Below are 56,971 nucleotides of genomic sequence, written 5' to 3'. Positions count from 1 at the left end.
CCTCTACCTCGACAGATTGAGCCTCTGGTTGTCGGGGCGGAACAGAACGTCCTTTCCCGCAGCTGTTACTACGAGTGAACCGGCCGAATAACAAACCGTTCTGAGTTGAGGACGGGCTCCCTCATGGGTAACGCCCCAACAGTCAAGTATTGCGCCGCTCGTTTGAATTCTCAACGGCACCACTGCCCGATCGCGAGCGCAATCGCCTTCGTATGATCGACCAGATCGCGCACGGAGACACGCTCGTTCGGCTGATGCGCCCGGGCGGGATCTCCAGGTCCAAAGTTGACAGTGGGAGGTTTGCCGATGCCCATTGGCCAACCGATATCGCCGTGGGTGCCGAAACCAGACAAAAACGGTGACAGGTTGGCTTCGAACCGCTTCCTGGAAAACCTTATAAAAGGGATTGACGGCTGGAAGTTCCGCGCAAGCCCGCCCAAAAACCATTCTATGCGGGCTGGATGTTTGCGCAGCTGGGGATCTGCCCGGCAGAAATTGAACACGTGTTCTTCGATCTCACGCTTCACTTTTCCGTCAAACCCAAACTCATTTTTCTCACTGGGCAAGTACTGAGCGTCGATGATAATCAAAAGCTTGACGCTTGGGCGAAGAAAAGGCTGGGCGCAGGCGATGATTTAATTCAGCGGAGCAAGGCTTGGTAAACCCAGTCAAAGCCAACTGCGAGAGCGATCGATACGACAATAACCACTAGAAGAATGATCTCCGCCAAATCCAGGTGCGGCATGTGGTTGTAACGAGGGCGATTACTAGACTTAGACATTCTGGCCTCCATTAAAAGGCAATCATTAAAACCGTTATGGGCCGGTACAAAGAACCTCATCCGGAGTTCGTCCCAGGGGAAGGATATTCTTTAGCCATGCCATCAAGTATCCCATCCACTTTAGCATTCGAATCCGGTCCCCAATCGTTATGGGGGGCCGGGATTCGAAGAGCCTACGATGGGTTACTGGCAGTATTCGTCGTAGAGGGGAGAGTTCCAACGGAACGGGTACTCGCAGGAATAGTAGGGACCCCAATAATTGTCGTCACGGCGAAAGTCCCTAAAGTGACCCCTGCGGTCCGCAAAGCTATGGCTCGTCGCGAATCCATGAGCACTGTTGAAGGTGCCATCACGGCCAAAAATGCCACCGCTGCGGGAGCCGTGACCGCTACCGCCGAAGTCGCCGCGACTACCGGCAAAGCTATTGCCGCCGCCGCCATGGCCGCCGCCTCCGCCATGAGCCATCGATTCAGTTGCCGAGCCGGCCGCCAACATTGCACCTAAAGCGGTTATCGCTAAGATTGTTGCTGATTTTCTCATAATTGACTCCTTGAAAGCTTCCAGTTGTGAAAGCTAACCTAATATGGAGATAGAAAATCTGCCGATGTATTATACGTTGGTTTATATGCGTAGGTCTTGGGTTTTAAGCATGCGTCACAGGTTTTAGGTCGCCAACCTACAGTATATGATGTCAGTGTATCGTCACATAACATGTAGAAGTATTTTTGAGCCGAAGGCAAAGCATGACCCAACCCGTCTTCTGACCGTAGGTTCTGCCTTGTTTCATCCTACTTCGTGGGCCCTGCTTACTAAGAGTTTTTGCATGTCCCGTCCTCAAGCACGGACCCGCAAACCCTGGCCCTTGCCGACGATGCAGTCGATCCGGACGACGTCACCGCGACCTTGCAACGCCCAAAGATGCTTTGACGTTTGCACGTTTAGACGACCCCCCAGACACGCGGCCGATGTGACGTGAATTCCCGCTTCGGACTGCTTCAAGGCTTTCACAATCAGTCTGGTTCGCCCACCGATATAAACCTAAGTATGGCTCAATCAAACCAGCGCATTATTCACGCGCACCTGTGTATGATGGAGTATTTATCACTGCATAGTTACAAACAGGAGGAATAGAAATTACGCAGGGAGGGTAGCAATGCTACCTGACCACCCGATTCCTTCTGATGCCAAGGATTTAATGCTATGGAGAAGCTGGATACGATTTGGATCATGCTGTTTCTAGTAGGTTCGGCCGCCATCGTGACCCTTGCATTTGCCACCGGCGATATATTTGCCCTGAATTGAGCCTACGATACTGCATTTTTGGCGCCTTCTGCCCCCTGCAAGTTGAACGCTATGGCCGCCGCCTGTTCTCTCAATCAAGGACCAGCGCATACTGCAACACAGCACTTTCTTCAGGTTTAGATGCTTTCTCCGGTGCACTCGTGCTGATCAATCGCTGAGGTGGATTTACTAAGATAATCCACTCCGATCTGAGACGGCCAACTCCTCTTCAGGGAACTATACATGACGGACGAACGCGAAATCAGGGCGGATCTATCCCAGTGTCTCGGCCGGCTTTGGCGGTTTGGGATGATCCTTTCCTTCCGGTCTGATGTTGCCCTCGCTCTTGTCGAGGCGACTTGTGTTCACGCGCTGGAACACGCGCCGCTCCTCATAGGCAGTAGTCGTCTTGATTGCTGGTTGTTCTCGACATTGCATTCGATCTGGCAGACAAAAGTTACCATTCGCGACGAGAATTCCGAGATGCGTGTCATGGATAACGCGGTCTTGCGGCGGGTGACTGCACTTCCGGACGAGTATCGCGCCGCCGTGTTCCTCGCTTATGTCGAGGATATGTCTTACCCAGAGGTTGCGGAAGTTCTCGTGGTACCGATCAGCACCGTCATAAGCCGTCTCGCCGCAGCTCGAGTTATGCTAGCCGAAAGCGCAGACATTGCAAAAGCCCCCGGGTTCGCCGAAACTCCAATTCTAGTAGATCGGCCGGCGTAACAGTGTAACGCGTTGCGCATGAAATGAGCTGGTCTTTTTTCATCAATAGCGGGAGACGGTCTGACGAGCCCTTGCGGTGCTGCCCGCAAAAGCCGAGATGTTGTCCCTTAGCTTTTCGGGCGCGCATCCGCATGCAATCTTGCTATCCCATGAAAGGTATCGATACCGATGCGCCTGTTACTGATCGAAGATGACGTGATCCTTGGATCGTCGTTGAAGAAAGCGCTGGAGAAACATGCCTATGGCGTGGATTGGATGCAGGACGGGGAATCCGGGCTTGCCGCGCTCGAAGACCTGATCTTCAGCGTCGTCGTACTCGATGTCAATTTGCCGAAGCTCGACGGAATCAATGTGCTGAGAGCGGCGCGGCAAAAAAAGAACATGGTTCCGATCCTGCTGCTGACGGCGCGGGATACTCCGCTACAGAAGGTTGAAGGCCTTGATAGCGGCGCTGACGATTATCTCGTCAAGCCCTTTGATCTCGATGAGCTGCTAGCACGGCTTAGAGCGCTGATAAGGCGGCGGGACGGACGTCCGGATGTGGTCCTGAAGTGCAGAGATGTTGAAGTCGATCCTGCCGCCATGGTGGTGCGCAGCACATCGGGGCAAGTCGCGATGACCGCCAAGGAGTTTCAGATGCTGAAGCTCCTCATGGAACGCGCCGGCAAGTACGTTACGAAGAGCGATATCGAATATGCGCTTTATAGCGCTGAAAGCGCTGTAGAAAGCAATACGACGGAAGTCGTGATCTACAATCTGCGGAAGAAGCTTGGCAGCGACTTCATCAAGTCGATCCGCGGCGTGGGATACATGGTCGAGCAATGATCAGATCGACGCTGACGCGCAAACTGTTTTTCAGGATTGCGCCAACAATTTTGATTACTATCGCCCTGATCGGGGCGTTCGTGTATGCACGATCATCATTGAACCAAGGAGACCGCCGGGTCTCATTTGATCTGCAGGATTATCGCCACCTGAAAGGCCGGTTCGACAGAATTGTTTCGGTAGGCATGTTCGAACATGTCGGCGCCGCGTCATACGCGACATCTGGCTGCGGCCGAGGCAGCGTTCCGGTATGAGGATCTTGTCGTATTCCAGATTCAGATAGCCAAGTGCAACACGGCTGTTCCCATAACGAGGAACTACATTCGAGACGACGAGCTAAATGCAGCGAGGAATCTTCAAGCTCTTTTCCCGGCACCGTGACCCAGAATCAAAATCCGATATGGAAGGAACGGCTCAGAACAATGCCGATCGTATTCTGATTAGGCGATCCAATGTCGGTAACAATCGGGCTGTCGGCAGCATCCCCGACCAGCCTGTCGAATTTATCGTAGACCAGCAAACTCGTTTTGGGATTGATCTGATAGGTCGCACCAACAACAAAGCCAACGGATTTGAACCCTGCGTCCGGCGAGAATGCGCTCAGGCTACCGTTATCCAGTGCTTCGGCACTACTTACGCCGAAACTGTTTTCCATGTACGTCGCATCGGCGAACGAGGCCCGGGGACCTGCCGATAGCAGAAACTTGTCGCCAACCGGCTGAAACCAATCGACCGCAAAATCCGCGACAAAGCCGTCATCGCTCTGAACGCCCTGCCGGGCTTCGGCTCGTATTCGCAGCCGGTTGTCGATAAGCCAATACTGTCCAAAGGCACCAACGTCGACGCTCCAGTCGATTTCGTGCACGCCGTGCACATCTGTGTGGGAACGGCTGCCTCTGATATTGGCGGCGGGTCCGAGCTCAACCCCGCCAAGCTCTATCAAGGAGAAATCGATGCTGTCGTCTGGAGCGCTCAAACCCGCTGGTTCGTTGGCCCGGCGGATATCGAAATTCGGTACAAAGCTAAAGTCATTGTCTCCCGACCCCTCAAACGTCGGCCCGTATTCGGTTCCGGCACCCAAGGTTACAATCCAGCCCGGGTTCTCTTCGACCGTCGTGACTGCCGGCTTATCCGCAGCGATGGACGCCGTGGCGGACGAGATTGTCACCATCACGCCGACCAATTGCATCGCTCGGGTTCTCACGCTCACTCGATCAACGAACAGTGCCATCTAGTCCCACCCCTCACACTGCATTCTGCCAATTTGGATCGCCAAGATATAGTCTACCAGGAATCATGAAAGCCAAGCCAGCGTTCTAGTACCTCAAAAGATACGGTCCATAGTATAGAAAATCAAAGTTTTAATATTGGCGATTATGTCAAGTTGATAACTGGCGTCTGTTCACGCGTTGCAGATGGATTCATGACAGGATTTCCAAATGGTTCCGTCGCCAACCGATTGCTTACAGTTCGCCCGGCATGGTGTTCAACGGCCGCCATTTCGACCAGTTCGTGATCTTGCTGTGTGTGCGCTGTATCTGTCGGTGCGTACGTTGTCACGGCACCTATGTGGTGGCTATGGCACGCTTTCTTCGGTTGGTATGCATTACACAGCCAGAGCGTGCTCAATGCAATCGATCATGGCCTGGCTTTCGAAAGGTTTGCGGAAAAACCCTTTGGCACCTGCCGCCATCAACCGTTTGTGTATGCGTTCATCCTCGAATGCGGTGATGAAGATGACCGGCGTGCCTACACCAATATTTCGCAGGATCTGGAACAACTCCACACCACCAATTCCGTCCATTTGCACGTCGGTTATCAGGCAGTCGATTTCAATAAGCCCCCGTTGCGCTAGGAATGATTCTGCGGAAGCAAATGTATGGACATTGAGCCCATGTGAGCTGATCAAATTCTCCATGGCATCGCGCAGTGACGCGTCGTCCTCGACGACGACTATGGATTTCAAACGGTGCACCAGATAACCTTTATGACGGTACTAAAAGCCTGTAACTATCAGCTGGTTACATGCACCATTGAGAGACTAGATGATATCATACAGAAGTTTAGGTTCTGGCATCACGTGTTTAAGCCGGGTCGAAGCGCCTCGTAGGCCTTGACCAGTTCCGCGAGAGTTCGCACACCCATCTTTTCCATCAGATGGCCACGATGGATCTTTACAGTTATCTCGCTGACACCGAGTTCGCCTGCAATCTGCTTGTTCATTAGGCCGCTCGTCACCAGGGCGATTACCTCACGCTCCCGGCTCGTCAAACTTTCATACCGCGCCATCAGCGCGGACAGTTCGCCTTCGTTCGCCCGGCGGCTTCGATCCAGTGCCAATGCATTCGAGACCGCATCCAGCATGTCCTGATCCCGAAATGGCTTCGTAAGAAAGTCGATGGCCCCGGCCTTCATCGCTCGCACTGACATGGGGACATCACCGTGACCGGTCATGAAGATAATGGGGATATTGTTCCCAAGCTTCGCCAGCTGGTTCTGAAAATCGAGTCCGCTGACGCCTGGCAGGCGAATATCGAGGACGAGGCAACTTTCGGCGGAAACTTTGGCAGGACGGGCAAGGAGTTCTGCGGTGGAGCCGAACAGTTCCACACGGATACCGACCGATTCGAAAAGATTGCGTAGCGCTTCCCGCAAATGCACATCATCGTCAACCACATAGACGATCGGCGTCGTGAGCACGGCCATCACCCGACCTCCTTATTAAATGGAATTGTGACTTCGAACGTGGTGCCAGCTCCCGGTTCGGAAGTTGCATTTATGCTCCCGCCATGGGCGGTCAAAATTGAACGGCATATTGACAAGCCCATACCCATTCCGTCGGGCTTCGTCGTATAAAACGGGTCAAACAGTCTATCGCGGACTTCAGGCGGGATGCCAGGGCCAGTGTCCTGGATTCGCAACACGACGGCGGCTTCCTCTGACAACGACTTCACCAGAAGCTCTCTCCTTCCGCCGGGAGCGTGCGCCATCGCTTGAATGGCATTCAAAATCAGATTCAGGACGACTTGCTGTAACTGTACCCTGTCCCCATGAATCTCCGGGAGATGGTCTGCGAGGTCAAATCTTGATGTCACCTGGTTGACATCAATTTCGCGTTGCAGCAGTGCGACTGTTTCCTCGGCGACCTCATTGAGATTAACGTTGACCGGGTTCGGCGACGACTTCACTGATAAACCGCGTAAATGCTTGATGACCTCGCTGGCGCGGGTAGCGTCGGCGACCATTCCCTCGATCGAAGATTCGACTTTTTTCAGATCGGGCACGTCCCTTCTGAGCCACCGCAAGCCGGCTCCTCCGTTGGTGACCACGGCGGCTAAAGGCTGATTGAGTTCATGAGCGATCGAGACCGTTAATTCGCCAAGGGTCGCGATCCGGGTGACATGGGCCAGCTGGCTTCGGGCGACATCGAGTTCGTTCTCTGCTTCCCGTCTCGCGGTAACATCCATTATGCTGATCAGAACCATGTCGAGAGTTGGGCGATCGGGCGGTACGGCAACATTATAAAGAAAGATGAGTTGGCGGCCCTGTGACGTTCTTATCACCGTTTCGGCTTCATAGCTGTGGTTTCCAGCCCAGATGGATGCGAGGAAATTCCAGACCTTACGTTCCACCTCTGAACTGACGAGAGCGGGCAGCAGCGTGCCCAGCCTATCTATATCCGGCATATTGAACATGTTCAGAGCGGTGTTGTTGGCGTTTATCAACTTGATCGATCTTAGCGCTTTCCGGACGAACCCGGAATCGAGGTTCTCAATATCCTCGATGCTTTGGACACCATCAGTTTTGTATTTGTCGATGGCAGTTTTAAGACCCGTAAAATCCATCTGGAGGATTCCAACACCCGTGGCCAGGAAAATGGACCGGTAACGCTGCTCACTGTCTTCCAGAATACCGATTGCCGCTTTTACCCTAAAAGCAAGAAATGTCGTTATCCCGGTGGCAGCAAGGCTGACGAAGCAACGTCCTATTGACTCTGCAGGGAGTTCCAGTCCGTGCGAAAGCAAAAAGCTTAGAAGCGTCAATCCCATGCAGCCAGCACCAATCGCAACAAGCTGGGTCTGATTGGCGAAATTGAGCGACAGCAGCACTACCACTACGTAGAGCACTGCAATGGCAATGTCGAATGTAGTCAACGTGTCCAGCAGGAAGACCGCCACAGCAATAAGCGCTGCAGCGACCGGGGAAAATCTTGACAACGAATTATCTCCATATGGTCGAGTCGATCGGGCTATACCAGATTGGCTGCAAGGCTGCACAATCTTAAGTAGCGCGATGTCGCTAAATTTCCGGGCTATCGCGGCGGTGTTGCGGCTCGCCTCGCGCACGTAACATCCGGCTGACGCTAAATGCCCCCTATACTCAAGTATAACTTAATCGAAACGAGTATCCACTGTCACAGCAGAAAGGCTTGGCCTACGCTCAATACAACAATCAGCCAGGATACTATGTGGAACAGAAAAGGGGTCGTTGAATGAGCCTGTCAATTTATACAACTAACCGTGTGAGGTCGCTCTATTCAGGCGACGCTGCCGCCGAGGTTTCGGCGGCCTTGACCACGCTCCTCGCAGACACGTTCGCGCTGTACCTAAAGACGAAAAGTTTCCATTGGCACATGACTCCAACGGGTTTTGGTATTTTCCAGCCACTGCTAGGCGAGCAAGCCGAGCAGATACTTTCGATCACAGATGTTATCGCTGAACGCATACGCGAACTCGGAGGCACGACGCTACATTCGATTGGTCATATCGGGCGACTGCAGAGGCTTGCCGACAACGATGCCGATTACCTTACGCCCGCAGAGATGTTGACTGAACTCGCCAGCGACAACAGGCAGCTCTCTTCATTCCTGCGTTGCACCCGCGATGTCTGCGACGTGCACCGGGATTTTGAGACGGCTGACTATTTCGAGACTTGGATCGACGAGGCCGATGGCCGAACGTGGTTTCTCATCGAAGCATGGCGCGCGCATCTCCGATCAACCCCGACAACAGCTGGGGCACTGCAGGTGCAAATGACATTATCGGAAAGGCTCATATAATGAATGCTTTTAGCCGTCGTGAGGCGCTCTTGGCGCTGTCAGCAGGTGGCATGGTTGCCGCCGCAGGGTCAACGAGTTATGCCGCAGACCTACCCCAACCGCGCCGCGCCGGAGCGGGCGGCGATGATCCTGGACCACGCAACGTGGATCGGGATATTCAGAATCCGGATATCCTTAACCAGCCGACTACCGATGCCGGTACCTTGCCAAATCTACGCTTTTCATTTGCCGATGCGCCTATGAAGCAATATCCGGCCGGCTGGACCCGGCAAATTACGAAGCGGGAACTTGGAATCTCCCAGAGCATAGCTGGCGTTGATATGCGGCTGAATGCCGGCGGCGTCCGGGAATTGCACTGGCACAAAGAATCCGAATGGGCTTACATTCTTTATGGGAATGCCAGGGTTACCGCTGTTGATCCCGAAGGCAAGAACTTTGTCGATGATCTTGGTCCAGGGGATATCTGGTATTTTCCATCTGGCACACCGCATTCCATTCAGGGGCTTGGTCCTGACGGCTGCGAATTTCTCCTCGTTTTCGATGATGGAGGTTTTGACGAGGACAGCACGTTCCTGTTGAGCGATTGGTTCAAGCACGTGCCAAAAAGTGTGCTCGCCAAAAATTTCGGCGTTCCTGCAACAAGCTTTGACAACCTGCCCGCTCCTAGCGACCGTTACATTTTCAATCTTCCCATTCCAGGCAACCTGGACAGTGACAAGATCGCTGGCGCAACCGCAGTTCCCAATGGTTTTGTGCATCGAATGGGTTCCCAGGTTCCGATTAAAACTAGCGGGGGCACTGTCCGCATTACCGACTCCAAAAACTTCCCCGTGTCAAAAACGATTGCGGCGGCCCTTGTGGAAGTCGAACCGGGCGGCATGCGGGAGTTGCACTGGCACCCGAATACCGACGAATGGCAATATTACATTCAAGGAATTGGAAGAATGGGCGTATTTGCAGCAAACGGCCACTCCCGCACATTTGATTTCGCAGCCGGCGACGTCGGTTATGTTCCTTTCGCAATGGGACATTACATCGAAAACACCGGCGATAAGCCCCTTGTGTTTCTCGAGACGTTCAAAAGCGACCACTACGCAGATGTCTCTCTCAATCAGTGGCTGGCACTTACCCCTCCGGAACTCGTCTCCGGACATTTGAACTTCGGTAAAGCAGCAATGGAAGCTTTGAAAAGAACCAAACAACCGGTTGTTAGCGGCGCGTAGATACGTGCGCGGTGATCTACGGGCCGCGCGGCATCAACTTGGATACAGGCTTCGCTTCCCGAAAGGAATCCGAATGTACGAAGAAACAATCAACAAGCTCTCCGAGTCGGGCGGGTCCAAGTCCATAACGCTTAAAGGTAACCCACTTGCCTTCATGATTGGCTCGACCATGGCGGGTGCATATATCGGCTTTGGCGACATCATCATGTTCACGGTGGGCGCACATGCAGACCCTTCATGGGCTCATCTTGTAATGGGTACTGTTTTCGCCTCGGCACTGACGATCGTCATTTTTGCCGGCTCGGAACTTTTCACCGGTATGACCATGTATATGCCGCTTGCGCTTCTGAGCGGCAAAACTGGTTTGATCGATCTTCTGCGCGTTTGGGTACTTTGCTGGCTGGGCAATTTCGCAGGAGCTTTCTTACTTGCGGTGCTCTTTAAACTTGGCGGCGGAGGTGTCCTGCTCGGCGACGGCAGTCCGGCATTCTTTGCCGCGGTTGCGGCGAAAATCAGTGCCCCGGCTCACGAGCTTTTTGCCCGGGGCATCATATGCAACTGGCTGGTTTGCCTCGCGATCTGGATGTCTTATCGAACCGAAAACGATGCTGCGAAAGTCTTTTTGATTTTTTGGCCGATCATGATTTTCGTCGCTGCTGGTTTCGAGCACTGCGTGGCAAACATGTTCGCCTTCTCATTAGCGCTCCTTGGCCCTCATCCAGCAACCATTAGTGTATATGGCGCTTTGCACAATCTGGTATTTGTCACTTTGGGCAACATTGTTGGCGGCGGGATCATGGTGGCCTTCGGATACTGGGTGCAATTCGCAGGCACTGCCCAAGCGGCTTCTCCGCTTGCCAGAAGCCGGACGATCCCCCGGTGAGCAGGACCGGCTGAAACTACCTTATTAACATAGTTTGAAAGCGGATTTGACATGGCCAGCAAACGACCCGACGGCATTGAAACGTATAACGCAGCAGCCGGCGGCTGGGGCGCATTGAAGGCGGTGGCCGAAAGCCTTTCGCGGCAGCAGGTAGTCGCACAGGGAGCCGCAACACTCTTGAAGGTCAATCAACCCGATGGTTTTGACTGTCCTGGCTGCGCCTGGCCTGATCCGAAACACACGTCTTCGTTCGAGTTTTGTGAGAATGGTGCCAAGGCCGTCACGTGGGAATCTACCGCCAAACGCCTGACGCCGTCGTTCTTTGCATCTCACACCGTCTCAGAATTGTGGGATTGGCATGATCATGACCTCGAAAACCAAGGGCGACTAACCCATCCGCTGATCTATGATGCGACCGTAGACAGATACGTAGAAATTGAATGGGACGACGCATGCCGGACGATCGCCGACGCGTTGAACGCGCTCCGCGATCCGAATATGGCGGAATTCTACACCTCCGGCAGAGCCTCGAACGAAGCCGCCTTCCTTTTTCAACTGTTCGTGCGGGCTTACGGAACGAACAATTTCCCCGACTGTTCCAATATGTGCCACGAAGCGACAAGCGTAGGTTTGCCTCAATCGATCGGTGTCGGCAAAGGCACCGTCACACTTGAAGACTTCGATTATGCTGATGCCATCTTCAGCTTCGGACACAATCCCGGGACGAACCACCCCCGCATGATGACGACACTGCGGGAAGCTGCGAAGCGGGGTGTTCCGATAGTGGTCTTCAATCCGTTAAAAGAGCGGGCGCTCGAACGGTTTGCTTCCCCCCAAAGTGCCGTCGAGATGGCAACGCTGACGTCCACAGAGATTTCCTCTGCCTATCATCAGGTGCGTCCCGGCGGTGATCTTGCCGTGCTGAAGGGGATGATGAAGCGAATTTTTCAACGGGACAGCGCGGATATAGAAAACGGCGGAAACGGCATGCTCGACCGTAGTTTTATCGCCGAACACACGGACGGCATCGAGGCTCTCCGAACAGACATCGATGAAACGACCTGGGATCAGATCGAGGCGATCTCCGGGCTCACGCGGGCGGCGATTGAAAGTGCCGGTGACGTTTACCTGAAGGCTAAGAACGTCATTCTCTGTTACGGGATGGGTATCACGCAGCATAGGAATGGTACTTCCAATGTTCAGCAAATCGCCAACTTTCTGATGTTGCGCGGGAACATCGGCCGTGAGGGAGCCGGCATTTGCCCATTGCGGGGCCATTCCAATGTTCAGGGTGATCGCACAGTAGGTATTACTGAAGCGCCCAACGCCGCGTTGCTGGATGGCATGGAGCGCGCCTTCGGCTTTCGCCCGGCCGCGGAGAAGGGTCATAACGCTGTAGAAGCTGTCGAGGCCATCAGCGACGGCCGCTCAAAGGCGCTGATCTGTCTCGGTGGCAATCTTGCCGTGGCAATGTCGGACCCTGACGCCACTTTCGCAGGCATGCGGAAGCTGGATCTGGCGGTTCACCTTACGACCAAGCTCAACCGCTCCCATCTGCTGACGGCGAGAACATCGATTATACTGCCGGTCCTGGGTCGCACCGATCTCGATATTCAGGCGACGGGCCCACAATCCGTCACGGTCGAAGACTCAATGTCGATGGTTCATGCATCGCGAGGCTTCCTGAAACCGCCAAGCGACTCGGTCCGCTCGGAGTCAGCTGTGATCGCCGGCATGGCCAAAGCGACCCTTGGCAACCGGCATGGTATAGCGTGGGATGCAATGATCGAAAACTACGACAGGATACGCGACAAGATTGAAGTGGTCTTTCCGGACTTCCATGACTTTAACGAGAGGATAAGGCAGCCCGGCGGGTTTCGTCTGAGTGTGCCAGCGTCCATCCGTGACTGGCGCACCCCGGCCAAAAAGGCCCAGTTTCTGGTCGCCGAAGGCCTTAACGAAGATCCGCAAGTTTCGGATCCTGATCTTCTCACATTGACGACCATTCGCAGTCACGATCAGTACAATACTACGATCTACGGCATGGATGATCGTTACAGAGGCGTGTTTGGACGACGCGATGTCATCTTTCTCAACGGGGATGACCTCGCCAGCAGGGGCCTCTCTGAAGGAGATATACTTGACGTCGAAGCAGCCCGAAACCCCGTTGAAATTGATGACCGGCCGCGGCTGGTTCGCCGCCTCACTGCGATCGCGTACAATATCCCGAGCGGATCCGCTGCCGGATACTACCCGGAAATGAACGGCCTGATCGCCTTGTCCCACTACGACCGCCGCTCGGGAACCCCTGGATTCAAGTCAATTCCCATCCGCATAAGGCTTGCGACACCAGGCGATTGATAGACCTGACAGAAGTTCGCAACCCGGCAACATTGAGCTTGGTACGGCCCCAACCACCGAATGGCTTCCGAGCTCGGCCTTGCTTGCGGCCCAAAGCACTATCCCGCTGACGTGTAAATCATTCGCCTTGTTCCGATAATAGTCGCTACCGCGCTGTCGGCGATCTAGCGGATTGCTATTGCCATCTCCGCTCCTTCATCTTCTCGTTAGTCCAAAATGGTATGAAGATGGGGGAGCTTCTCTTCCTTCGAAAAATCAGATGAGTTTTTGATTCACGCATGGTAGCAAGCGAGAACCTAGACCCACTTGACCAAGGGTCGAGAACTTCAGCCTGCTTAAAACGTTACTTCGGCCCTGATCCCGACTGGCGACACTTGGAGACGCCATTTTCATGGACGGCGAAAGGGACAAGCCCTATTGCCCCGCCTGACCGGTCCCTGCCAGACGGGTACGGGGGGCATCACCATCCTGACTATCAGAAGAAAGCAGCAGAGATTTGACGATGCCTGAGCGAGAACTAAACGTGATCAGGTTTCTGTGCAGTAGCTGTGGAGCCCTAAACCAACAGAAGCTAAGTCATTGAAAGTATGGTGCCGCATAGGTGACTCGAACACCTGACCCCATCATTACGAATGATGTGCTCTACCAACTGAGCTAATGCGGCAGGAAGAGAACTTCCAGATCCTTGAAAGCGGCCATCGTGATGTGCCGGCGGATGTCGCGCCTGATACCTTCATTGTGCTGCAAATGCAAGCCTAGAGATGCGTGCGTATCGTCAAACTACCAGTCTCCAACTCCCTCGATCCTCACGGGATCGCCAAATTAGAATTTTTCTATTTTGACGATAGACAAGTGTGAAAGAGCGGTTAATCTTCTCTCTACCACATGACGCCCGGAAGAGGCACCTGCGTCAACGTTCTGGGAGGAACCTATGGCCAAAGTGGAATTGTTCGTGAATGGGCGTGCCGTCACAGGCGAAGCCGAAGACCGCACACTGCTTGTGCACTTCCTGCGTGAAAATCTTGGGTTAACTGGCACGCATGTCGGGTGTGACACATCGCAATGCGGTGCCTGCGTGGTTCACGTCGATGGCAGGGCGGTCAAGTCCTGCACAATGCTGGCGGCCCAGGCCTCCGGCTCGACGATCACGACGATCGAGGGCCTCAGTCCCAACGGCGAACTGCATCCGCTTCAGGTCGCGTTTCGGGAAAATCATGCGCTTCAATGCGGTTTCTGCACGCCTGGCATGATTATGACTTCGGTCGATATGATACGGCGCCACCCAAACGGGCTCGATGAAGCAACCGTGCGGGATCAGCTTGAAGGCAATATTTGCCGCTGTACCGGCTATCACAACATCGTCAAGGCCGTGCTCGACGCATCGGACAAAATGGGCAAGGGCGCCGTCAAAGCCGCCTGATCATTTGGATTTTCAGTTTTGTAGCCGGTGGCTTGGAGGTCAACTTTTTCCAGGCAAACGCGCTCGCGACAGGGAGACGAAGCCATGGGTGTTGAAGGTATCGGAGCACGTGTTCTCCGCAAGGAAGACAAAAGATTTATCACTGGCAAGGGCCGCTATACTGACGATATGTCCGTACCGGGCATGAAGCATGCTGCCTTCGTGCGCAGCCCCCATGCTCACGCGAAAATCACCGGCATCGATGTTGAAACAGCGAAGAAGATGCCCGGCGTCATTGGCGTTTTGACCGGCGCGGAGCTCAAAGCGGACGGGATCGGCAATCTCATTTGCGGCTGGATGATCCATTCCAAAGATGGAACGCCCATGAAGATGGGCGCTTGGTCTCCGCTTGCCACCGACACGGTGCGCTACGTGGGCGATGCAGTGGTTATTGTGGTCGCCGATACGAAAGGGCAGGCGCGTGATGCGGCCGAGGCAGTCGACGTGTCATACGAAGAGCTTCCGGTCGTTGTGAAAACTGCCGAAGCCCTCAACGAAGGGGCGCCGCAACTTCATCCTGAAGCGCCGGGCAATCTGATTTTTGATTGGGACATCGGGGATGAAAAGGCCACGAATGATGCTTTCGCAGGCGCTGCGCACGTTACGAAAATGGATATTGTCAACGGCCGCCTCGTTCCTAATGCGATCGAGCCGCGTGCTACACTCGGTGTCTATGATGCTGGCGAGGACCATTATACATGCTGGACGACGTCTCAAAATCCGCATGTCGCACGCTTGGTGCTGAGCGCATTTTATAATGTCGCTCCGGAAAACAAGCTTCGTGTCATCGCTCCTGACGTCGGAGGCGGCTTCGGATCGAAGATCTTCATTTATCCTGAAGAACTCATTTGCCTCTGGGCATCAAAAAAAACCGGCGTTCCCGTCAAGTGGGTAGCCGACCGGACCGAAAGTTTTCTGGCAGATGCTCATGGTCGCGACCATGTAACCCATGCGGAACTAGCCTTTGACAAGGACAATAAGATCCTTGGCCTCAAGGTGCAGACAATTGCCAACCTCGGCGCCTATATGTCGCTGTTTTCGAGTTCTGTACCGACTTATCTTTATGCCACGCTTCTCTCTGGCCAATACGATATTCCGGCAATCCACGCCAATGTGAAAGCCGTTTATACCAACACGGCGCCCGTCGACGCCTATCGCGGGGCCGGGCGGCCGGAAGCAAGCTTTGTGCTTGAGCGCATCATGGAAACCGCAGCGCGTGAATTGAAGGTTTCTCCGGCAGAGCTTCGACGGAAAAATTTTATCCGCACTTTCCCCCACCAGACGCCGGTAATCATGAACTATGACGCGGGCGATTTTGATGCGACCCTTGATGCCGGGCTGAAGGCTGCCGATTATGAGGGATTCGAGAAGCGCCGCGAGGAGGCTGCCAAGCGCGGCAAGCTCCGCGGTATCGGATTGAGCTGCTACATCGAGGCCTGCGGCATTGCACCTTCCGCGGCAGTCGGCTCTCTTGGGGCAGGCGTGGGTCTGTGGGAGAGCGCTGAAGTCCGGGTCAACGCGATTGGCACAATCGAAATTCTGACTGGCTCCCATTCTCATGGCCAAGGACATGAGACTACCTTTGCGCAACTGGCGACCGAGCGTTTCGGAGTTCCGATCGACAGCGTTTCCATCGTTCATGGAGATACTGACAAGGTGCAGATGGGGATGGGGACCTATGGTTCGCGTTCCGGCGCGGTCGGAATGTCAGCCGTCGTCAAGGCTTTGGATAAGGTGGAAGCTAAGGCAAAGAAAATTGCTGCCCATCTCCTCGAAGCAGATGAAGCCGATATCGAGATCAAGGACGGTGATGTGAGAGTCGTTGGCACCGACAAGTCGCTGCCATGGTTTCAGGTAGCGCTTGCGGCTTACACCGCCCACAATCTTCCCTCCGGCATGGAACCGGGATTGAAAGAGGGTGCGTTCTACGATCCATCCAACTTCACGTTCCCAGGCGGCTGCCATATCTGCGAAGTGGAAATTGATCCTGAGACGGGTGTGACAGAGATAATTCAGTTTGTTGCTGCGGATGATTTCGGCAAGATCATAAACCCGATGATCGTCGAAGGACAGGTCCACGGCGGACTGGCTCAAGGCATCGGCCAAGCACTGCTGGAAGGCACGCATTATGACGATACGGGGCAGCTGCTAACTGCCAGCTTCATGGACTACACCATGCCCCGCGCGCAGAACCTGCCGTCGTTTAACATAATGACGACAGAAACGCCGTGCCCGTCCAATCCACTCGGAATCAAGGGGTGCGGCGAGGCGGGAGCAATTGGTTCGCCCCCCGCCGTTATCAACGCCATCACTGATGCAATCCACAACAACAATCTGACCATGCCGGCGACACCACAAACTGTGTGGAATGCCATCCAGGCTGCGAAGTGAGGGGAAATCATCATGTATGAGACACAGTACCATCGCGCTGCCTCCGTTGAAGAGGCTGCAAGACTGATGGGTGAAGCCGAAGATGGCAAATTCCTGGCTGGTGGAATGACCCTGATTCCAACCATGAAGCAGCGTCTGGCGTCGCCGAGCGATCTTATAGATCTCAGGAGAATCGAAGCGTTGAAAGGCGTCACGGTCGATGGGCGCACCGTGCGGATTGGCGCGGTCACGACACATTACGATGTCTCGACCAACGAGGAACTTGCCAAGATATGCCCAGCTATTACCAATCTCGCTGGCCATATCGGCGATCCGCAGGTGCGAAACATGGGCACGATTGGCGGGTCGATCGCCAACAACGATCCGGCTGCTGACTACCCCTCGGCGCTATTGGCGCTTGATGCGACGATAATCACCAGCCAACGCTCTTTGCCCGCGTCGGACTTCTTTATCGGCCTTTTCGAAACGGCGCTCCAGCCAGACGAGATTGTTGTGGCCGTGGAATTCGTTGCGCCTGACAAAGCTGCCTACAAAAAATTCCCAAATCCGGCTTCGCTTTACGCAATGGCCGGTGTTTTCGTTGCCAAATCGGGTGACAATATCCGTGTTGCTGTAACGGGCGCTGGCGAGGGCGGGGTTTTTCGTCTCAAGGATGCCGAGGCAGCACTCGCCGGAAACTTCAGTCCCTCAGCGCTAGATAGTCTCGCTGTGGATCCGGACGTCCTCCTATCCGACATGCATGCTTCTGCCGACTATCGCGCCAATCTGGTCAAGGTCATGGCAAAACGCGCTGTTGCGGAGATCTCGAACAGACCGATGTGAAACAAACATCTCTTGGCACGCCGACAGTTCTACTACGCTGCACAAAGCGCCGTCTTTGCCGCGTGATATTCCTGTTCAAGGCGGGCAATGAGGTTGCTTGCGGAAGCGATTTCTTTAACGGCCGAAATGCCTTGACCGCAGCCCCAGATATCTTTCCAGGCCTTGGCGCCGGTCGTCGCTGCCTCGAAGTCCATTTTGGAGGGGTCAGCCTCTGGCAAATGATCCGGGTCCATTCCGGCCTTGGCTATTGATGGCTTCAGATAGTTTCCATGAATCCCGGTGAAGTAATTCGAATATACGATGTCGGAAGAATTGGAGTCGACAATCATCTGTTTATAGTCATCGCCCGCGCGCGCTTCTGTGGTGGAGATGAAGGGCGAGCCGATATAGGCAAGGTCGGCACCCATGGCCTGCGCCGCCAGAATGGCGCGGCCGGTCGCAATGGCACCCGACAGCAACAAAGGCCCATCGAACCATTCACGGATTTCCTGGACAAGCGCGAACGGCGAGAGCATTCCCGCATGGCCACCCGCACCTGCTGCGACTGCTATCAACCCGTCCGCGCCTTTGCGAATAGCTGAATTCGCATGGCGGTTGTTGATGATGTCGTGAAGGACAATACCACCATACGAGTGGATGGCCTCGTTCACCTCCGGCACCGCTCCCAACGATGAAATAACGATGGGAACTTTGTATTTTACGCACATCATCAAATCGTGTTCGAGCCGCTTGTTCGAGCGGTGTACAATCTGATTCACGGCAAACGGCGCAGCAGGGAAGTCGGGGTTTTTCTCGTCATGAGTGCGTAGGTCTTCCGTAATCTCTGCGAGCCACTCGTCGAGCTGTGCTTCGGGGCGGGCATTCAAAGCCGGAAAAGATCCAACAATTCCGGCCTTGCACTGTGCGAGGACAAGTGCTGGATGTGAAATGATAAACAACGGAGCGCCAACAACCGGAATTCGCAACTTCGACTTCAAAATATCCGGCAAGGCCATTGTTCATCTCCCAATTTTGACGTTAGCGTAAACGTAATTTGCTTTACCAGAGCTGACGCATTGGGAGCAAGTGAAAGAGTGATTTTATAATCAAGCCGCAATGCAGCATGTCGAACAATAGCGTTCACAATTCGAAACCGCCGCCATCATTGCGCCGCGCGAGTCTTGAATAAGCAGCGAGATGCGTTATGGCTAGCCAATCATGCAAGCCGTGTTGAAGGGATAATCGTCGAGTTGGAAGCGATCGAGCAAGCGATCAGGAATGCGTTGGCCAAAGTTGACGTCGGGAACCCCACGATTCGACAGAAGGTTTACGAATCGGCCTGGGGAGCGCATGAGCGTTCGCTTGCGGCAAACGGGGCGTTGGACGACGGGCAACGGGACGAACGCCGCGAACGGCTGAAGGACGCAATCACCAGGATCGAAAAAGAAGTTCAGACGACTGGTTCGATAGCGCCTCCAGTGCCTGCGCCGGTTGTTGAAAGACGCGAACCGGTGCTTTCGCAGTCCACGACCAGGATCGAACCAACGATTGATGTCGGACAGGAACCTGAACTTGACGCGCCGGAACTGGTATCGGATGAACCTGTTACTGCCGACAATTATCGCCCCGACCGTTTGCGCTCACGGCTAAAGCGAAACACGGAACGCAAAAAGGCGAGCGGCCTAACCAAATTTGTTATCATTCTCGCCAGCCTGGCTCTAGCGCTCGGTCTGCTCTGGCTTGTTGCTTCCGGAATCATTAATTCGAAGCCATCCAGCATCCCGCCAAGCACCGGCAATCCGGCAGTAAGCGGTAGCCATGAGCCGCTGAAGGAAGGCGAGTTGTCACCTGAGGGTAACTGGATTACGGTTTTTGATCCGTCCGACACAACGCAGGTATCTGTCGCCGGACGGGCGACGGCGACGATCGGTGGCGATCAGGTGGAAAAGTATCTGCGTATCAAGTCGCCCGGTGAAGCCGATGAAGTTAGTTTCCAGGTCGGCCAAGGCGTTCTAGAACAGCTTGCCGGCAAAAACACGATGTTCGATATCGTAGCCAAGAGCGAGGATGGTGCGAGGACGCAAATGGCGGTGAGCTGCGACTTCGGGGATCTGGGTGATTGCGGACGCAAGCGTTTCGATGTTTCCGATGCGAGCAGCGAGTATCTGGTGCAGAAGCAATTTCCGGCGGACAAGAAACCCGCTGCGGGCGGCGCGATCAAGATCAATTCGGATATAACCCAGGCGGGAAAGTCGGTCGATATAATCTCGATTCGCGTCCAGGTCACGAATTAGAAGAGGATGGAGCGCGCGTTCCTATCTTCCGGCGATCTGATTGCCGACCGCCGTGCCTCCTATGCTGACATGCTGTTCGAAACCGGAGATCATGGCGCGGCCGCAGACCTCATGCGGCAGGCACTGGAGATAACTCCCAATTGGACTGCCGGCCTTTTTCGCCTTGGCGAGATGCATGAGGCGGCGGGGCAGGGTGATGCCGCGGCTGAAGCTTGGTGCAAATTGCTGCAGCTCGATCCAGACGATCGCTTTGGCGCAGGGTTGAAGCTCGCAGCAACCGGCCACGCTGCCGTACCGGAAACGCCGCCCACAGCCTATGTCGAAACCCTATTCGACGCTTATGCGCCAACTTTTGAAATAGCGCTTTTGGAGAGGCTGGAGTATCGCGTCCCCGAATTGCTGGCGAACGCCATCAAGGTGGCTGTGCCGGAACGGCGTTTCCGCTCCGTGCTTGATCTTGGCTGCGGCACCGGCCTGATGGGTCCGTATTTCCGCGCCGATGCCGATGAACTAGGCGGCGTGGACCTCTCCGAAGCCATGCTGCAGAAGGCTGCCGAAAAACAAGTCTATGACACTCTTATCAAAGGCGATGTCAACGAACTCGATACGCCTGCCCAAAGCGCCGATCTCATCATTGCGGCGGATGTCTTTGTCTATGTCGGTGATCTCCACCGTGCCTTCAACAATGTCGCCGGGGCCTTGGTAACAGATGGGTTGTTCGCATTTTCCGTTGAGAACCATTCGAGCGACAATGAGCTGATCCTACAGCCATCGCTACGTTACACCCATTCCGAAAGCTACGTTCGGCGGGTCCTGGCGGAGAATTCCATGACATTGGTAAGTTTGCAGCAGGAGACTATCCGTCTTGATCGGGGCGAACCCCTGCAAGGGCTTATCGTCGTCGCGAAGCCCGACATCTGATTAATCTTTGCGGAATACCAGTCGTCCCATCCAACCAGTCACGACGGCAAGGAACACGGCAAAAAGACCGTAAAGCAGGCTGTATTGATTAGCGGCGCGGTAGATGCGGAACTCCAGCCCCGCTTTGACAATGTTGAGGCTCGTCGAGCTTTCACGCAAGAACTCACCATTGCGAAACAGATATGCGCGCGCAATGTGTTTGCCCACAGGCACGTTGGCGGGCAACGAGAGGGTCGCACGGAACAACGTGGATGACAGGAATTGCACGTCGCCAGGGCGTTGATTGTATAGACGCTGTTTGAGCTTCAGCCGGGGCAACTCCTTGGTGAACTCCTTCAGGGATTCGCTCGATCCAAAGCCGTCAGGTATTGGCTCGTAGAAGATATTGTTGACCCCTAGGCTAAGCTGGCCGAATATTTTCGGCGTTGCTATATCCTGCAGATTGCGGGTTGATGCGAGCGAATAGGATGCCGGAATGTGTTGGAATGATACGGATTCCGCATTGACCCAAATGCCAAAAAATCTGTCCTTGCGTCGCACGACAAAATCCCTCTCGGGACCTTGCAGGACCACAACGATATCATAGCGACCTTGCCGCTGGATCAGCGGATCAGCATTGTCCAACGCACCGAAAACCGTCAGGTCAGTGCCTCGGAAGCCGGATGTGATCGCGATCGTATCGGTCGAGAGGCCGATTTCAACGGTTTCCTTGTTGCCAGGCAATTGCTGTGCACTGGCCTGTTGTCCCGCAGCGAGCGCAATGATCAGAATTAGAGCAGCGGCGGGCGTATTCATTGCGCTGCCCTCGTGGCCAGCGCAATGCTGATCGAATAAACGTCATCGGGTGTGACAAAGAGTTCGATGGCAAGGCGCAGGCCAACGGCCAGAACCAGCATGGCCAGCAGCGCGCGCAATTGTTCGCCGCGCAATTTCTGGCCGATGCGAGCGCCATATTGGGCGCCGATCACTCCCCCCGTCATCAAAAGCATCGCCAGTACAATATCGACTGATTGATTGGTCGTTGCCTGCATGACAGTGGTGAAGGCCGTGACGAAAACGATCTGATAGAGGGACGTCCCGATAACCACGTTTGTCGGCACCTTCAGTAGGTAAATCATCGCGGGAACCATGATAAAGCCGCCGCCGACGCCCATGATCGACGAGAGAAACCCTATGGCTCCACCGAGCACCAAAACGGGGATGATGCTCACATAGATCTTCGAGGCGCGGAACCGCATCTTGAAAGGCAGGCGGTGTACCCAATTATGCTGGCCCGGCTTCTTCAGATTGGAGAGCTGGCCAGCTCTCGTCCTTCGCATGGCCTGAAGGCTCTCATACAACATCAGACCGCCAACAGTGCTAAGAAAGACGACATAGAGAAGCGACACTATGAGATCGAGCTGGCCAAGTTCGCGCAACAGAACAAAGACATAAATACCGACGCCTGCACCGGCGATGCCGCCTACAACCAGCAACGAACCTAGCTTGACGTCGAGTGTGCCGCGTTTGAAATGGGTAAGAGCCCCGCTGAATGACGAAGCAATGACTTGGTTTGCGCCAGTAGCGACCGCAACAGCAGGTGGGATATTATAAAAGATGAGAAGCGGCGTTATCAAAAAGCCGCCGCCAACGCCAAACATACCCGATAAAAATCCTACCGCCGCGCCCATAAAAAATAGCACGAAGACATTGACCGAAATCTCGGCGATAGGCAGGTAAATACCCAATGCGAACCCCAAACCCATTGTGGTGTCAGGACACCGTCGTAACACCACAATGACAGCAATTCTTTAAGGTTTCTTGCCCGCTTGCCGGGCTCAAGTCAAATTCTGACTGAGGGCCCCAATACATTGCGGTTTAAACGCGAATCCCTGTGTCGCAATAGCATTGTTATAATGGTTTTAAGAGAGAAACTTATCCCCTTGGCAAGGTCAGCCATTCTTCCTGAGTAAATTGCGAACCAGATCCTTGTCGATATTGCCGGTGGCCTTGAGCCCATTGTCCTTCTGGAACGCCATGATCGCGTCGCGTGTTTTAGCGCCGATTTTACCGTCCGAACCGCCGGCATCGTAGCCGTGCTTGTTGAGGATGAGCTGAACGTTGCGGATGGCCTTTTCCATGTCGATCGAACCGGTCGTCGTTGGGCTTTCCTGCCAATCCGCGGGCACGTTAAGGGCGTTGGCGTCGGGATTCAGCTGTTTCGGCTTCCAAAGCTCGGTGGCAGCTTTCGCGCGTTCAAGCTGCTCGGGAGACATGATCTTGGCCACGTCGTCTCGCTTCTGAGCAGCGTCCTTGTCACCGGCATTGGCCGCAATGGCGAACCATTTATAGCTCTCTTCCAGATTCTGTGGCAGGCCCACACCCTTGGCTGAAAGTATGCCAAGATTGAACTGGCTGTCCTTGACACCGAGTTCGGCTGCCTGGGCAAACCAACGCGCGGCGGCTTCGTTGTCCGGGGCTACACCATCGGTTCCGGCGGCAAAAAGGACTGCGAGGTTGTGCATGGCGCTCGCGTTGCCTTGTTCGGCGGCAAGCTGGTAATAAGTCTTGGCTTTCGCCAGATCGCGAGTAAGACCAAGGCCCTTCTCGTAGAAGTTGCCGATACGGTATTGCGCCGGCGCGAAGCCCCGTTCTGCAGCAAGATTGTACCATTCGGCTGCTTTGGCGAAGTCATTGCTGACACCGCGCCCGTCCATATAGTTGTTACCGATTTCGAAAAGAGCCTTGCTGTCGCCGTTTGCTGCCGCATCGCGCAGTGGTTGGGGTCCAGCCTCAGTCGGAATGGCCGGAATGGCTGTGGTCGATGCAGTATCGATGACCGGTGCCACCGGCGTGGCGTCGATGGTGGATGGTGTTGCTTGCTGCGTGGCGATAACCGCTTTCACACTATCCGGTGCGGGCTGTGAGGCAGCCAGTTCCTTTGGTGCGCTGTTTTCGGCCGGAGTTGTAAGTTCCGGAGTCTTTCCTTGCTCTACAGGTTGTGGTGCTTTGGCTGCAACATCGCCTACTTGTTCGGGTGGCGTAGGCTGGGCAATGGATGCCTTATCAATTCCGTCCGCATAGTTCAGATATGCATTCTTCAGTTGCAGACCTGCAATTGCGATCATGATCGCGCCGATCGCCAAGAGAATTGGCCTGCGCTGGCGTGTAAGCAGGCTGTCCTTGGCATCGTCAGTCCTGTCCGACACAGGAGTGCGTTTCTGGCTCTCGACTTCCGAGGCTGCTGCGTGAGCAGCACGCCGGGCGGCGGCGATGAAATCGGCTTTGCCAGCGGATGCATCGGCGGCAAGTGGCATATCACGGCGGTCATCGCGAACGCGCTTCAGGATAGAATTCAGATCTGGCATGCCGGAGCCAGGCTCAAGCGGACGGTTTAGGATGTTGGGATCCAGATCGACTTTGTCTGTCTTCATTGCCTCCTCGACGATATCGATTTCTAAGTCCTGTGGCACCATTTCCTGTCTGCTGCGTCCCTTCAGGCCGCGGGCAAGGCTGCTGAAGAGAGATCTTTTTTCGTGGGGTCCCTCTTCCGCAACATCAGCACGCGTCGCTTCCGATGGTAGTTCCTGGCTCGTCAAGAAGATCGCCGTATCGAGAGCCGGCCCGACATCTATGGGGGAATCGTAAGCCAGCGTAGCTTTCATCGCTGGCTCTTCGGGGATGACTGTGTCTTCAATCCGCGCTGCAAGGGGCCTGTGGACCGGAACCGGCCCGCTTTCGAGCGAGGCAAGACGGTCAACTATCTTGAGCAACGTATCGTGGATTGCCTCGAACGTCTTGCTGTTCCGCTCTTCGGATTTGCGTGAAAGTTTTTCCAGCGTCTTCAAGTCGGCGGCGAGTTCGCGGGCAATCATGCTATCGTGGTCGCTGCCAAAATTAGAAGTGTTGCGGATCGCCTCAGTCGCAGCGTTGCGGGCAGCCTCCACGACGAGATCACGGTTTGCCGCCATTGATTCTTCAATCGCGTCGAGGCGTGGTGGGATTGCGGACATTTCGGCGTATCGATCATTCGATTGAGCCAGATGCTCGGCCAAACCCGCAATCTGCAGTTCAAGACTACGGATGACATCGTGCGTATTCTCGGTTTGCGGCATGTTTTGCGCAATGTAGCGCGCCATGTCCTCGAAACGGGCTTCGATATTGTCGGTCAAGCGAATGTCGCTGTTCTCGCTCATCAGGTGGTGGTCGTCGAGACGGCGCGTTAGTTCTTGGAAGCGCTGATCGATCTTTTCGATGAACTCAGGATCCGCTGCTGGTTTTGGTAGGGTTTCAAGCTTGTCGATGATCTGCAGAACGCGGCTTTCAAGGTCGCGGAAATCGGAGATGTTGATCGCCGCCGGTGCGGTTTGCAAATGGCGCATCACTGCCGAAAGCTGTTCAGACAAGATGTCAAGACTGATCGCAGGTGTTTTGCTCTGCTCGGTAAGTTGATCAACACGCTCGGCGAGTTCGCCCATGCGCTTCAGGATCGTATCCGAGGTGCGGTCGGGCGACGCCAGCGCCGCAATGCGTGCCTCCAGGCGTTCGAAAGCATCGACTTCGATTGAGTGGCCGGAAGCTGGTTGCGAGGTAGCGACGATGGCGCGGCTGATCTCGTCGAGTCGTTCATCGAGCTGCTGCATGTATTTGGAAGGCAGCGAGGTGCCACTTCCAGTAGTCGAAGGGTTACGCTGTACAAAGGCATCGAAGCGTTCATCGATTGCGTCCCAGCGATCGCCAAGATTCTGCACCGATTCTTCGCGGGCCAATGTATTGACAGTGCGCTTCAATTCATCGAGGTCCCCGCGCAGCATGGAAAGATGACCCGTCTCCGGCTGGCTTGCGGAAGTGCGGTTGAACAGGCGATCACTTGAAGCGGTTGACTGGCTGAGTCTACCAATCGTTTCGTTATGTGGTTCTGCAAAGTGGGCGGGCGCCTTGATCTCGCCCTCCATCTCCTCACGGAGCTGTTTGAGTTGAACGGCAATTGCCGAGAGGTCATACTTGTGTGAAGTAGGTGTCTGGGCAAGGTAACGGGGCGTGGTCAATTGACCGGCACGGGAGGCGAGGGCAGCAAACCGGTCGGCAATATCCTCATTTTCCGGAAAAACTTCCTTCTTTGGCTCCATCGCACCACGCAACTGGCTCTCAAGATCCTCAAGCGTACGGTTGATACTGTCGAGCGACGTCGCATCACGGCGTGCGCGATTCACATTGACCTGTTCCATTAGTGACCTCTGGTTCGTCATGGACGTCTGTTGCTCGAGTTGACGCCACACCGTGGCGGGTGAAAAATCATCACTCTCTGGAAACAGCCGGTAACGCTGTGCGCGTCGGGGCCAAACCGGAGAGCCCAGGGCTTGCGCCCCATGCGATCCGACAAGCCGTGAAAAACAAATCACACATAGACACGGTTCACCGTCATCGTGACATTGGCGAAACGTGGTAAACAACTGGTTAAGACCTTGGATGGAATGGTTAAAAAAGTATTTGGCCAGCTCACTTCAAGAACGGAGATTTCTCTCAGAAGACGTCGCAACCTTCAAATTGCTGGGCGCTGTGTCTAAATGCATCGTTAAAAAACGAATTCGTCGCAATTTTGACGTTTACGCAAACGTCAAAATTTGTTAGGAATATCTCAACGGCGCCATAACTCGCGTGCCGTTTTTGCTTTGTTTTGGAGGAAGCCTGATGCCGAGCTATCGCGCGCCTGTTGAAGACACGCTATTTATCTTGAACGATGTTCTGGGTTTTGAACGCTACGGCAATTTACAAGGTTTTGGCGACGCATCGCCGGATATTGTTGAAGCCATCCTCAGTGAAGGCGCAAAGCTCGCTGAGAACACACTGTTCCCGGTTAACCAGATAGGTGACCAAGAAGGCTGCGTGCGTCACGACGACGGTTCGGTAACGACACCCAAGGGTTACAAACAAGCGTTTGATCAGTATCGCGAGGGCGGCTGGGTTGGCCTCGCCGTGCCGCAGGAATTTGGTGGTCAGGGTCTGCCATACACGCTGCATGTGGCGGCGGGTGAATACATGGCTTCGGCGAACATGGCGCTCGTCATGTATCCCGGCCTGACGCAGGGCGCGATCGCGGCCATTCTCACGCACGGCACCGACGAGCAGAAACAAACCTATTTGCCCAAAATGACCGATGGTACCTGGACCGGCACCATGAACCTCACGGAGCCGCATTGCGGTACCGATCTCGGTCTGTTGCGCAGCAAGGCTGTGCCGAACGCCAATGGTTCATACCGGATTTCCGGTCAGAAGATTTTCATCTCGGCCGGCGAGCACGATATGGCCGAGAACATTATTCACCTAGTTCTCGCCCGTATCGAAGGCGCACAGGAAGGCACCAAGGGTATTTCGCTTTTCATCGTACCGAAGTTCAACCTGGACGAGGACGGCAATCCTGGGACGCGCAATGGCGTATCGTGCGGCTCCATCGAAGAGAAGATGGGCATCCACGGCAACTCGACCTGCGTCATGAATTATGATGAAGCGACCGGCTACCTGATCGGCGGAGAGAACAAGGGTCTGCGCGCCATGTTCACAATGATGAACGAAGCGCGCCTGGGCGTTGCACTGCAGGGTCTGTCCATCGGCGAGATTGCCTACCAGAACGCTGCCATCTATGCGCGCGACCGTATCCAGGGGCGCTCATTGACCGGGCCAAAGCAGCCGGACAAGAAGGCTGATCCGATTATCGTCCACCCGGACATCCGCCGTATCCTGCTGACGATAAAGGCCTTCAACGAAGCCGGACGCGCGTTCATCCTGTGGTCGGCATTGAAATCGGACATTGCGCATCGCTCGGGTGATGAAACCGAAAAGCAATTGGCGGATGACATTCTCGGCCTGATGACGCCGGTATTGAAAGGGGTCCTGACCGACAAGGGCTTCGAGCACGCTTGCATGGCGCAGCAGGTCTTTGGCGGTCATGGCTACATCGAAGAGCATGGCATGAGCCAGTATGTTCGTGATGCGCGTATCGCGATGATCTATGAGGGCGCAAATGGCATCCAGGCATTGGATCTGGTCGGCCGCAAGCTCGGTGCAAATGGCGGCCGTGCGGTCATGGCTTTCTTCAAGGAAGTCGGTGATTTCTGCGAGGAAAATCGCGGCGACGAGAAGCTGTCCTTCTTCACCAAGCATTTGAAGAAGGGCCTCAACGACTTGCAAGCGGCATCCATGTGGCTGATGCAGAACGGCATGGCGAACCCAGACAATGCGGGTGCTGCTTCGACCGACTACATGCATCTCTTCGGCTTGGTTTCGCTCGGCTATATGTGGGCACGAATGGCCAAGGCATCGCATGCCAAGCTTGCGGAAGGCGCCAGCAACAAGACATTCCATGAGACCAAGCTCGTCACCGGCAAGTTCTTCATGGAGCGCGTCATGCCGGAAACTTCGGCGCATCTTGCCCGTATTCAGACGGGAGCGGATACGATGATGGCGCTCGCTGCGGAAGCATTCTAAGCTATCGCACGCTCATTTCGAGCCGCGGCCTCGCGGCTCCGTCAACTGATCTCGGGAGGTTTGTGATGGGTCTGCGACCGGAAGAAGTATTGGGTGTTCCAAAACCCGACTGGAAGACTGACGATGTCGTAATGCTGGAAGAGATGGCCACGAAATTTCTCGAGGCCGAGGTTCTGCCGCACTACGACCGTTTTGAGAAACAGGAAATGTTCGACCGTTCGGTCTGGGAGCTTGCCGGTGAGAACGGGCTTCTGTGCGCCTCAATGCCGGAAGAATATGGTGGGGCAGGTGGAAACTATGCGCACGAAAGCGCTATTCTTGAAGCCATCAGCCATGTCGGTGTCGACGGCTTCGGCATAGCCCTGCACAATTCCATCGTTGCTCCCTATATTCTCCACTATGGCTCGGAAGAGCAAAAGCAGAAATGGTTGCCGAAAATGGCGACCGGCGAGCTAATCGGCGCCATTGCCATGACCGAGCCTGGTGCGGGTTCGGACCTCCAGGGCGTCAAGACCAGCGCGAAAAGGGATGGCAACCACTACGTCATCAATGGGTCGAAGACATTTATCACCAACGGCCAGCTGGCGAATCTGATCGTTGTCGTGACCAAGACGGATCCGGCGCAGGGGGCTAAGGGCACCTCACTCATCATCGTCGAAACCGATGGGCAGGAAGGTTTCGAGCGCGGCCGTAATCTCGATAAGATCGGGTTGAAGTCGAACGATACCTCGGAACTGTTCTTCAACGATGTGCGGGTGCCGACGTCCAATCTTCTTGGCACGGAAGAAGGACAGGGTTTTGTCCAGCTGATGCAGCAATTGCCCCAAGAACGCTTGCAGATTGGCGGAACGGCTATTGCCATGGCAGAACGTGCCATCGCTGTTACGTCGGACTATGTCAAGGAGCGCAAGGCCTTCGGCAAGGCCGTCATCGAGTTCCAGAACACTCAATTCAAGTTGGCCGAGCTCAAAACAGAGGCCACGATCGGCCGTGTTTTCTACAATCATTGCGTCGAACGCCATGTGAATGGCGGGCTCGATCCGGTGACTGCCTCCATGGCAAAGTACTGGCTCAGCGACCTGCAGAACAAGGTCGTCGATGAATGCCTGCAGCTGCATGGCGGGTATGGCTATATGAATGAATATCCGATTGCCCGCATGTTCCGCGACGCGCGCGTCCAGAGGATCTATGGCGGCACCAACGAAATCATGAAGCTTTTGATCGCCCGCAGCCTTTGAGCTACCGGTTCGAACAGGGAGAATGAAATGACTGACGCATATATTTACGACCACGTCCGCACGCCGCGTGGCAGAGGCAAAAAGGACGGCAGTCTGCACGAAGTGCCTGCCGTTCGTCTCGGCGCTCATGTGCTTGAGGCGCTGCGCGATCGCAACGGCCTCGACACGGGCCTGGTCGACGACATCATCTACGGCTGTGTCGATCCTGTCGGCGAAGCTGGTGCTGTTATTCCGCGGTCGTCCGCTTTTGAAGCGGGCTATGATTTCAAGGCGCCCGGTATGCAGATATCGCGGTTCTGCGCATCTGGACTTGACGCAGTGAATTTTGCCGCTGCCAAGATCGTGCAGGGTGCGGACGACATCGTCATCGCCGGCGGTGTTGAATCCATGTCGCGGGTCGGCATGGGCATGTCGGGTGGTGCCTGGTACATGGATCCGTCCGTCGGACTGCCAGGCTATTTCATGCCGCAGGGTGTTTCCGCTGATCTGATCGCCACGAAGTATGGCTTCAGCCGCGACGATGTTGACGCTTACGCAGTTGAGAGCCAGAAGCGGGCCGGCGAAGCCTGGAAGAAAGGCTACTTCAAGAATTCGGTTCTCGAGATCAAGGACCAGAACGGCTTGACGATCCTCAATCATGACGAGCACATGCGGCCGACCACGGACATGCAGGCACTGGCTTCGCTCAATCCATCTTTCGTGATGCCTGGTGAAATGGGTGGCTTCAACGCTGTCGGCATTCAAGCTCATCCCGAAGTCGAGACGATTAATCACGTCCATCATGCCGGCAATTCGTCCGGTATCGTTGATGGCGCCGCCGGCGTATTGCTTGGCTCAAAAAGCGCAGGCAAGGCGATCGGCTCAAAGCCGCGCGCCCGCATCCGCGCATTCGCCAACATCGGTTCGGACCCGGCGCTGATGCTGACCGGCCCAGTCGACGTAACCGAGAAGCTCTTGAAGCGCGCCAAGATGAAGATTTCGGACATCGATCTCTTTGAGCTCAACGAGGCATTTGCTGCTGTGGTGCTGCGCTACATGCAGGCCTTCGATATTCCGCGCGACAAGATCAACGTCAATGGCGGTGCCATTGCGATGGGACACCCCCTTGGTGCAACCGGCGCCATGATCCTTGGAACTGTGCTTGATGAATTGGAGCGCCGCGACCTCAATGTTGCGCTCGTTACACTGTGCATCGGTGCGGGCATGGGCACTGCAACCATCATCGAACGCGTCTGAGGAGATAAAGATGAGCTATACGAACTTCAAATTTGACGTCGACGCGGACGGTATTGCACTCGTAACCTGGGATATGCCGGATAAGTCGATGAATGTCTTCACCGAAGAGGTGATGAAGGAACTCGACGCGATCGTCGATCGGGTTGCGAAGGACGAGGCAATCAAGGGCGCTGTTATCACCTCCGGCAAGGACACTTTCTCCGGCGGTGCCGACTTGACCATGCTCAAGCGCATGTTCCAGCTTTTCCAGGAAGAGAAGGCGAAGGACCCGAAGAAGGCGGTCGAGCTCCTGTTCGAAAATACCGGCAAGATGGGTGGCCTTTTCCGCAAGCTGGAAACATGTGGCAAACCCTGGGTTTCCGCGATCAACGGTATCTGCATGGGCGGTGCATTCGAAATGTCGTTAGCTTGCCATGGCCGCGTCGTTTCCGATGACCCGTCGGTGAAGATGGCTCTGCCGGAAGTCAAGGTCGGCATCTTCCCGGGTGCTGGTGGTACACAGCGTGTTCCACGCCTGACCAACCAGCAGGACGCACTGCAGATGATGACGACTGGTTCCAGTCTGACCGCATCGCGCGCCAAGGCGATGGGGCTGGTGCATGAGGTCGTTCCGGCCAAGAAGCTGGTGGACGCTGCCAAGAAGATGATCAAGGCTGGTCTTAAGCCAGTCCAGCCGTGGGACGAGAAGGGCTTCAAGCTCCCGGGCGGTGCGATCTATTCAGCGGCAGGAGCTAATCTTTGGCCAGCCGCCACGGCCATCCTCCGCCGCGAGACCTATGGCAATTATCCGGGCGCTGCCTCGATCCTGAAATCCGTCTATGAGGGCCTGCTCGTACCTTTTGACACGGCGCTCAAGATCGAGCAGCGCTATTTCACAAAGATACTGCAGACGACAGAGGCCGGAATGATGATCCGCTCACTGTTCGTATCCTTGCAGGAACTGAATAAGGGCGCCCGCCGTCCAGCTGATGTCAAACCGACGAAATTCAAAAAAATCGGTGTTATCGGTGCAGGCTTCATGGGAGCGGGCATTGCCTACGTCACTGCCAAAGCCGGCATCCCGGTTGTGCTCCTCGACCAAAGTCTTGAGGCTGCGGAAAAAGGCAAGGCGCATTCCGTCGAGCTGGTTACCAAGGAAATGCAGAGGGGCAAGGCCACTGCAGAAGAAAAGGAAAAGCTTCTCAGCCTGATCACACCATCTGCTGATTATGCCGATCTCGAAGGCGCGGATCTCGTCATCGAAGCGGTGTTCGAAGATCGTGAAGTCAAGCGGATCGCTACAGAAAAGGCGGAAGCAGTGCTGAAGCCCGCCGCGATTTTTGCATCTAACACATCGACACTACCCATTACTGGCCTTGCCAAGGTCTCGCAACGTCCCAAGAATTTCGTCGGAGTTCATTTTTTCTCGCCCGTCGACAAGATGCTGCTGGTGGAAGTCATTCTTGGCAAGAAAACATCGGACAAGGCACTGGCTGTTGCGCTCGATTACGTGCGTGCGATCAAGAAGACGCCGATTGTGGTCAATGACACACGCGGCTTCTACGTCAATCGCTGCGTTCTGCGTTACATGTCTGAAGCGTACAACATGCTCATCGAAGGTGTTCCACCCGCAATGATCGAGAATGTGGCGCGTATGGCAGGCATGCCGGTCGGTCCGCTGGCACTGAACGATGAGACTGCCATTGACCTGTCGCAGAAGATACTGAAGGCCATATTGGCTGATCTTGGGCCAAAGGCTGTTGATCCGCGGCATGTTGAGCTCGTGAACACGCTAGTCGATAAACATGATCGCCGTGGCCGCAAGAACGGCAAGGGCTTCTATGATTATCCGGCGAAGCCTGCCAAAAAGCATTTGTGGCCCGAGTTGAAGACGCTTTATCCGCAACAGGACCCGGACAAGATCGACGTCGAGGTACTGAAGCAACGCTTCCTGTTCACGATCGCGCTGGAAGCTGCACGCGTCATGGAGGAAGGCATTGTCACTGATCCCCGTGAAGCGGATGTGGGGTCGATCCTTGCCTTCGGCTTTGCGCCCTATACTGGCGGGACACTTTCCTACATCGATGGGATGGGCGCGGCGAAGTTCGTCGAAATCGCCAAAGGCCTGCAGCGGAAGTATGGCGCACAGTTCAAGGCTCCGAAGCTTTTGCTCGACATGGCTGAGAAAGGCGAAACCTTCTACGACCGTTTCAATCCGTACTCCGCAGAGGACAAAAAGCAGGCTGCTTGATAGGGTGAGTGGAGAGAAATAGGTTCTTTGCGCGTGGTTCAACAAGTTCACTTAAAGCGTGCTTGCCGACGTCGTTATGATGTCGGCAATTGACGATTGTCTATTGATAACTGTTGGACCACGCACAAAAAACTGTGAAAAATGAGAAAATTTTCCGTAATTCTACTCGACTTTTGTCAAATTTCTTTATAAAACAGTGCTGAAGGTATTTTTTCCTTTATTGGATATCATCATGTTTTCACATGACCGCATATGGGCGGCCATAGATGCGCTGGCAGAACGCCATTCGCTTTCCGTGTCGGGATTGGCGAAGCGTGCGGGGCTTGATCCAACAACCTTCAACAAATCCAAGCGCTACGCTGTTGACGGGCGCGCACGGTGGCCGTCAACAGAGTCGCTCGCCAAGATCATGGAAGCTACCGGCGCTTCTCTGGACGAATTCATGACGCTCGTTCTGGGCAGGGCCAGCGGCGGGAATGGCGGCGCGACACGTGCTGTACCGCTGCTTGGCTTCGCGCAGGCAGGCGCTGGAGGCTTTTTCGATGATGGCGGCTTTCCTGTGGGTCAAGGCTGGGATGTCGTCGAGTTTCCGGTAGGGCCTGCCGACTCGGTTTATGCGCTTGAAGTGTCGGGCGATTCCATGCTGCCGCTCTATCGCGACGGCGATACGATCATCGTTGCGCCCGGGGGAGGAGTGCGACGGGGTGACCGTGTGGTGGTGCGTACAAAGGACGGGGAAGTCATGGCCAAGATACTTGCACGGCAGACGCCGCGGACGATCGAGTTGCAATCGATGAACCCCGAGCATCCCAATCGCACCTTCGATGCGGTCCATATCGATTGGATCGCGCGGATCCTGTGGGCAAGCCAATAGGAACGCATTTTACATGCGCCAGCTACCGCTTTATGTCCTGACCGTTCTGGTGGTTTTGGGGCTGATCTACGCTTTCGTCGCACCCTTTAGCGGGGGCATCGATACGCCTAGTCAAAGCCAAGGCGTCGATGTCACGCCAGAGAATTTCGAACTGCCCGACGAGATGACCAATGCCGCGCCAGAAGATCCATCGGAAGCCACACAGCCGCAGGGAAGGGTTACATCACCGCAGGCGCGTCAGGTCGATCCGGATGCGATGTCTCCCTCAGGTACTGACAATGCACCGCTCGAACGGGTGGAGCCTCGTCCACCCCTGAGTACAACGCTGGAATTGCTTCCCGCACCGCCGACAACTCCTACGCCGGCGCCACCTCCGGCGCCTGTCGACAATACTGCCAAGCCTGTACTCCTTTATCGCCCCGTCGCTACCGCAGCTGGCACAATTGAAGCAGGTGGTTACCGAATCGCGCTGGATGGGATCGAGGTAGTTCAACCGGAGGAAACCTGCATTATGGATGGCGGTAGTGCATGGCCGTGTGGCATGGCTGCACGGACCGCGTTCCGCAATTGGCTACGCTCTCGCGCTGTCGAATGCAACGTGCCGGGACAACCGCCCGACGATATCATCGCCACACAATGCACGCTCGGCAACGCGGATCTTGCCGAGTGGTTAGTGCAGAACGGTTGGGCGCGCGCGAAGGACGGAACGCCCATGGCGGATAGGATGAAGAAAGCCGAGGAAGCCAAGCTTGGTATCTTCGGTAGTCCGCCCGCAGCGCTGCCAGCCTCAGCCAACTTGCCCATACCGTCGGTGAGTGATGCACCGGAACCTGCTGCCGAGCCGCTACCATCTCCGCCGCCATTGGCTGTACCAAACGCCCCATTCCCACCGCGTCCGGAATAGCTATGCTTCGTGGCAAACAGCCTCGATGTTATGGCCGTCAAGGTCTCGCACAAACGCGCCGTAATAATTGGGATGGTAATGCGGACGCAATCCGGGTCGTCCGTTGTCACTACCGCCAGCCGCTATGGCAGCCGCGTGAAAAGCATTGACGATATCGCGGCTTTTGACACGAAAGGCGATGTGAAGCGGCGGTTTGTTCGGCTCGCCATTGGTTACCCAGAAGTCGGGCTTGCCACCCTCGCCAAAACCCGCCACATCCGCGCTTCCCGTTACCGAAGCTGGAACTTCGTGGAGCAACTCGTATCCAATTGGAGCGAGCGCTTCCCGATAGAATTTCTTGCTTCGCTCGAAGTCACTTACAACGACACCAGTGTGATCGATCATTCGTCCCTCCGAGAGAATTTGAGGCGCACTATCTCAAGTTAATTGTCCCATGAGCGCCCTCGCAATCAATGCGCGCGTCTCGGCGATTCCGTAGAGTGCCACGAACGATCCGAAGCGCGGTCCGCGTTCTTGGCCAATAAGAACCTCATAGAGCATCTGAAAGAACGATACGGACACGCCCGGGCCCCCTTCCGGGCTTTTTTTCGCATGGTCCTGATAGCGTTCGATGCCGCGGGCCACGTCCAACATGGCATTTTGAATCATGCCGCCGTCGGCATCGTCAGGCAGGGCTGCGAGCATTTTGCCCATCCCCTCGAGTGCTAGACGTTCCACTTCGTCGGGTGCCCGGAATTTCTTTGTCGGCTTTACGAAATCGTTGAAATAACGGATAGCGTAGCCGACGAGTGCATCAAGTTCCGGACTGTTCTGCGGGGTCACGCCGGGTGCGTAGCGGGAAATGAAACCCCAGAGAACGCTACGGTTTTCAGCGTTGGAAGCGCTGACGAGATTCAACAGAAGCGCGAACGGTACTGGCATCTCCACAATCGGCGGATTACCATTGTGCAGGTGCCAGACAGGATTGTTCAGCCGGTCTTTCCAGGATTGGCGTTCGTAGGCGGCGAGATAGGTGAAATATTCATCCACTGCCTTGGGAATGACATCAAAATAAAGCCGTTTTGCGGTTCTCGGCTTCTGGAACATGTAGAGACCGAGGCTTTCCGTGGGTGCATAGGTCAGCCATTCGTCGATACTGATGCCATTCCCCTTCGACTTGGATATCTTCTGGCCAACATCATCGAGAAACAGCTCATAGACGAAATGCTCGGGCGCCCGGCCTCCCAAAATCTCGCAAATGCGGTCGTACACGATTGCATTTGTCTGATGATCCTTGCCGAACATCTCGAAATCCACACCGAGAGCCGCCCAACGCATGCCGAAGTCAGGCTTCCATTGTAGTTTGACATTACCACCCGTCACGGGAACGGTAGTCTCGGTGCCGTTTTCGTCGTCAAAAGTAATCGTGCCGTTCTTGGGGTCGACATTCTTCATCGGCACGTAGAGAACCCTGCCGCTCGTGGGAGAGATCGGCAAAAAGGGGCTATAGGTTGCCTGGCGTTCCTCCCCGAGCGTTGGCAACATCACCTTCATGATGTCGTCGTAATGCTTGACCGCCCGAAGCAACACTTCATCGAAGCGTCCCGATTTGTAGTATTCCGTCGCACTGGCAAATTCGTAATCGAAGCCGAACGTGTCGAGAAAGCGGCACAGCATGACGTTGTTGTGGTCAGCAAAACTGCTGTAATCGCCACCAAAGGGATTTGGGACGGACGACAGTGGCTTATGCAGATGCGGCACGAGTGAGGAGGGGTCCGGTACGTTGTCCGGAATCTTCCGCATGCCGTCCATGTCATCAGAAAAGCACAGCAGCTTGGTGTTGACCAGGTCCTTGGTCAACACACGAAAGGCATGGCGCACGATGGAAGTGCGCGCCACTTCTCCGAACGTGCCGATATGCGGCAGACCCGAGGGGCCATAGCCCGTTTCGAACAATATCGTCTCGGGGTAACCGGTCTTTTCATAGCGTTTAATGATCTTTCGCGCCTCCTCGAAGGGCCAAGCTTTGGCCTCTGCTGCTGCCTCGATTAATTCGGGGCTCAGTTCGATTTGGGTATCAAGGCGCGAAGTCATTCGTTTTTCCTGTGTTCCTGCCGTCTGGTAAGGCGGGCGGACACTATGGCGCAAGGTGGCTGGCGTCAATTGCATGTGCCCGTTTGAAGACAATCTGCGCTGATCTCAAATGGTTCAATCAGCTCAATAAAAATCGACCGGAAAATAACGCAGATAGAGTTCGGATGTAGTGCCTTTTTCCTCCATCGCCTTCAAGGCAAAATTAAAGGCATCGATAAGTTCGCTATTCTTACGTGTGGTCGCAATGGTCATTCCATCACCCAGAAACTGGGGCGCGATATAGGGTCCACCGACGAAGGCGCAACAGTTGCCCGACTCAATGCTGCCGATCCAGAAGGATAGATCCGACCCGTCACCGAATACGGCGTCAATTTTCTTTGCTTGGAGATCCTTGAGCATGAGATCACGCGAGGGGTAGCCGACCCAATGGCCCTTCGGGAAGTAGTCAGCAAAAATCACTTGATGCACAGACCCTGCTACAACGCCGACTGTCTTTTTCTCGAGCGTATCGGCAAGAGGTTCAGTAAGTGGCGTTTCCTTCAGCGTCACAAATCGTGCTGGCAGCCTCATATAAGGCGTCGTAAAGGCGAGTTTCTGACGCAAGGCTGCTGTCGGTCTTAGGCCAGCAATAATCGCTTCCGCCTCTCCATTTTCAAGTGTTGGCAGCAATTCGTTCCATGGGCGCGCTTCAACCTGACACATTGCAGTGACAGCGAGCTCATCACAGATCGCCCGCACTAGATCGATATTGAAGCCGGAAATGCGTCCTGTACTATCAATAAAATTGAAGGGCGGGTAGTCGACCGTAGTCACAAAACGAATGCGCTCGATTGTGGAAAGATTCGGCTTGGAAACATGTTCACGTCCGTCCCAATAGTGCGGAAAGTTCGACGCGGCATGGGCTGGCGACACCGCCATCAGGACGATGCTTAGAGTGGTTGTAGCGAGTGTGCGGAAATGCATTCGGTCTCAACGTAACAGTGTGATTTGGCGTGAGAGTAACACGATCTGGGTGCCCTTGACAGGCTGGCTCCAGCCCGTTCAGAAAAACTAATGACAATCACGAAATTTCGATATTAATTGTCAATATTTCGCATAGTCTTCATTATATAGCGAGAAATACTACTTCTAGTGTATTGATATTTTTATATTTCAATTTTTGATTGAAGGTTTCAGATGATATTGTTGCATAACTACATTTGCTATTTTCAGATGTCAGCGGGGAGTGTAGTTGCCCCCATCCCTCATTAGAGATACCCCCCATGACCAAGGCAATAGCGATTTCGCTCGCCGCTCGCCTCTGCGCAGGTGGAATGGCGAAGCCGCCGATCATCGCAGCGTGCAGGCGATCTTTTTACAATGCGACTTCCTTCCTCGAAGAGCTTTATGCATCCGATGGTGCCGATGACGCATTGATCGCCTCGTGTATTGCTGATGAAGCAGGCTTGTTGTTTGATGAGATAGCTAAAGATGTACATGTCGTCGCCCCCACGATACCGAATTCAGTGGCTCTGAGGCGTATAAGACACGCAGTAGTCGTCACATGTGATCACACGACATTGATCTATATTGCGCCGACGCTGCAAGAAATTGCAGTTCTCAAACGTCATCTTCCCCAAAGCCAGGATATCGCAGCCCGACTGAGAATAACGACTCCCGCGCACCTTTTAGAGTTTCTGCGACTGCATTACGAGCGGGCGCTAGCGGAAAATGCCGTAGACATTGTCGAAACGACTAGTCGAGGATTCTCGGCAAGGATTGTTGTGACCGGCAGCCAAGGCATCCTTCTCGGGCTTTCGAGCGCGTCAATCCTATTCGGGCTTGCGCTTGCACCTTCTTGCCTGTGGTTCATTTTTCATATGCTTTTCTCGGTGTTTTTTTCCGGATGCATCCTACTGCGCCTATTGGCGATGAGGGCAACGACAAGAAGAGAAACGCGAGTCCTCCCAACCGTTCCAGCGCGCGAGCTTCCTGTCTATAGCGTCATGATTGCGCTTTACAAGGAGGCCGATGTAGTTCCGCAATTGGTCCGGGCCATGACTGAGCTCAACTGGCCACGCTCGAAGCTGGAAGTAACCTTCCTGTGCGAAGCCGATGACTTCGCGACCATTAAAGCGTTCGAGGATCAAAAACTACCCCATGGTTTCATGGTCATTCCGGTGCCCGGCATCGGGCCTCGTACAAAGCCGAAAGCCCTGAACTACGGACTTCAAATGGCGCGCGGAGAATTTGTGGTTGTTTATGACGCAGAAGACCGACCGGATCCCGATCAACTGCTCGAGGCATGGCAGCGCTTCAGTGTGGGAGGGGGAAATCTAGGCTGCCTGCAAGCTCCATTGGTTGTTGCGAACGCTCACGAAGGATGGCTTGCCCGTTTGTTCGCATTTGAATATGCCGTGCATTTCTTTGGCCTTTTGCCCTGGCTTGCCCGCAACGGTCTCGTGTTACCGCTCGGCGGAAGTTCCAATCATTTTCGCCGCGACTGTCTAGAGGGAGTCGGCGGTTGGGACCCATACAACATGACCGAAGATGCTGAACTTGGTACGCGGCTCGCTCGTCGCGGATTCATTGTCGAGATGTTGTCGTTGCCAACGATTGAAGATGCGCCGACGGTTACCGACGTGTGGTTGCGGCAGCGGACACGCTGGCTGAAAGGCTGGATGCAGACTTGGCTATTCGAGATGCGGCATCCGAGGCAGTTTCTGGGCGATCTCGGTTTTCGACGGTTTCTAGTCTATCACATGTTGATAGCAGGATTAATTGTCTCTTCGCTGCTGTATCCGCTCATGCTTGTTTTCATTGCGTATTCGGGAGTCAATCTTGTTTTGGAAAACGCTGCTGGCGCCGATCGCGGTATACTAGTCTATGATTGCATGAACATTGCCATGGGTTACCTCTCGTTCCACGCGCTGGGAAAGCGCAGCTCCGTAGGTAAAAAAATAAAAGGTTCGATACTGCGCGTTATACCGTTCTACTGGATGTTGGTATCCGTCGCGGCATGGCGTGCGGTCAAGCAGCTCTGCACACAGCCCTTTCTATGGGAGAAGACACCTCACCGCCCGGCCGCGGTTAGAGAAAGCCTGGACCCGAGCCGATAATCAACGCGTCCTCGTTGCCGATCACGTCGAGATCTCGGCCCTTGTAAGGTAGGCTCAAGAGTATTCGGCGGATCACTGCATGGCGTGCGCGGCGTTTGTCGTTAGAACGCACGATCGTCCACGGCGCGTAAGGCGTATGGGTTCGAGCAAACATCTGGTCGCGTGCCTTCGTATAGTCGTCCCACTTCTCGGCACCCATGATATCGATCGGTGAGAATTTCCAGTTCTTTAAAGGGCTATGCCTGCGATCGTGGAAGCGCTTCAATTGCATGATCTGGCCGATATCAAGCCAGAATTTGAAAAAATGAATATCATCGGCCACGACCATGCGCTCAAGGCCGGGTGCCTCTTCGAGAAATGTCTCATGCTGTTCGGGGGTGCAAAATCCCAGCACGGGTTCGACCCCCGCGCGATTATACCAGGAACGGTCGAAGGTTACGAATTCGCCGGTGGTGGGAAAGTGCGAGACATAGCGTTGGAAATACCATTGGCCCCGCTCGGTCTCGCTGGGTTTGGGCAAGGCGACATTGCGCGCGGAGCGCGGATTCATGTATTGACGCAAATTGAAGATCGTGCCGCCCTTGCCCGCCGCGTCCCGTCCCTCGAAAACCGCCATCACCCGGCCGCCGGTATCCTGCAGCCAGTATTGCAGCTTCACCAGCTCGATTTGCAGCTTCTCGAGGGTCTCCGCGTATTCGTCGTTTGGCATCTTTTCAGTATAGGGAAAATCACCGGATTCCAGCGCGCCATCCTCGATCCAGACCGGTAATTTCGGATCGTCAATATTGAAGCTGCGCTTCTTGCCGTCAATCTTCAGTTTGAGTGTGGATTTCCCTTGGTCCGGGCGTTCCGATCTCTTTTTTGAATCTTTACCCAACTCATTCATCCTCAATTGACATAAAGCCATGTTATTGGGAGAGCGTTGCCTCGTCCAGAGGCGAAAAAGGACTGTAGTACAGGAGTTTAACACATGCGCATATGGAGGCTGGAAAGCCGGACCTTGTGGCGAAGAGCTGTGGAAAGGTTTATCCAGGCGCGGTTTGTGCTGGGAGTTGCTGCGTTCATTACAGCCTTGGTTCTGAGTTCTGGTGCGTCCTGGTGGTTGAGTTTTGGCATCCTGATGCTGGTTTTCCTCGCCGTCGTCATGCTTTCAGCAGCTCTCCCCCGCAACACAGCCCGACACACCGATCCAAATATTCACGATCCCGCCATCTTCAGCCTGTCAGGTCAGCAACTTGCAGCGCAATTGCCGGATCCGCTGATCATTTTTGATCATGAGGGGACGATCCTTTACGTCAATCCGGCGGCCAATGGCGCTTTTCCGCCATTGGCGCGGGGCGGTGCGCTATTGATGCATTTTCGTGCGCCTGAAATGCAGACACTGGTCCAATCGGTCGTGGCGGATGCGATGGCACGATCTGTCGATTATTTTGAGCGCGTTCCGGTAGAGCGCTGGTATCGCGCCACCGTGCTTCTGCTCGACCAGGCGGGTGGAGCAGATCGACAATATCTGTTGTCATTCCGCGACCAAACCGAGGCGCATCGTCTGGAGCGCATGCGGTCCGACTTCATCGCCAATGCCAGTCATGAGCTACGCACGCCGCTCGCCTCGCTCAGTGGTTTTATTGAGACTTTGCGGGGCCCCGCACGAAATGACGAGGCGGCGCGCGATAATTTCCTCCAGATCATGCAGAAACAGGCCGAACGCATGGCGCGGCTAATCGATGACTTGCTGTCGCTGTCCCGCATCGAGATGAAGGCACATATTGCCGTCAAGGATCAGGTAGATCTGGCGGTGGTGCTGAACCATGTGGCAGACTCACTTAGCCCGCTCGCTGCCGAACTTGGCGTCGAGTTCGAACGCAATATCGATGCTGGCCCCATCAATGTTCTCGGCGATCGTGATGAACTGACGCAGGTTTTCCAAAACCTCCTGGAAAATGCCTGCAAATATGGCCAATCCGGCAAAAAGATTATCATCGAGTTAAAGCGAGATGGTGGGTCCATCAAGGCCACGATGCAGGATTTCGGTCCGGGCATTCCGGACGAGCATATACCGCGGCTTACTGAGCGGTTCTACCGTGTCAGCCTGGAGACGAGCCGGGCTCAAAAGGGAACTGGTCTTGGCCTTGCTATCGTCAAACACATCCTTACACGACATCGCGCGCGGCTGATAGTCCGGTCCAAAGTCGGCGAAGGCTCGTCGTTCACCGTCGTGTTTTGACCTCTGAAAGGCCATAGCTCGTAACAAAAAAGGCGCCACTCGGCGCCTCAATTGGTTGTCTACACTGGAAAATTACCGGATGCGGCGGCGATCCGAAGCCGGCTGATACGCCAAACGGGAATGATAGGTGCAGTAAGGCCCGGATTCGCCGACATCATTACCGCAGAAATTGAAATCCGGCTGTAGAGGATCCCCGACTGGCCATTTGCAGGTTCGCTCGCTCAACTGCACCAGCTCAAGTCGCCGGGAAATTGGCACGACGACATCGGTCACCGTTTTCGTAACAGTGTGCGTCACGAGATCAGTGCTGTATTCTGTCTGCAATGCGGTTGCGCCGACACTGCGGTTTACAACCCTGCTCGACATGTGTCCGAGGGAGCCGGCGCTTCGATGGCCGCTGGACGCACCGGTGTTGACCTTCTTGCTCCGTGTCTGGGTTGATGTCGTCTTGCCACGTCCCGACAGCTTCAACCGATGTACCTTGCCAATGACAGCATTGCGGCTGACACCACCCAGTTGTGCTGCGATCTGGCTTGCACTCAGACCTTCGGCCCAAAGTTTCTTTAGCTGCTCTACGCGCTCATCTGTCCAGTTCATCGTTTCCTAGCTCCGTATGGGGCTCAGTTTTGTGCGGGCGTCAGACTGAATCCTTCCTCGTATCTAGATTGCTCCAGATTGGCCTGATACTATATCTATTCAGATGACGAGGACGCCGCACGAAATCTAGCTATTTCGTTTCTCAACGTACAATATTGGATGACTCTGTGACAAGAGTCGGGTGGGTATCATGCTATGGGTTTTTGGGGTTTTCCCCAACTTGCGCGGTCAACTGTTGCAAAAAACACCCGCTGAGCGGTTGGGACTTGCTCGTTAAGGTTGCAGGGACGAAATCTTTAAATGCATCGATAGCTCGGTCGCAATGAAGACTCGTAAAGTGTTCATTTGACAACTGAGGTTCGAATGACGATATTACCATTGTGTGGCCGCCCCCAAAAATGGCATTGTGGGGCGGCTTTTTGATTTCATCGCTGCCGGTTTCTTCTTTGTAATCAGCAGGTTTGGCAAAACTGGGTTTTGGAGGCCCTTGACGATATGACGGACGCAAGCGCGCAACCGCTTTACGACACTTATGCTCGTGCGGATCTGCGCTTTGAGCGAGGTGAGGGCATGTGGCTAATTACCGAATCCGGTGATCGTTATCTCGACTTCGCTGCCGGTATCGCGGTCAATTCGCTTGGCCATGCGCATCCATACCTCGTCGAAACCTTGAAAAGTCAAGCTGAGAAGCTTTGGCATGTCTCCAACATCTATGAAATTCCAGGCCAGAAGCGCTTGGGCCAGCGGCTCGTCGATAATACCTTCGCCGACAAGGCCTTCTTCACCAATTCCGGTGCAGAGGCTCTCGAATGCGCGATCAAGACAGCGCGGCGCTATCACTACGTCAACGGTAATCCCGAGCGATTCCGCATCATCACGTTTGAAGGCGCCTTCCATGGCCGTACGCTGGCGACGATTGCCGCTGGTGGTCAGCTGAAATATCTTGAGGGTTTTGGACCAAAGGTCGAAGGCTTTGATCAGGTAGCTTTCGGTGACGAAAAGGCATTGAAGTCAGCGATTGGACCCGAAACCGCCGCCATATTGATCGAACCGATCCAGGGCGAGGGCGGTGTGCGTCCGGTGCCCGACGAGGAACTGCGCGCGCTGCGCAAGCTCTGCGACGAACACGGCTTGCTATTGATCCTCGACGAGGTTCAGACAGGCATGGGCCGCACGGGCAAGCTCTTTGCGCACGAATGGTCTGGCATCAAGCCCGACATCATGGCCGTCGCCAAAGGCATTGGTGGCGGCTTTCCCCTCGGTGTATGTCTTGCGACCGCCGAAGCCGCCAAGGGCATGACTGCCGGCGTGCATGGCACGACCTACGGTGGCAATCCGTTAGCCATGGCTGTAGGCAATGCCGTCCTTGACGTCGTTCTTGAAGAAGGTTTCCTTGATCATGTGCAGCAGATTGCGCTGTTTATGAAACAGGGGCTGGCCTCAATTTCCGATCGCTATCCGGAAGCGATTTCCGAGGTGCGTGGCCGCGGCTTACTGATCGGTCTGAAGTGCGCTGTACCAAACACGGCGATGGTTCAAGCATTGCGCGATGAACATTTGCTTACCGTCGGCGCGGGCGACAACGTCATCCGCCTTTTGCCACCACTGGTTGCAACCGAAGCGGATGCCCGTGACGCTCTCACGCGGATCGAAGCTGCAGCCGAGCGTCTGTCAGTCACAGCCAGACTGAAAAGCGCGTAGAGACAAGTCTTATGATGATCAAACAGGACCTCCGTCATTTTACGGATATCTCGGCGCTTTCGCCTAGTGATTTACGGCACATTCTCAACGACGCGCGCGACCGCAAAACGCGTCTCAAAGCCGGCAATATCGAAAAACCCTTTGCCGGCAAGGTGCTGGCAATGATATTCGACAAGCCTTCAACGCGCACGCGCGTGTCCTTCGATGTGGGCATGCGTCAGCTCGGCGGCGAGACGATCATGCTAACGGGGTCGGAAATGCAGCTTGGCCGCAGCGAGACTATTGCCGACACCGCAAAGGTGTTGTCGCGCTATGTCGATATCATCATGATGCGAACAACCACACATGAACGTCTGACCGAGATGGCCGAAAACGCCACCGTACCAGTGATCAATGCGCTGACCGATGACACGCATCCATGCCAGATCATGGCGGATATCATGACATTCGAGGAACATCGCGGTGCGGTGAAGGGCAGGACTTTCGCTTGGACAGGCGACGGCAACAATGTGCTGCACTCACTCGTCGAGGCGGCGGCGCGGTTTGATTTCAATCTCAACATCGCAACGCCGGAAGGCAGTGAACCCGACAGCAAATATCTCGATTGGGCCAAGCGCGCTGGTGGCAGGATTAGACTTACAACTGATCCAATCTCGGCGGTTGAAGGTGTTGATTGTATCGTCACCGATACCTGGGTATCGATGGGACAGGAAGGCCGTGCGCGCGGTCACAACGTGTTCATGCCATATCAAGTCAACGACGCATTGCTGAAACATGCCGGCCCTGATGCGCTTTTCATGCATTGCCTTCCCGCACACCGCGGCGAGGAGGTGACTGACTCCGTCATAGATGGACCGCATTCTGTCGTTTTCGACGAAGCGGAAAACCGTCTACATGCACAAAAGGCAATTCTTGCCTGGTGCCTCGAAGGAGGTCGCCCGAATGCCTGATTCTTCCATCCGCACTGACGAATATGTATTCGCTGGCGATGACGCCGTGGTTCCGTTCCAGGTTGAGGAACTGGACGCGCGCGGGCGTGCCGTTCAGCTCGGACCGACACTAGATGACATTTTAAGCCGCCACGACTATCCGGAGCCTGTAGCGAAGCTTCTGGCGGAGGCGATCGTCCTTACGGTATTGCTCGGCACATCGCTGAAATTCGATGGGAAGTTCATCTTCCAGTCCCAGTCGGACGGACCAGTCGACATGCTGGTTGTCGACTTTCGCACGCCGAATTCCGTTCGCGCATACGCGCGCTACGACGAGGAGCGCTTGGCCGAAGCCATCGCTGAGAACCGACTCTCGCCGGTAGAGCTGATGGGCGGCGGCACGCTCGCACTCACCGTCGATCAGGGCGAATACACCCAGCGGTATCAGGGCATCGTTGCGCTCGATGGCTCCAACCTCGAAGAGATCGCCAAGACCTACTTCCGCCAGTCCGAGCAGATTCCCACCGACCTTCGTCTTTCGGTTGCAAAGCTGATCGAACGTGGCGAAGACGGCAAACCGGTCGAGCAATGGCGCGCCGGTGGGCTCATTGTGCAGTTCCTACCTGAATCGGAACTGCGCATGCGTCAGCGTGATCTACCAGCGGGTGACGCGCCGGAATCTGACGACGACGATGAAGTCGACCTTGTCGAAGACGATGACTGGGCTGAAATCAAGGCACTCGTTGCGACGATCGAAAGCTCGGAATTGACCGATCCTCAAGTTGGAGCCGAACGCCTGTTATACCGCTTGTTCCACGAGCGGGGCGTCCGTGTTTTCGACGCAGTGCCGGTGAACGATGATTGCTCGTGCTCACGGGAAAAAATTGCCGGCGTACTGTCTGGCTTCACTGCTGAAGAGATTTCCGACAGCATCGAGGATGGCAAGATTAGCGTCACCTGCGAATTTTGCTCGACAGAATATGAATTCGATCCAGCAGAGTTTTTGCCAAAGAATTGAGCAATCAGGCACGCATTGGCGCGGTTATTTCGTGAACGATCGTTACCACAATTAATAGTGCGATGAATGCGCAGATAATCAGCCAAAGCGGCCATACTCGCGTTGATTTCTTCGCCAGAAGGCCGACGATGAGACCGGGGACCATCGCCAACGCGACCAACTGACTGACAGCTTCCGTTCTCGTTGTGAAGCTTGGCAGACTATAGCCGAGAAACTGTGCGCCTATGGCCAAAGCAAAGGCAACGGCAGAGCAGGCCAAAGCCTTGATGTAAGGCGATTGAGTGCGATTTGTCTCTTGCATCAGTTCAATGTGCGTAACTGATCGGGCAGGTCAAGCGAGAATGCTGGAATCTCGATATCAAACCGTACTCCGCTGTCGGTCTGCATTGTATAGCGACCGACCATGACGCCAGATGTTGTCGTCAGGGGACAACCGGAAGAGTATTGGAAGGAGTCGCCGGGATTGAGAATAGGTTGTTCACCGATGACGCCCGGACCGCGTACTTCCTCCATGTGGCCATTACCGTCGGTGATTTTCCAGTAGCGCGCACGCAATTGCACAGTAATCTCCGACTCGTTGGCGATGGTAATGCGGTATCCCCAAACGTAGCGGTTCTCTTCCGGATTGGATTGCTCCTCCAGATAGAACGGTTCGACGGTTACCTCAATATCGCGGGTAATAGCTTTGTACATACCTTCTCTCAGTTTATGTCCCTCATATCGCGGGTCGGCGCCATCGCGTCAACCATCCAGAGAAAGTCCGGTTTAAATCCTTCGTGATCGGCGCATTTCTCGCTAATATAGGGGTGAAGCCGTTCGGTGGAGCTAAGCAATTCTGTTGATGAGCCTCGAAGAATTTGCAGAAATGGCCCTTTCATTTCCTGAAACTATTCAGGCAAGTCATTTCAACACGACCGATTTTAGGGTGAATGGAAAAATCTTTGCAACGCTACGCCCTGAGAAGCTGCGCGGTGTATTGTTGCTCACTCGGGAAGATCAATCCCTCTTGCGTGAGACGTCAGGAGATATGTTTGAGCCTGTGCCGGGAAGCTGGGGCGAAAAAGGTTCAACCTATGTCGTTCTGGACAGCGCCAATCCGGACGCGGTACGCCATGCCATGGCAATCGCCTGGAAGAAGGCCGCGCCGAAATCAGTCTCCGCGCGGCACATCCTCTGATCTTCTACAGTGCTGCTTTCAGAGCGATATCGAGATCCTCGATCAGATCGTCCGCGTCTTCAAGCCCGACCGACAGCCGTAATAAACCATCGGAAATACCGAGTTCGGCGCGGGCCTCATCGGTGAGATTCTTGTGGGTAGTGGTGGTCGGATGGGTGATGAGGCTCTTTGAATCACCGAGATTGTTGGAAATCTGGATAACTTCCAGGGCATTCTCGACATTGAACGTCGCCCTCTTGGCCCCCTTTACTTCGAAGGCGATCAGCGTGGAACCACCCGACATCTGCTTGGCGATGATATCAGCTTGCGGATGATCGGCACGTCCCGGATAAATTACCTTGGAGATCGCTGGATGATCGGCAAGGAAATCGGCGATTTTTGCTGCGCTTTCCGTCTGCTGGCGCACACGTACAGCCAAAGTTTCGAGACCCTTTAGCATGACCCATGAGTTGAACGGGCTAAGACCAGGGCCGGTATGGCGGAAATATTCGTGCAGATTTTCGTCTACCCACTGCTTGTCGGAGAGGATCACGCCGCCAAGACAACGACCTTGCCCATCGATATGTTTGGTCGTGGAATAGACAACGATGTGTGCACCGAGTTCCAGCGGCTTCTGGAAGAGCGGCGTCGCGAAGACGTTATCGACAATAAGCTTGGCGCCAACGGAATTGGCCACCTGTGCCACAGCCGCAATATCGATGACTTCCAGTGTCGGGTTGGTCGGGCTTTCGAGGAACAGCACCTTGGTGTTCGGGCGGATGGCGTTTTGCCAGTTCTCGATCTTCGAGCCATCTATCAAAGTAAAATCAACACCGTAGCGCGGCAGAAGCGTTTCTATGATGTAGCGACACGAGCCGAACATCGCACTAGCGGCCAGAACGTGGTCGCCAGCCTTGACCTGGCAGATGATGGCTGCTGCCACAGCCGCCATGCCTGACGCCGTAGCACGCGCATCTTCAGCGCCTTCCAATGCGCACATGCGCTTTTCGAACATGTCCGTTGTCGGGTTAGCATAGCGGGAATAGATGAAGCCCGGCTCCTCACCCTTGAAACGGGCTTCAGCGGCTTCGGCGCTGGGGTAGACAAAGCCTTGCGTCAGGAACAACGCTTCGGACGTTTCACCGAAGCCTGAACGCAGCGTTCCGGCATGGACGAGTTGGGTTGCGGGGCGCAGCTTGCGGGTGATGTTCGCGGTCATCGTCTTCTCAATCTGCCAGAATCTGGCCAATAAAAAACCGGCCTTGCGTGAATCGCAAAAAGGCCGGACGAAACCGGGCCTCTTTTAGCAAGTTATTTAACGTGGCTGCAAGCCGGCCGGCCAAATCACCACGGGATAAAACTGCTTTAATCCTCTCAAGCGCTTGCGTCAACCGGGCGAGACGCTAAAGTTTTTGTATGTTTTTGTAAGGTTTTGGCGATCGACATGAGTAGACATCAAGCGGGCATTCTGGCGGATAGCGGCATCAGGGCTCTGCATCAAGCCGGCGCGCTCAGGACAGAGCGCGATTTCGATGGTGACCAGATCCAGCCTGCAAGCCTTGACCTGCGGCTTGGTACGAAAGCCTATCGCGTCCGCGCCAGTTTCATGCCGGGGCCTGGAACCGCCGTTATCGACAAGCTTGAGCGGCTCAAGCTGCATGAAATCGATCTGACCGAAGGCGCGGTGCTTGAAACCGGCTGTGTCTATATCGTTCCCTTATTGGAAAGCCTGAGCCTGCCGCCTGAGGTTTCTGCTTCGGCCAACCCCAAAAGCTCCACCGGTCGACTCGACATTTTCACGCGCGTCATCGTCGACGGTGCGCAGGAATTTGACAAAGTGCCAGCAGGCTATCACGGGCCGCTCTATCTCGAGGTCAGTCCGCGTACCTTTCCCATTGTGGCACGTACCGGTTCGCGTCTGTCGCAAATCCGCTTCCGCACGGGGCGCGCGCAATTGGAAGAGGTAGAACTCACGGCTTTGCATGCGGCGGAAACCTTGGTCGCTTCCGAAACGCCGAACATTTCCGGCGGCGGCATCGCGCTATCAATCGATCTGACCGGCGATGCGAACGGTCTCGTCGGCTATCGCGGCAAACATCATACCGGTGTCATTGATGTGGATAAACGCGGTGTGCATGACCTTTTTGATTTCTGGGAACCGATCCATGACCGCGGCGCACGCGAGCTGGTGCTCGATCCCGACGAGTTCTATATTCTGGTTTCGCGTGAGGCGGTGCATGTACCACCGCTCTATGCAGCAGAAATGACGCCTTTCGATCCGCTGGTTGGAGAGTTCCGCGTCCACTATGCCGGTTTCTTCGACCCGGGTTTCGGCCATACTGCTGCGGGTGGAACCGGCAGCCGCGCTGTGCTTGAAGTGCGAAGCCATGAAGTACCCTTCATTCTCGAACATGGTCAGATCGTCGGACGCCTGATCTATGAGCATATGCTGGAGCGCCCGCGCGCGCTTTACGGAACCGACCTCGGTTCCAACTACCAGGCACAGGGCCTGAAATTGTCAAAGCACTTTAAATGATACGCGGGGAACGCTTGACAAGAATGGGCTTCAACGAACATTGATAAGCAGATGCGGGTGTAGTTCAATGGTAGAACGGCAGCTTCCCAAGCTGTATACGAGGGTTCGATTCCCTTCACCCGCTCCATCTTTCCCAACACCGGAGAACAAATGTCGGAAAGAATGAACCGCTTCCTGGGAGACTCGCCCGGTCGAGTCCTTGTGAAACTGATCGTAGTCTCGTTGGTGGTGGGCGTCATCATGAATGCCTTCGACTGGTCTCCTATCGACATTCTTTATGGCTTCGAGAACTTTATTCGCCGCATTTGGAATCTCGGTTTTGGTGCTATCGAACGTTTTGCCGCTTATTTCCTGCTCGGCGCGGTGGTTGTCATTCCCTGCTTCATCATTTTGCGCTTGCTGAGTTATCGGCGCTAAATTTCCGCTACAGCCAACTTCGGCCCGAAGGAGCCACAATTGCCGGATATCGGCGGACGGCCTCCTTCAGGAATCTTTCATGTCCGAAAAGAATTTTTATCTGTCGCGCCGCAACTTTCTTGGCTTCACCGCGGCTGCGGTTCTGCCGCTATCTGCCTGTCAGACTGCCATGAAAACGCCAGGAAAAGTTGTGGGAGCTTCGGCTGCGGCAATTTCAAACGTGCAAGCGATCCGCTCCGCCAATGGCCTCGCCGGATTGAGCGCTGATCCCACGCTGGAACGTGCCGCCTTACAACAGGCGGCCTACATGGCAAGTGCTGGCCGCATGGCTCACACGACTAGCTGGGGTCGCGGCTTTGCCTCCCGTGTAAGGGATAACGAAATCCATGGTCTTGCCGCTGAGAATATCGCCATGGGGCGCATGGATATGGACCAGCTTTTTGCCAGGTGGATGGCATCGCCACCACATCGGCGTAACATGCTGGATCCGCAATTTACCCGTTTCGGTCTGGCCTATGCCGAATCCACAAATGGCAGTGTCGAGCGCTATTGGGCACTGGTTCTGGCGAGTTAGCGCTGATTGCGGCGATTGCACTGGAAACCGCGGCGAGTCGATGGCATAGAGCAATAGTAGCCGTGTGGTTGCAATCTCCGGTGCTTCATGACAATCGAAACTCCCCTTCTGCCAGGATCAAAAATTGTTCGCCCGTTCGAGGTGACCAACAAGTTGATGCTGGCGATCACGATTCCGGTAATGCTGGCATCGCTGACGACGCCATTGCTCGGATTGGTCGATACTGCGGTGATTGGCCAGCTCGGTGATCCGCACCTGCTGGGCGGCCTTGCAATTGGCGCACTGGTTTTTGACTTTCTGTTTTCGACAATGAATTTCCTGCGCGCGGGCACGACCGGGCTTGTAGCGCAAGCAATGGGAAGGCACGACAATGTAGAACAGCAAGCGGTCTTTTGGCGTGCCATCGGTATCGCTGCAGTGGCCGGTGTACTCTTTATTGCCGCGACGCCTTTGGTCCTGCAAGCGACAATCAGCTTCATGAACCCGGACAAGGCGGTAGCGGATGCCATGTTGACCTATGTCTCGATCCGCCTGCTTTCATCACCCATGGCGCTGGGCAATTTCGTGGTTTTGGGTCTGTTGCTCGGTCAAGGGAAGGCCATGCAAGGGCTGTACCTTCAGTTCCTGCTCAACGGTGTTAACGTTGTGATGACAATCTGGTTCGGCCTCGTTTTGGGCTGGGGCGTTGCCGGTATTGCTTGGGGTACCTTGCTCGGTGAAACCGTTGCGCTCGCGGTTGGCCTATTCATAGTCTACCGGCAATTCCGTGCAGTACCGAATCCGTCCCGAGCGCGCGTTCTGGATATGCACGAAATCCGCCGCATGTTTACGGTCAACCGCGATATCATGTTGCGGTCGTTCTTCTTGTTGATCGCTTATGCCTATTTCACCCGCGCTGGAACGGAAGCGGGCGCGGTGACGTTGGCAACGAATGCGGTGTTGATGAACTTCCTGCTGATTTCCGGCTATTTAATCGATGGAGTAACCACCGCCGCAGAACAGATTTCCGGCCGTGCGGTCGGAGCGCATTATCGTCCGGCATTCGACCGCGGCATAAAGCTGTCGTTCCTGTGGGGCTTGTTGCTGGCGACAGCGATGGCTGTATTCTTTTTGATCTTTGGTGATGCGATTGTTGCGTTCCTGATCAAATCAGACGAGGTGCAGGAAATGGCATCGCTTTATTTGCCGTGGGCAGCCTTGGCGCCGGTTGTCGGTCTGCTGGCTTTCCATATGGACGGGGTGTTTATTGGCGCGACATGGTCGCGCGACATGCGTAACATGATGATCCTGTCGCTGATCGGCTATTTCGCTGCCTATTTCATCCTGCCGAAGTTCTTCGGCAACCACGGGCTATGGCTAGCGCTGCACCTTTTTCTTGGTCTGCGCGGCATTTCCCTGTTAGCGATTCTGCCGAGCCGGGCACGAATACAGTTTGCCAACTAGGCTGGGATTGCTTTTGTGGCCCAATCGTCAACGTCGCAATCGCGTAGTGCCGCGATGGTACTGACGCTGTCGCGCTTCAGGGTAGCCGACATGCCCTTGACGATTTCGTTTGCGAGGCCGGGACCGCTAAAGATCATGCTGGTATAGAGCTGGACGAGATCGGCTCCGGCCCGAATTTTGGTAATGGCCGTCGCCGCGCTGTCAATGCCACCAACACCGATTATCGCCAAATCGGTTCCTACGCGCTGGCGCATCTTGGCGAGTACAATCGTCGACCGTTCGAACAGTGGCGCTCCGGATAGGCCGCCTGTCTCGCCAGTGCTCTTCCTGCTTGTCAGACCCGCGCGAGACAGCGTCGTATTGGAAATTATCAGCCCGTCCAGTGAGTGGGAGCTGATCTCGGCGGCAATATCGTCAAGACTGGCTTCGGTCAGATCGGGTGCGATCTTGAGAAAAACAGGACGCCTGACGCCCGGTTGTGCGTCGCGTGCACCGAGTACCTTGCCTAGCAGCTCTCTAAGGCTTTCTCGCGCCTGCAGATCTCGCAAACCTGGCGTGTTCGGAGAGGAAATATTAACGGTAAAGTAACTCGCGAGAGAATGGAATTTCCTTATACCTGCCACATAGTCCGCGACGCGGTCAGTGGAGTCCTTGTTGGAGCCAATGTTTATCCCGACGATACCGGCATGCGAGCGTCGCTCGGTCAGGCGTCGGAACGCCGGGTCATGACCTTCATTGTTGAAGCCAAGCCGGTTGATTACCGCATTGTCTTCAACAAGGCGAAAAATGCGCGGCTTCGGATTGCCAGATTGCGCCCGCGGTGTGAGCGTTCCAACTTCGGCAAAGCCGAAGCCGAGCCGCAGCAATGCATCGGGTATTTCGGCATTTTTGTCATAGCCAGCGGCCATGCCGAGCGGATTAGGAAAACTGAGGCCAGCGACAGCGACACGCAGAGCCGGATCGTTGTTGGGTAAACATGCTGGCACAAGGCCCGTCTTCAATGCTTTGATCGAGAGACCGTGCGCATCTTCCGGGTCGAGTCTAAACAGCATTTTGCGGCCAATTGACCCGAACAACCTACTCATGCACTCAACTCCGGAAATTTGTGCTTGCCGTCGCTACCCAAGGGCAGGGGCTTGATCCATAAGACAGCGCCGAGAGGCAATGACGCATAGAGGTGCGGGAAGAAATCGCCTCCGCGCGAGAGCTCGTATCTAAGGGCTGTGCCCAGTCTCTCCGCCTCGACTGCAATCAGCACAAGATCATTCTGGCCAGCGAAATGCTTGGCGGCTGTCTCGACTGCCTGGGCCGCAGTGGAAAAATGGATATAGCCATCCGCGTGGTCGATCGGCGCGCCATCGAATACGCCTCTCGCTTCTGCAGCTTGCCAAAGGGCACGCGGAGCAATCTTGTAGATCAGTTGAGTCATAAGCGTCTTTACTAGACACAAAACACCGATGCGCAAAGGGCAGACTGAACGCCGGTAACAGAAATATCGCCTTACTCCAGATTTTCGGCGTATTATTTCGTCAGGTTCTTGAGACGTAAATGTTGGAGGTTCACCCATGTTAGGAACACGAACTTTACTCATCGCGCTAGCTGGTTCCCTATGGTCGTTCGCCGCCACGGCACAAGAAGCGACGACTTATACGCTTCAGAGAACCGATGACGGCTATGTCCGCATGAACAACAAGACTGGCGAAATGTCGATCTGTCAGGAGAAGTCGGATCAGCTTATTTGCAAGTTGGCGGCTGAAGAGCGGGCGGCGTATGAAGATGATATTGCCGACCTCAAGACGAGAGTCGCAAAACTTGAGGACACGGTTGCAGGCATGGGCAAGCTGCCGCCAGTTGTTCGAGATGCTCTTCCATCCGATGAAGATTTTGAAAAAGGACTGAGCTACATGGAGAGGTTCATGCGTCGCTTCATGGGGATTGCCAAGGAATTCGAGGACAAGAGCAAGCCTGCAAATCCTGAGTCACCGCAAAAAACCTGATCTCGGGTGACAGGAGATTGGCAGGAGGCAAGGCTTCATAGAGTTGTTTGTTCTTGATTTGTTCGATAATTTAATAGACTTTAACCGCTTGAAATTCTTCTCTGGGAGCGGTGAGATGATTGCAGTGCCAAGACTGATTGGAGAGGTATCGATACGGCTTTTTGTGCGCCATGGCGATCAGCAAAAGGCTCTGGATTTCTACGAAAGTGTTTTCGGAGCCCAAGTAGTCGGACGACCCTATCTGCACAATGGCGAACTGATCGCTGCTGAATTGCGCATGGGTGCATCGGTGGTAATGATTGTTGGAGCCAATCCCAAACGCGATGCGGATGCTTCGCTTGGCGGTCCAAGATCTGTTCACGCCATCGGAGCAACGCCGGTCATGCTAGATATTCATGTGGATGATGTCGATCGCGTGATGCACCACGCGATCGAAGAGGGCGGCAATTTACGCAATGAAATCGAAACGCTGGATAGCGGCGATCGCGCCGGAGTGCTTACCGATCCGTTCGGGCATCTCTGGGTTGTCAAATCAAGGCGTAAGCACATCGCTGCATGAATGCAACCGGCCACCACACGAGCCGTTTGCGGAGAGCAGGATTACGTAGCAAAACGTTTGGTCGCGGCGATTAATTCATGCACGATGCCGGGCTCGCTTACCGCGTGGCCGGCATCTTCGACAATGCGCAGATCAGCTTCCGGCCAGACCTTCTTTAAATGCCAGGCATTGAGTAACGGCGTGCACATATCGTAGCGGCCGTGGACTATCACACCGGGGATTTCGCGGATCAAATGGGCATTGCGTAGGATATGGTCATCCGTGTCGAAGAAACCCTTGTTTTGGAAGTAATGGCACTCAATGCGGGCGAAGGCGATGGCGAAATGGTCGTTTCCAAATGCTTCTTCGCGGGCCGGGTCTGGCAACAATGACAAGGCCGAACCTTCCCAGCGTGCCCACAATTTTGCAGCAGCCAGTTGGATTGCAGGGTCCGGGTCGGTCAAACGCTTGTAGTAGGCGGCAATCATATCGCCGCGCTCTTCTTCAGGGATATGCTCTTGATATGCCTCAAAACGATCTGGATAAATGATGCTTGCACCGTTCGAATAGAACCACTCAATCTCGAAACGCCGGATCATAAAAATGCCACGCAGAATCAGTGCGCGCACGCGTTCGGGATGAGTTTGCGCATAAGCGAGTCCAAGAGTGGAACCCCAAGATCCGCCAAAAACCTGCCACTTGTCGATGCCGAGATGTTCGCGAATGCGCTCCATATCGGAGACCAGATCCCAAGTCGTGTTCTCATCCAGTTCTGCATGCGGCGTCGATTTCCCGCAACCGCGTTGATCGAAAAGTATGATCCGATAACGTTCAGGATCATGCAGGCGTCGCATCGTCGGATTGATCCCACCCCCGGGGCCACCGTGAACCATAATCACCGGTTTTCCATCAGGATTGCCGCATTCTTCAATGTGAATGGTATGCAATTCCGATACTTGAAGCATCTGTTCCAGATATGGTTGGTTCTCAGGGTAAAGAGTATTTGTAATCATTCATCCCGCCTTCAAGAATAATCCCCACAACGAATAATCGCTCGGGAATGAGGTTTTGCCAAGGCATTTGAATAGACTAGCTTAATCGCCATGCAAGCTTTCTCCATTCGAAACTTTGACACGTGTTAAAATGCTCTTGATATATCAGTCGATTTGGCTTTAGTCGTTAGCATTACGGCTTTTGGATTAGAACTTTGAATTTTTTTAACGTTAAGGACTTTTGAATAATGAAATATACATTTGTCATCGTCGACGATCATCCTCTATTCCGTGGCGCCCTAAAGCTCGCGCTAACGTCAAAAACTAATGATGTCGAGATCGTCGAAATAGGCGATTTGGAAAGCGCGAAAGCATACATCCAACGATCTTCAGACATCGATCTGGTGCTTCTGACCTGCTCCCGCCAAATTAGTCCATTCTCAACTGGAATTTTCCAATAATGCCCCCGGTGACGGGCTGAGGAGAATTCGATGAAGAAGACGAAGTTCACAGAGGCGCAGATCGCCTTCATTCTGAAGCAGGCGGAAGACGGCGTTGCCGTGGCGGAAGTCTGCCGCAAGGCGGGGATTTCCGACGCGACATTCTACAACTGGCGCAAGAAATATGCGGGCCTGATGCCATCGGAGATGCGGCGGTTGCGGCAGCTTGAGGAGGAGAACGCCAAGCTGAAACGGATCGTCGCGGATCTGTCGCTGGACAAGGC

At 54.8% G+C, this 56,971-nt stretch carries 53 protein-coding genes, 2 tRNA genes, 1 pseudogene and 1 riboswitch (1 of these 57 cut by a window edge); of the genes and pseudogenes, 34 read left to right on the top strand and 22 right to left on the bottom strand.

From position 1 onward, the window contains the following. On the top strand, positions 1–91 hold the end of the coding sequence (locus FHS21_RS26325; protein ID WP_112532632.1) for a multidrug efflux RND transporter permease subunit. 3,026 nt of this gene lie to the left of the window's left edge; 91 of the gene's 3,117 nt are visible here — the last part of the coding sequence; its start codon lies beyond the left edge, outside the window; it ends in the stop codon at positions 89–91. 79 nt (positions 92–170) lie between these two features. Here the strand turns inward: FHS21_RS26325 and FHS21_RS26320 are convergent, their stop codons facing one another. Both FHS21_RS26320 and FHS21_RS26315 read right to left on the bottom strand, forming a co-directional pair. After that, positions 171–527, bottom strand: coding sequence for a zinc-binding metallopeptidase family protein (locus tag FHS21_RS26320; RefSeq protein WP_246411213.1), 357 nt, complete (start codon positions 525–527; stop codon positions 171–173). A 437-nt stretch (positions 528–964) separates the two neighbouring features. Beyond that, the gene (locus FHS21_RS26315) at positions 965–1,321 is read right to left on the bottom strand and encodes a hypothetical protein (protein WP_158482329.1); all 357 of its coding nucleotides are present in this window, start codon (positions 1,319–1,321) and stop codon (positions 965–967) included. Between the two features lie 984 nt (positions 1,322–2,305). Here FHS21_RS26315 and FHS21_RS26310 point away from each other — a divergent pair. The 4 genes and pseudogenes from FHS21_RS26310 to FHS21_RS31800 form a co-directional block, all read left to right on the top strand. Then, entirely contained in the window at positions 2,306–2,791 is a 486-nt protein-coding gene (locus FHS21_RS26310; protein ID WP_112532635.1) for a sigma factor-like helix-turn-helix DNA-binding protein, read from the top strand. Between the two features lie 168 nt (positions 2,792–2,959). Next, positions 2,960–3,616: a response regulator transcription factor gene (locus FHS21_RS26305; RefSeq protein ID WP_183664844.1), complete on the top strand. Its 657-nt coding sequence runs from the start codon at positions 2,960–2,962 to the stop codon at positions 3,614–3,616. Next, on the top strand, positions 3,613–3,870 hold the full coding sequence (locus FHS21_RS31675; protein ID WP_210283637.1) for a class I SAM-dependent methyltransferase: 258 nt from the start codon (positions 3,613–3,615) through the stop codon (positions 3,868–3,870). Before FHS21_RS26305 ends, FHS21_RS31675 begins: the two co-directional genes overlap by 4 nt. Beyond that, positions 3,836–3,997 (top strand): annotated as a pseudogene (locus tag FHS21_RS31800) (SAM-dependent methyltransferase); the annotation flags it as partial. The gene FHS21_RS31675 and the pseudogene FHS21_RS31800, both read left to right, overlap by 35 nt. A 7-nt stretch (positions 3,998–4,004) precedes the next feature. On the opposite strand, the gene FHS21_RS26295 reads toward FHS21_RS31800, so the two are convergent. From FHS21_RS26295 to FHS21_RS26280, 4 genes are all read right to left on the bottom strand, one after another. Continuing rightward, positions 4,005–4,847, bottom strand: coding sequence for a MipA/OmpV family protein (locus FHS21_RS26295; RefSeq protein ID WP_246411212.1), 843 nt, complete (start codon positions 4,845–4,847; stop codon positions 4,005–4,007). Positions 4,848–5,222: 375 nt separating this feature from the next. Further along, complete coding sequence (locus FHS21_RS26290; protein ID WP_112528195.1) at positions 5,223–5,591, bottom strand: response regulator transcription factor; 369 nt, start codon at positions 5,589–5,591, stop codon at positions 5,223–5,225. Between the two features lie 101 nt (positions 5,592–5,692). Next, positions 5,693–6,322, bottom strand: coding sequence for a response regulator transcription factor (locus FHS21_RS26285; protein WP_112528197.1), 630 nt, complete (start codon positions 6,320–6,322; stop codon positions 5,693–5,695). Next, positions 6,322–7,962: a sensor histidine kinase gene (locus FHS21_RS26280; RefSeq protein ID WP_312879936.1), complete on the bottom strand. Its 1,641-nt coding sequence runs from the start codon at positions 7,960–7,962 to the stop codon at positions 6,322–6,324. The genes FHS21_RS26285 and FHS21_RS26280 overlap by 1 nt, the downstream gene beginning before the upstream one ends. A gap of 146 nt (positions 7,963–8,108) precedes the next feature. Here FHS21_RS26280 and FHS21_RS26275 point away from each other — a divergent pair, with 146 nt between their 5' ends. From FHS21_RS26275 to FHS21_RS26260, 4 genes are all read left to right on the top strand, one after another. Next, entirely contained in the window at positions 8,109–8,675 is a 567-nt protein-coding gene (locus FHS21_RS26275; protein ID WP_183664842.1) for a Dps family protein, read from the top strand. Continuing rightward, the gene (locus FHS21_RS26270; protein WP_112528203.1) at positions 8,675–9,898 is read left to right on the top strand and encodes an oxalate decarboxylase family bicupin; all 1,224 of its coding nucleotides are present in this window, start codon (positions 8,675–8,677) and stop codon (positions 9,896–9,898) included. The genes FHS21_RS26275 and FHS21_RS26270 overlap by 1 nt, the downstream gene beginning before the upstream one ends. Positions 9,899–9,971: 73 nt before the next feature. Beyond that, entirely contained in the window at positions 9,972–10,781 is an 810-nt protein-coding gene (locus FHS21_RS26265) for a formate/nitrite transporter family protein (protein ID WP_112528205.1), read from the top strand. A gap of 51 nt (positions 10,782–10,832) precedes the next feature. Further along, complete coding sequence (locus FHS21_RS26260; RefSeq protein WP_112528207.1) at positions 10,833–13,142, top strand: FdhF/YdeP family oxidoreductase; 2,310 nt, start codon at positions 10,833–10,835, stop codon at positions 13,140–13,142. Between the two features lie 588 nt (positions 13,143–13,730). On the opposite strand, the gene FHS21_RS26255 is transcribed toward FHS21_RS26260, so the two are convergent. Continuing rightward, positions 13,731–13,806, bottom strand: a tRNA-Thr gene (locus tag FHS21_RS26255). A 267-nt stretch (positions 13,807–14,073) separates the two neighbouring features. Here FHS21_RS26255 and FHS21_RS26250 point away from each other — a divergent pair. The 3 genes from FHS21_RS26250 (at position 14,074) to FHS21_RS26240 (ending at position 17,814) form a co-directional block, all read left to right on the top strand. Beyond that, the gene (locus tag FHS21_RS26250) at positions 14,074–14,562 is read left to right on the top strand and encodes a (2Fe-2S)-binding protein (protein WP_112528209.1); all 489 of its coding nucleotides are present in this window, start codon (positions 14,074–14,076) and stop codon (positions 14,560–14,562) included. 84 nt (positions 14,563–14,646) lie between these two features. Continuing rightward, positions 14,647–16,992, top strand: a complete 2,346-nt coding sequence (locus FHS21_RS26245) for a xanthine dehydrogenase family protein molybdopterin-binding subunit (RefSeq protein ID WP_183664840.1) — start codon at positions 14,647–14,649, stop codon at positions 16,990–16,992. A 12-nt stretch (positions 16,993–17,004) separates the two neighbouring features. Further along, positions 17,005–17,814: an FAD binding domain-containing protein gene (locus tag FHS21_RS26240; RefSeq protein WP_112528212.1), complete on the top strand. Its 810-nt coding sequence runs from the start codon at positions 17,005–17,007 to the stop codon at positions 17,812–17,814. 32 nt (positions 17,815–17,846) lie between these two features. Here FHS21_RS26240 and FHS21_RS26235 read toward each other — a convergent pair whose 3' ends face one another. Continuing rightward, on the bottom strand, positions 17,847–18,809 hold the full coding sequence (locus tag FHS21_RS26235) for an NAD(P)H-dependent flavin oxidoreductase (protein WP_183664838.1): 963 nt from the start codon (positions 18,807–18,809) through the stop codon (positions 17,847–17,849). A gap of 267 nt (positions 18,810–19,076) precedes the next feature. Between FHS21_RS26235 and FHS21_RS26230 the strand changes: the two genes are divergently transcribed. Both FHS21_RS26230 and FHS21_RS26225 read left to right on the top strand, forming a co-directional pair. Further along, positions 19,077–20,087, top strand: coding sequence for a hypothetical protein (locus FHS21_RS26230; RefSeq protein WP_210283635.1), 1,011 nt, complete (start codon positions 19,077–19,079; stop codon positions 20,085–20,087). A 6-nt stretch (positions 20,088–20,093) separates the two neighbouring features. Further along, on the top strand, positions 20,094–21,008 hold the full coding sequence (locus tag FHS21_RS26225) for a class I SAM-dependent methyltransferase (protein WP_183664836.1): 915 nt from the start codon (positions 20,094–20,096) through the stop codon (positions 21,006–21,008). Here FHS21_RS26225 and FHS21_RS26220 read toward each other — a convergent pair whose 3' ends face one another. The 3 genes from FHS21_RS26220 to FHS21_RS26210 form a co-directional block, all read right to left on the bottom strand. Further along, positions 21,009–21,803 (bottom strand): TIGR02186 family protein, encoded by a 795-nt coding sequence (locus FHS21_RS26220; protein ID WP_112528220.1) that lies wholly within the window; start codon positions 21,801–21,803, stop codon positions 21,009–21,011. Further along, positions 21,800–22,735 carry a sulfite exporter TauE/SafE family protein gene (locus FHS21_RS26215; RefSeq protein ID WP_112528258.1) on the bottom strand — a complete coding sequence of 312 codons (936 nt, stop codon included), beginning with the start codon at positions 22,733–22,735 and terminating at the stop codon, positions 21,800–21,802. The genes FHS21_RS26220 and FHS21_RS26215 overlap by 4 nt, the downstream gene beginning before the upstream one ends. A gap of 204 nt (positions 22,736–22,939) precedes the next feature. Next, entirely contained in the window at positions 22,940–26,215 is a 3,276-nt protein-coding gene (locus tag FHS21_RS26210) for a peptidoglycan-binding protein (protein ID WP_162701879.1), read from the bottom strand. 463 nt (positions 26,216–26,678) lie between these two features. On the opposite strand from FHS21_RS26210, the gene FHS21_RS26205 reads away from it, so the two are divergent. The 6 genes from FHS21_RS26205 (at position 26,679) to FHS21_RS26180 (ending at position 34,954) form a co-directional block, all read left to right on the top strand. Further along, entirely contained in the window at positions 26,679–28,472 is a 1,794-nt protein-coding gene (locus tag FHS21_RS26205; RefSeq protein WP_112528224.1) for an acyl-CoA dehydrogenase C-terminal domain-containing protein, read from the top strand. A gap of 65 nt (positions 28,473–28,537) precedes the next feature. Continuing rightward, a complete protein-coding gene (locus FHS21_RS26200) occupies positions 28,538–29,710 on the top strand; it encodes an acyl-CoA dehydrogenase family protein (protein WP_112528226.1) in 1,173 nt (390 codons plus the stop codon). Positions 29,711–29,737: 27 nt separating this feature from the next. Then, a complete protein-coding gene (locus tag FHS21_RS26195; protein ID WP_112528228.1) occupies positions 29,738–30,946 on the top strand; it encodes an acetyl-CoA C-acetyltransferase in 1,209 nt (402 codons plus the stop codon). Positions 30,947–30,956: 10 nt separating this feature from the next. Further along, positions 30,957–33,176: a 3-hydroxyacyl-CoA dehydrogenase NAD-binding domain-containing protein gene (locus FHS21_RS26190; protein WP_112528230.1), complete on the top strand. Its 2,220-nt coding sequence runs from the start codon at positions 30,957–30,959 to the stop codon at positions 33,174–33,176. A 232-nt stretch (positions 33,177–33,408) separates the two neighbouring features. Next, positions 33,409–34,050: a S24 family peptidase gene (locus FHS21_RS26185; RefSeq protein WP_112528232.1), complete on the top strand. Its 642-nt coding sequence runs from the start codon at positions 33,409–33,411 to the stop codon at positions 34,048–34,050. 13 nt (positions 34,051–34,063) lie between these two features. Then, positions 34,064–34,954 carry a thermonuclease family protein gene (locus FHS21_RS26180; protein WP_112528234.1) on the top strand — a complete coding sequence of 297 codons (891 nt, stop codon included), beginning with the start codon at positions 34,064–34,066 and terminating at the stop codon, positions 34,952–34,954. Here FHS21_RS26180 and FHS21_RS26175 read toward each other — a convergent pair whose 3' ends face one another. From FHS21_RS26175 to FHS21_RS26165, 3 genes are all read right to left on the bottom strand, one after another. Further along, positions 34,955–35,338 (bottom strand): VOC family protein, encoded by a 384-nt coding sequence (locus tag FHS21_RS26175; RefSeq protein ID WP_112528236.1) that lies wholly within the window; start codon positions 35,336–35,338, stop codon positions 34,955–34,957. Between the two features lie 33 nt (positions 35,339–35,371). After that, positions 35,372–37,027, bottom strand: a complete 1,656-nt coding sequence (locus FHS21_RS26170) for a lysine--tRNA ligase (RefSeq protein ID WP_112551428.1) — start codon at positions 37,025–37,027, stop codon at positions 35,372–35,374. A 123-nt stretch (positions 37,028–37,150) separates the two neighbouring features. Continuing rightward, positions 37,151–37,840 (bottom strand): transporter substrate-binding domain-containing protein, encoded by a 690-nt coding sequence (locus FHS21_RS26165; RefSeq protein WP_312879934.1) that lies wholly within the window; start codon positions 37,838–37,840, stop codon positions 37,151–37,153. 500 nt (positions 37,841–38,340) lie between these two features. Here FHS21_RS26165 and FHS21_RS26160 point away from each other — a divergent pair, with 500 nt between their 5' ends. Further along, positions 38,341–40,125, top strand: coding sequence for a glycosyltransferase (locus FHS21_RS26160; RefSeq protein WP_183664834.1), 1,785 nt, complete (start codon positions 38,341–38,343; stop codon positions 40,123–40,125). Here FHS21_RS26160 and ppk2 read toward each other — a convergent pair. Continuing rightward, positions 40,097–41,011 (bottom strand): polyphosphate kinase 2, encoded by a 915-nt coding sequence (gene ppk2 / locus FHS21_RS26155; RefSeq protein WP_112528244.1) that lies wholly within the window; start codon positions 41,009–41,011, stop codon positions 40,097–40,099. The two genes, FHS21_RS26160 and ppk2, sit on opposite strands and share 29 nt — an antisense overlap. Positions 41,012–41,095: 84 nt before the next feature. Between ppk2 and FHS21_RS26150 the strand changes: the two genes are divergently transcribed. After that, positions 41,096–42,349, top strand: a complete 1,254-nt coding sequence (locus FHS21_RS26150; RefSeq protein ID WP_112528246.1) for an ATP-binding protein — start codon at positions 41,096–41,098, stop codon at positions 42,347–42,349. Positions 42,350–42,421: 72 nt separating this feature from the next. Here the strand turns inward: FHS21_RS26150 and FHS21_RS26145 are convergent, their stop codons facing one another. After that, the gene (locus FHS21_RS26145; protein WP_112528248.1) at positions 42,422–42,946 is read right to left on the bottom strand and encodes a GcrA family cell cycle regulator; all 525 of its coding nucleotides are present in this window, start codon (positions 42,944–42,946) and stop codon (positions 42,422–42,424) included. Between the two features lie 495 nt (positions 42,947–43,441). Between FHS21_RS26145 and FHS21_RS26140 the strand changes: the two genes are divergently transcribed. From FHS21_RS26140 to FHS21_RS26130, 3 genes are read left to right on the top strand one after another with little or no spacing between them, the layout of a single operon-like run. Beyond that, positions 43,442–44,647 (top strand): aspartate aminotransferase family protein, encoded by a 1,206-nt coding sequence (locus FHS21_RS26140; protein WP_112528260.1) that lies wholly within the window; start codon positions 43,442–43,444, stop codon positions 44,645–44,647. An 11-nt stretch (positions 44,648–44,658) separates the two neighbouring features. After that, a complete protein-coding gene (gene argF, locus FHS21_RS26135; protein WP_112528250.1) occupies positions 44,659–45,597 on the top strand; it encodes an ornithine carbamoyltransferase in 939 nt (312 codons plus the stop codon). Then, the gene (locus FHS21_RS26130) at positions 45,497–46,594 is read left to right on the top strand and encodes an Hsp33 family molecular chaperone (protein WP_376772214.1); all 1,098 of its coding nucleotides are present in this window, start codon (positions 45,497–45,499) and stop codon (positions 46,592–46,594) included. The genes argF and FHS21_RS26130 overlap by 101 nt, the downstream gene beginning before the upstream one ends. A gap of 4 nt (positions 46,595–46,598) precedes the next feature. Here the strand turns inward: FHS21_RS26130 and FHS21_RS26125 are convergent, their stop codons facing one another. Further along, entirely contained in the window at positions 46,599–46,895 is a 297-nt protein-coding gene (locus FHS21_RS26125; protein WP_112528254.1) for a hypothetical protein, read from the bottom strand. Next, positions 46,895–47,287, bottom strand: coding sequence for a Co2+/Mg2+ efflux facilitator ApaG/CorD (apaG, locus tag FHS21_RS26120; RefSeq protein WP_112528256.1), 393 nt, complete (start codon positions 47,285–47,287; stop codon positions 46,895–46,897). The genes FHS21_RS26125 and apaG overlap by 1 nt, the downstream gene beginning before the upstream one ends. Positions 47,288–47,435: 148 nt before the next feature. On the opposite strand from apaG, the gene FHS21_RS26115 reads away from it, so the two are divergent. After that, positions 47,436–47,771 (top strand): MmcQ/YjbR family DNA-binding protein, encoded by a 336-nt coding sequence (locus tag FHS21_RS26115; RefSeq protein ID WP_112551429.1) that lies wholly within the window; start codon positions 47,436–47,438, stop codon positions 47,769–47,771. Positions 47,772–47,775: 4 nt separating this feature from the next. Here the strand turns inward: FHS21_RS26115 and FHS21_RS26110 are convergent, their stop codons facing one another. Then, positions 47,776–48,969: an O-succinylhomoserine sulfhydrylase gene (locus tag FHS21_RS26110; RefSeq protein ID WP_183664832.1), complete on the bottom strand. Its 1,194-nt coding sequence runs from the start codon at positions 48,967–48,969 to the stop codon at positions 47,776–47,778. A 62-nt stretch (positions 48,970–49,031) separates the two neighbouring features. Next, a riboswitch (SAM riboswitch) is annotated at positions 49,032–49,111 on the bottom strand. A gap of 83 nt (positions 49,112–49,194) precedes the next feature. Here FHS21_RS26110 and FHS21_RS26105 point away from each other — a divergent pair. The 5 genes from FHS21_RS26105 to FHS21_RS26085 all read left to right on the top strand — a co-directional run bounded on the left by FHS21_RS26105 (position 49,195) and on the right by FHS21_RS26085 (position 52,720). Further along, the gene (locus tag FHS21_RS26105) at positions 49,195–50,286 is read left to right on the top strand and encodes a 2'-deoxycytidine 5'-triphosphate deaminase (protein WP_112526311.1); all 1,092 of its coding nucleotides are present in this window, start codon (positions 49,195–49,197) and stop codon (positions 50,284–50,286) included. 53 nt (positions 50,287–50,339) lie between these two features. Then, a tRNA-Gly gene (locus FHS21_RS26100) sits at positions 50,340–50,413 on the top strand. Positions 50,414–50,436: 23 nt separating this feature from the next. Beyond that, positions 50,437–50,703 carry a DUF6460 domain-containing protein gene (locus tag FHS21_RS26095; protein WP_112526309.1) on the top strand — a complete coding sequence of 89 codons (267 nt, stop codon included), beginning with the start codon at positions 50,437–50,439 and terminating at the stop codon, positions 50,701–50,703. A 79-nt stretch (positions 50,704–50,782) separates the two neighbouring features. Continuing rightward, positions 50,783–51,277: a CAP domain-containing protein gene (locus FHS21_RS26090; protein ID WP_112526307.1), complete on the top strand. Its 495-nt coding sequence runs from the start codon at positions 50,783–50,785 to the stop codon at positions 51,275–51,277. Between the two features lie 87 nt (positions 51,278–51,364). After that, positions 51,365–52,720: an MATE family efflux transporter gene (locus FHS21_RS26085; RefSeq protein ID WP_183664830.1), complete on the top strand. Its 1,356-nt coding sequence runs from the start codon at positions 51,365–51,367 to the stop codon at positions 52,718–52,720. Here FHS21_RS26085 and FHS21_RS26080 read toward each other — a convergent pair. Together FHS21_RS26080 and FHS21_RS26075 are read right to left on the bottom strand one after the other, a co-directional pair. Next, positions 52,717–53,805 (bottom strand): quinone-dependent dihydroorotate dehydrogenase, encoded by a 1,089-nt coding sequence (locus FHS21_RS26080; RefSeq protein ID WP_112526303.1) that lies wholly within the window; start codon positions 53,803–53,805, stop codon positions 52,717–52,719. The two genes, FHS21_RS26085 and FHS21_RS26080, sit on opposite strands and share 4 nt — an antisense overlap. Continuing rightward, positions 53,802–54,149, bottom strand: coding sequence for a DUF952 domain-containing protein (locus tag FHS21_RS26075; RefSeq protein ID WP_112526301.1), 348 nt, complete (start codon positions 54,147–54,149; stop codon positions 53,802–53,804). The genes FHS21_RS26080 and FHS21_RS26075 overlap by 4 nt, the downstream gene beginning before the upstream one ends. Positions 54,150–54,285: 136 nt before the next feature. Between FHS21_RS26075 and FHS21_RS26070 the strand changes: the two genes are divergently transcribed. Then, on the top strand, positions 54,286–54,717 hold the full coding sequence (locus FHS21_RS26070) for a hypothetical protein (protein WP_112526299.1): 432 nt from the start codon (positions 54,286–54,288) through the stop codon (positions 54,715–54,717). Positions 54,718–54,832: 115 nt separating this feature from the next. Next, positions 54,833–55,276 (top strand): VOC family protein, encoded by a 444-nt coding sequence (locus FHS21_RS26065; RefSeq protein ID WP_112526297.1) that lies wholly within the window; start codon positions 54,833–54,835, stop codon positions 55,274–55,276. Between the two features lie 41 nt (positions 55,277–55,317). Here FHS21_RS26065 and pip read toward each other — a convergent pair whose 3' ends face one another. Continuing rightward, positions 55,318–56,268: a prolyl aminopeptidase gene (pip, locus tag FHS21_RS26060; protein ID WP_112526295.1), complete on the bottom strand. Its 951-nt coding sequence runs from the start codon at positions 56,266–56,268 to the stop codon at positions 55,318–55,320. A 470-nt stretch (positions 56,269–56,738) separates the two neighbouring features. On the opposite strand from pip, the gene FHS21_RS26055 reads away from it, so the two are divergent. Further along, positions 56,739–56,971, top strand: a 233-nt coding sequence (locus FHS21_RS26055; protein WP_183664828.1) for a transposase, incomplete at its 3' end; no start/stop codon positions are given.

The sequence above is a fragment of the Phyllobacterium trifolii genome (assembly GCF_014192095.1).
Taxonomy (GTDB): Bacteria; Pseudomonadota; Alphaproteobacteria; order Rhizobiales; family Rhizobiaceae; genus Phyllobacterium; species Phyllobacterium trifolii.
Note: the sequence above shows the minus strand (reverse complement) of the source record. Positions and strands in the feature narration are given on the sequence as shown.

Excerpts from the sequence above, each read along its gene's own strand:
- FHS21_RS26315 (WP_158482329.1), bottom strand. The coding sequence starts at position 1,321 with ATGAGAAAATCAGCAACAATCTTAGCGATAACCGCTTTAGGTGCAATG.
- FHS21_RS26310 (WP_112532635.1), top strand. The coding sequence starts at position 2,306 with ATGACGGACGAACGCGAAATCAGGGCGGATCTATCCCAGTGTCTCGGC.
- FHS21_RS26305 (WP_183664844.1), top strand. The coding sequence starts at position 2,960 with ATGCGCCTGTTACTGATCGAAGATGACGTGATCCTTGGATCGTCGTTG.
- FHS21_RS31675 (WP_210283637.1), top strand. The coding sequence starts at position 3,613 with ATGATCAGATCGACGCTGACGCGCAAACTGTTTTTCAGGATTGCGCCA.
- FHS21_RS26295 (WP_246411212.1), bottom strand. The coding sequence starts at position 4,847 with ATGGCACTGTTCGTTGATCGAGTGAGCGTGAGAACCCGAGCGATGCAA.
- FHS21_RS26285 (WP_112528197.1), bottom strand. The coding sequence starts at position 6,322 with ATGGCCGTGCTCACGACGCCGATCGTCTATGTGGTTGACGATGATGTG.
- FHS21_RS26275 (WP_183664842.1), top strand. The coding sequence starts at position 8,109 with ATGAGCCTGTCAATTTATACAACTAACCGTGTGAGGTCGCTCTATTCA.
- FHS21_RS26270 (WP_112528203.1), top strand. The coding sequence starts at position 8,675 with ATGAATGCTTTTAGCCGTCGTGAGGCGCTCTTGGCGCTGTCAGCAGGT.
- FHS21_RS26265 (WP_112528205.1), top strand. The coding sequence starts at position 9,972 with ATGTACGAAGAAACAATCAACAAGCTCTCCGAGTCGGGCGGGTCCAAG.
- FHS21_RS26260 (WP_112528207.1), top strand. The coding sequence starts at position 10,833 with ATGGCCAGCAAACGACCCGACGGCATTGAAACGTATAACGCAGCAGCC.
- FHS21_RS26250 (WP_112528209.1), top strand. The coding sequence starts at position 14,074 with ATGGCCAAAGTGGAATTGTTCGTGAATGGGCGTGCCGTCACAGGCGAA.
- FHS21_RS26245 (WP_183664840.1), top strand. The coding sequence starts at position 14,647 with ATGGGTGTTGAAGGTATCGGAGCACGTGTTCTCCGCAAGGAAGACAAA.
- FHS21_RS26240 (WP_112528212.1), top strand. The coding sequence starts at position 17,005 with ATGTATGAGACACAGTACCATCGCGCTGCCTCCGTTGAAGAGGCTGCA.
- FHS21_RS26235 (WP_183664838.1), bottom strand. The coding sequence starts at position 18,809 with ATGGCCTTGCCGGATATTTTGAAGTCGAAGTTGCGAATTCCGGTTGTT.
- FHS21_RS26225 (WP_183664836.1), top strand. The coding sequence starts at position 20,094 with ATGGAGCGCGCGTTCCTATCTTCCGGCGATCTGATTGCCGACCGCCGT.
- FHS21_RS26220 (WP_112528220.1), bottom strand. The coding sequence starts at position 21,803 with ATGAATACGCCCGCCGCTGCTCTAATTCTGATCATTGCGCTCGCTGCG.
- FHS21_RS26210 (WP_162701879.1), bottom strand. The coding sequence starts at position 26,215 with ATGGAACAGGTCAATGTGAATCGCGCACGCCGTGATGCGACGTCGCTC.
- FHS21_RS26205 (WP_112528224.1), top strand. The coding sequence starts at position 26,679 with ATGCCGAGCTATCGCGCGCCTGTTGAAGACACGCTATTTATCTTGAAC.
- FHS21_RS26200 (WP_112528226.1), top strand. The coding sequence starts at position 28,538 with ATGGGTCTGCGACCGGAAGAAGTATTGGGTGTTCCAAAACCCGACTGG.
- FHS21_RS26195 (WP_112528228.1), top strand. The coding sequence starts at position 29,738 with ATGACTGACGCATATATTTACGACCACGTCCGCACGCCGCGTGGCAGA.
- FHS21_RS26190 (WP_112528230.1), top strand. The coding sequence starts at position 30,957 with ATGAGCTATACGAACTTCAAATTTGACGTCGACGCGGACGGTATTGCA.
- FHS21_RS26185 (WP_112528232.1), top strand. The coding sequence starts at position 33,409 with ATGTTTTCACATGACCGCATATGGGCGGCCATAGATGCGCTGGCAGAA.
- FHS21_RS26180 (WP_112528234.1), top strand. The coding sequence starts at position 34,064 with ATGCGCCAGCTACCGCTTTATGTCCTGACCGTTCTGGTGGTTTTGGGG.
- FHS21_RS26175 (WP_112528236.1), bottom strand. The coding sequence starts at position 35,338 with ATGATCGATCACACTGGTGTCGTTGTAAGTGACTTCGAGCGAAGCAAG.
- FHS21_RS26170 (WP_112551428.1), bottom strand. The coding sequence starts at position 37,027 with ATGACTTCGCGCCTTGATACCCAAATCGAACTGAGCCCCGAATTAATC.
- FHS21_RS26160 (WP_183664834.1), top strand. The coding sequence starts at position 38,341 with ATGGCGAAGCCGCCGATCATCGCAGCGTGCAGGCGATCTTTTTACAAT.
- ppk2 (WP_112528244.1), bottom strand. The coding sequence starts at position 41,011 with ATGAATGAGTTGGGTAAAGATTCAAAAAAGAGATCGGAACGCCCGGAC.
- FHS21_RS26150 (WP_112528246.1), top strand. The coding sequence starts at position 41,096 with ATGCGCATATGGAGGCTGGAAAGCCGGACCTTGTGGCGAAGAGCTGTG.
- FHS21_RS26145 (WP_112528248.1), bottom strand. The coding sequence starts at position 42,946 with ATGAACTGGACAGATGAGCGCGTAGAGCAGCTAAAGAAACTTTGGGCC.
- FHS21_RS26140 (WP_112528260.1), top strand. The coding sequence starts at position 43,442 with ATGACGGACGCAAGCGCGCAACCGCTTTACGACACTTATGCTCGTGCG.
- argF (WP_112528250.1), top strand. The coding sequence starts at position 44,659 with ATGATGATCAAACAGGACCTCCGTCATTTTACGGATATCTCGGCGCTT.
- FHS21_RS26130 (WP_376772214.1), top strand. The coding sequence starts at position 45,497 with ATGGACCGCATTCTGTCGTTTTCGACGAAGCGGAAAACCGTCTACATG.
- FHS21_RS26125 (WP_112528254.1), bottom strand. The coding sequence starts at position 46,895 with ATGCAAGAGACAAATCGCACTCAATCGCCTTACATCAAGGCTTTGGCC.
- apaG (WP_112528256.1), bottom strand. The coding sequence starts at position 47,287 with ATGTACAAAGCTATTACCCGCGATATTGAGGTAACCGTCGAACCGTTC.
- FHS21_RS26115 (WP_112551429.1), top strand. The coding sequence starts at position 47,436 with ATGAGCCTCGAAGAATTTGCAGAAATGGCCCTTTCATTTCCTGAAACT.
- FHS21_RS26110 (WP_183664832.1), bottom strand. The coding sequence starts at position 48,969 with ATGACCGCGAACATCACCCGCAAGCTGCGCCCCGCAACCCAACTCGTC.
- FHS21_RS26105 (WP_112526311.1), top strand. The coding sequence starts at position 49,195 with ATGAGTAGACATCAAGCGGGCATTCTGGCGGATAGCGGCATCAGGGCT.
- FHS21_RS26095 (WP_112526309.1), top strand. The coding sequence starts at position 50,437 with ATGTCGGAAAGAATGAACCGCTTCCTGGGAGACTCGCCCGGTCGAGTC.
- FHS21_RS26090 (WP_112526307.1), top strand. The coding sequence starts at position 50,783 with ATGTCCGAAAAGAATTTTTATCTGTCGCGCCGCAACTTTCTTGGCTTC.
- FHS21_RS26085 (WP_183664830.1), top strand. The coding sequence starts at position 51,365 with ATGACAATCGAAACTCCCCTTCTGCCAGGATCAAAAATTGTTCGCCCG.
- FHS21_RS26080 (WP_112526303.1), bottom strand. The coding sequence starts at position 53,805 with ATGAGTAGGTTGTTCGGGTCAATTGGCCGCAAAATGCTGTTTAGACTC.
- FHS21_RS26075 (WP_112526301.1), bottom strand. The coding sequence starts at position 54,149 with ATGACTCAACTGATCTACAAGATTGCTCCGCGTGCCCTTTGGCAAGCT.
- FHS21_RS26070 (WP_112526299.1), top strand. The coding sequence starts at position 54,286 with ATGTTAGGAACACGAACTTTACTCATCGCGCTAGCTGGTTCCCTATGG.
- FHS21_RS26065 (WP_112526297.1), top strand. The coding sequence starts at position 54,833 with ATGATTGCAGTGCCAAGACTGATTGGAGAGGTATCGATACGGCTTTTT.
- pip (WP_112526295.1), bottom strand. The coding sequence starts at position 56,268 with ATGATTACAAATACTCTTTACCCTGAGAACCAACCATATCTGGAACAG.